The organism is Citrobacter sp. Cu096, assembly GCF_030332285.1.
GTDB classification, from domain to species: Bacteria; Pseudomonadota; Gammaproteobacteria; order Enterobacterales; family Enterobacteriaceae; genus Citrobacter; species Citrobacter meridianamericanus.
In genome coordinates this window covers 403,700-461,370 of sequence record NZ_JAOWID010000022.1, presented here as the reverse complement: position 1 = coordinate 461,370, position 57,671 = coordinate 403,700, and the positions used below count along the sequence as shown (strand labels likewise).

Below are 57,671 nucleotides of genomic sequence, written 5' to 3'. Positions count from 1 at the left end.
GGTAATGATTCTTCTGCTCTTCGGTGCCGTAATGCTGCAGCAGTTCGCCAGGGCCTAATGAGTTAGGTACGCCAACGGTGATCGCCAGGATCCCGGAAACGCCGGAGAGTTTTTGCAGAACGCGAGCCTGAGCGTAGGCGGAGAATTCCAGCCCGCCGTACTCTTTCTTAATGATCATTGCGAAGAAGCGGTGTTCTTTTAGATATGCCCACAGCTCCGGCGGTAGATCCGCGAGTTCGTGGGTGATCTGGAAGTCGTTCGCCATGCGGCAGGCCTCTTCCACCGGGCCATCAATAAACGCTTGTTCTTCAGCAGTCAGATGTGGCTGAGGATAGTTATGCAGTTTTTTCCAGTCTGGCTTGCCCTGGAAAAGGTCGCCTTCCCACCAGGTCGTACCGGCATCAATCGCTTCTTTCTCAGTGCGCGACATCGGTGGCATGACCTTACGGAAACCGCGGAACACCGGCGCAGAGATCATGGATTTGCGCATCGGCGTAAAGTTAAACGGTACGAGGATAATGGCCAGAGGAACCAGCAGCCAGACTGACCACAGGCCAGCTACGCCAAGCGCAGCCGTCCAGGCGAGCAAAATTAAGCTGCTGAGGAATAAGCTCACGCGGTGATAAAACAGAACGCTGAGCAGGACAACCGTAGCGATAATACTCAAAATCATCATAACGAAAAGCTCCCTTGCTTGTAGGAGGTCTGACCACTTGTGATGATATGGTTGTAGTGGATGTAAATTCTTTTAGCAATGTGTTTACAAAATAATTACAACAAAGCTCACATTGTTGCTGTTTTAACCGGCACAAAAAATCAAAAGCCGTAGCCATTCCTGTGGCTTGTACTTCTCGCTGGTAGCGCTATCCGGTACACTGCACCTTGTCATTTACATTCATGCTGAAGGATATCCTCATGTACCAGGATCTTATTCGTAACGAACTGAGCGAAGCGGCGGAAACGCTGGCTAATTTTCTTAAAGATGACGCCAATATTCACGCCATTCAGCGCGCGGCGGTCCTGTTGGCAGACAGCTTTAAAGCGGGCGGTAAGGTACTTTCTTGCGGTAACGGCGGCTCCCATTGTGACGCGATGCACTTCGCCGAAGAGCTGACCGGACGCTATCGCGAAAACCGCCCTGGCTACCCGGCGATCGCTATCTCTGACGTTAGCCATATCTCCTGCGTCAGCAACGATTTCGGTTACGATTATGTGTTCTCCCGTTATGTGGAAGCTGTGGGTCGCGAGGGCGATGTCCTGTTAGGCATCTCCACTTCGGGTAACTCCGGTAACGTGATTAAAGCGATTGCTGCGGCGCGTGAGAAGGGAATGAAAGTCATCACCCTGACCGGCAAAGATGGCGGTAAAATGGCAGGCAGCGCGGATATCGAAATTCGCGTGCCGCACTTTGGCTACGCTGACCGCATTCAGGAAATTCATATCAAAGTTATTCATATCCTGATCCAGTTGATCGAAAAAGAGATGGTTAAATAAGACTTCGCTGGGGGCTCGTCGCCCCCGCTGTTGTGGAGGTGATATATGTGCGAACTGCTCGGGATGAGCGCCAATGTGCCAACCGATATCTGCTTTAGCTTCACCGGGTTGGTTCAGCGCGGCGGAGGTACCGGTCCGCACAAAGACGGCTGGGGGATTACTTTTTATGAAGGTAAGGGCTGCCGTACGTTTAAAGATCCGCAACCCAGCTTTAATTCGCCTATCGCCAAACTGGTACAAGACTATCCCATCAAATCCTGTTCTGTGATTGCCCATATTCGTCAGGCGAACCGTGGCGAAGTGGCACTGGAAAATACCCATCCATTTACGCGAGAGCTGTGGGGACGTAACTGGACGTACGCTCATAACGGCCAGCTCAGCGGCTATAAATCGTTGGAAACCGGTAATTTCCGTCCGGTCGGGGAAACCGACAGCGAAAAAGCATTTTGCTGGCTACTGCATAAGCTGACTGAGCGCTATCCACGCACGCCTGGCAATATGACGGCAGTATTTAAGTATATCGCGGTGCTGGCAGGAGAACTGCGAGAGAAGGGGGTCTTCAACATGCTGCTGTCTGACGGGCGTTATGTGATGGCCTTCTGTTCGACCAACCTGTTTTGGATCACCCGGCGTGCGCCATTTGGTGTAGCGACGTTGCTGGATCAGGATGTGGAAATCGATTTTAGCTCAGAGACCACACCCAATGATGTGGTCACCGTGATTGCCACGCAGCCGTTAACCGGCAATGAAACCTGGCAAAAGATTATGCCAGGCGAGTGGGCATTATTTTGTCTCGGGGAGCGCGTAGTTTGATGCCAGCTGCGGCTGGACCACTTCGTGACTCAACGGCTTGCTGATAACGTAACGGCCATCTACGACGGAAACTGTTGGTGGCTTACGCGTTTGTTCGAAGTAATCGTATCCCGGTTTTAGCTGTGACCAGAACTCTTTGTAATACGAGAATTTATGGCGCTGCATGTTGGCGTCGGTCATACGGAACGGATAAATGCTGACCTGCACGCTGGACTGCCCAAACACCAGCGCACCGGTGACAAACTGGAAAATCTCATCAATGCCGTTATCGGTCATCGCGTAGCAGCCGACGGAAACGCAGGCACCGTGAATCATCAGGTATTTACCTTCATAACCGTGTGCGCGGTCGTAGGCGTTAGGGAAACCAATGTTAATCGCTTTGTAAAAGCGGCTATCCGGTTTCAGCTGTCCGCGCTGTACGCTGTAAAATCCTTCCGGACTTTTGAAATCACCCTGACGCTGTTTCGGCCCTAAGCCGCCGGAATAATTGCAGATCTTATAACTGTCGAGCAATTGATACTGTTCGCCCATCTTGACGTACAGATCCAACGTTCGCTCTTCTTTGAAGATCTGGATATAGACAGGGGAGCCCATTAATTGTTGCTTATATTCTTTGCTGACAGGCGTAGTCGGGCTGCTGCTGCTCAGCAAACCGGCAAACGAAACGCACGGCAATAAAAGCATCGCAAGAAAAAATGCGATTTTACGCATACTACTTATTCCTTGATAAAACGATTACACACGCCAGGACGGCAAAAAGAGTCCCCAAATCGGATAAATCTGGATCTGGAGCGCTCACATTATCACCCAGAGAGTTTTTCGCAAGTCTCTCGTGCTGCGTTTACACTTTAGATTTTCTTTATACGGAAAATTGTGCTTAAAGTCTGTCAGGCGTGGCGTATTTTGTGGGTTAGCGAACTTTATGGTACACCGAACCTCATGAGTTAAATGAGACGCTGCGCGAGCGTGTGTACGCGACGGACAATTTGTGCGTTATCTGTGTGATGCGCGCTTTGTGATGAATGGACACGCACTGACGTTGCAGAGGAACTGACTTCTCATGTCGCAAAAATACTGTATACTTAAACAGTGTTGTGAGAGGTGAGTCATGCGCAAAATCATACATGTCGATATGGACTGCTTTTTCGCGGCGGTGGAAATGCGTGATAATCCCGCCCTGCGTGACATTCCCATTGCCATTGGCGGCAGTCGTGAACGCCGCGGGGTTATCAGCACAGCCAATTATCCGGCGCGTAAATTTGGCGTGCGCAGCGCAATGCCAACCGGAATGGCGTTAAAGCTGTGCCCGCATCTTACCCTGTTACCCGGTCGTTATGAGGCATACAAAGAAGCGTCATGCCAGATTCAGGCGATCTTCTCCCGCTATACCTCGCTGATTGAACCGCTTTCGCTGGATGAAGCCTACCTGGATGTCACCGACAGCGTTTACTGCCACGGCTCCGCGACGCTGATCGCCCAGGAGATCCGCCAGACGATCTTCAATGAACTACAGCTAACCGCCTCTGCGGGGATTGCGCCGGTTAAATTCCTGGCAAAAATCGCCTCCGATCTTAATAAACCCAACGGGCAATATGTGATAACCCCTGCTGATGTCCCTGAATTTCTCAAAACGTTACCGCTGGGGAAAATTCCTGGCGTCGGTAAAGTCTCCGCCGCTAAGCTGGAGTCGATGGGATTGCGTACCTGCGAAGATATTCAAAAATACGATCTGGCTACGCTGCTCAAACGTTTTGGTAAGTTTGGCCGTGTGTTGTGGGAGCGCAGTCAGGGAATTGACGAGCGGGACGTCAACAGCGACAGGCTGCGCAAATCCGTCGGCGTCGAGCGGACACTGGCGGAAGATATTCATCAGTGGTCAGAGTGTGAAGCGATTATTGAGCGGCTCTATCCCGAACTGGAACGGCGTCTGGCAAAGGTTAAGCCGGATCTCCTGATCGCCCGCCAGGGAATAAAACTCAAGTTTAATGATTTTCAGCAGACCACTCAGGAGCATGTCTGGCCGCGCTTAAATAAAGACGACTTAATTGCGACGGCACACAAAACCTGGGAAGCACGTCGGGGAGGGCGAGGTGTGAGGCTGGTGGGGTTACACGTCACGCTGCTGGATCCACAAATAGAAAGGCAGCTGTTATTGGGGCTGTGACATAGATGCATTGCCGGATAAGCACAGCGCCATCCGGCATTTAACGCAGACTTACTTCGCCGGAATAGACTTCAGCAGTTCAGTCAGCAGCGTCCAGTAGTGGCCGACGCTTTCGATATGAACCTGCTCATCCGGGGAGTGCGGACCGGTGATGGTTGGCCCGATGGAAACCATGTCCATTTCCGGATACGGTTTTTTGAACAGGCCACATTCCAGACCAGCATGGATGATCTGAATGTTCGGCGTTTTATTGAACAAACGCTGATAGGTTTCACGAACCAGGTGCATAACCGGAGAGTTTGCATCCGGCTGCCAGCCTGGATACGCGCCTTTGGCTTCAGTTTTGGCGCCAGCCAGTTTACCCAGTGAATCCAGCATGCTCACCACGTAGTCTTTACCGCTGTCGATCAGCGAACGTACTAAGCAGTGGATCTGGACATTATCGTCAGTCATAGTTACCACACCGACGTTCAGGGAGGTTTCTACCACGCCTTTGGCGACGTCGGAGTTGCGGATCACACCGTTAGGGGTGGCGTTCAGCAGACGTACAAAGCTGTCGCGAGACTGTGCGGTTAGCGCGGCTTTGTCGTTAGTAACGGCATCCAGCAGCAGAGCCAGATTTTTCTCTTTAGCTTCCAGCTCGTTTTTCAGGATTTCCTGGTAGGTGCTGACCAGCGCTTTTAACGCATCAACTTTATCTGCAGCCACGGCGAGGGTAGCGAAGGCTTCACGCGGAATCGCATTGCGCAGCGTACCGCCGTTGAAATCAACCAGACGCAGATCCAACTCTTCAGCGTGACCCGCCAGGAAGCGTACCAGCAGCTTGTTCGCGTTGCCGAGACCCACGTGGATTTCACCGCCGGAGTGGCCACCTTTCAGACCTTTTAACGTCAGCTTAAAGCTCTGGAAGCCAGCCGGGATTGCTTCACGGGACAGCGGCAGGTTAGAGGTAAAGTCGATCCCACCTGCGCAACCCATATAGATCTCACCTTCTTCTTCTGAGTCGGTGTTGATCAGGATATCCGCCTGCAGCCAGTTAGCCTGCAGACCAAATGCGCCATCCATACCTGCTTCTTCGGTCATGGTCAGCAGGACTTCCAGCGGACCGTGTACCACATTGTCATCAGCCAGAACGGCCAGCGCGGACGCCATACCGATACCGTTATCCGCACCCAGCGTGGTGCCACGGGCTTTTACCCATTCGCCATCAATATAAGGCTGGATAGGATCTTTGGTGAAGTCGTGCACGGTGTCGTTGTTTTTCTGCGGGACCATATCCAGGTGCGCCTGCAGGACGACCGGCTTGCGGTTTTCCATTCCTGCGGTAGCGGGTTTGCGAATCAGGATATTACCGACTTGATCGCGCTCGACGTGGAAACCTTTCTCTTGGGCCCAGCTAAGAATGTGTTCAGCGAGCTGCTCTTCATGGTAGGACGGATGAGGAATAGAACAGATTTTGGCAAAAATATCCCACAGCGGTTGTGGGGATAACTGAGACAGTTCAGACACGTTGAGTCTCCTTGGCGATGTCCTGCAAAACTTGCTTGCAGGCCACAGGGTTAGCAGAATTAAAAACACCACAAGTCAGGCTTGCGCGATGCGATTGAGAATACCACTTTCTCCGCCGACGGCTAGCATAAAGCATGCAAAAAGAGGCGCGGATTCCGCGAAACACTGGTTTTTAGTGCGTCAGATCTCTATAATCTCGCGCAACCTATTTCCCCCTCGAACACTTTTTAAGCCGTAGATAAACAGGCTGGGACACTTCACATGAGCGAAAAATACGTCGTCACCTGGGACATGTTGCAGATCCATGCACGTAAACTGGCAAGCCGCCTGATGCCTTCTGAACAATGGAAAGGCATTATTGCCGTTAGCCGTGGTGGTCTGGTGCCGGGCGCATTGCTGGCGCGTGAATTGGGTATTCGTCATGTCGATACCGTATGCATCTCCAGCTACGATCACGACAACCAGCGCGAACTGAAAGTGCTGAAGCGTGCCGAAGGCGACGGTGAAGGTTTTATCGTAATTGATGACCTGGTTGATACCGGTGGTACCGCCGTTGCGATCCGCGAAATGTATCCTAAAGCGCATTTCGTCACGATCTTCGCTAAGCCGGCCGGTCGTCCGCTGGTGAATGATTATGTTGTTGATATCCCTCAGGATACCTGGATTGAGCAGCCGTGGGATATGGGCGTTGTGTTTGTCCCGCCGATCTCTGGTCGCTAATCAATAACGTTTTCGACGCCTGGCAATGCCGGGCGTTGTTCTTTTTTTGCGGTGTCAGGTTACACTATGCCTTAGTGAGTATTCATGGAGGCTGCAATCATGTCACAGGCTAACCTCAGCGAAGTCCTGTTTAAACCCCGCTTCAAACACCCTGAAACGTCAACGCTGGTTCGTCGTTTTAATCGCGGCGCGCAGCCGTCCGTACAATCGGCTCTTGATGGCAAAACAGTTCCGCACTGGTATCGCATGGTGAATCGCCTGATGTGGATCTGGCGTGGCGTCGATCCGCGTGAAATTCTCGAAGTGCAGGCCCGCATCGTCATGAGTGAAGCCGAACGTACGGATAAAGAACTCTACGACACGGTCATCGGGTATCGCGGCGGGAACTGGATCTACGAGTGGGCGAAGCAGGCGATGGACTGGCAACAGAAAGCGTCTATGGAAGCGGATCCGCAGGTGAGCGGACGCCACTGGCTACATGCCTCCACGTTGTACAACATTGCCGCTTATCCCCACTTAAAAGGCGATGAGCTGGCAGAGCAGGCGCAGGCTCTGGCCAACCGTGCCTATGAAGAGGCCGCACAGCGTCTGCCGGGTACGCTGCGTGAGATGGAATTTGCCGTTACCGGCGGCGCGCCAATCACTGGCTTCCTGCATATGCCAAAAGGCGACGGTCCGTTCCCGACGGTGCTGATGTGCGGTGGCCTCGACTCTATGCAAACGGATTACTACAGTCTGTATGAGCGCTACTTTGCCCCGCGCGGTATCGCCATGCTGACGCTGGATATGCCGTCGGTCGGGTTCTCGTCAAAATGGAAACTGACCCAGGATTCCAGCCTGCTGCACCAGCACGTATTAAAAGCGTTGCCAAACGTTCCCTGGGTGGATCACACCCGCGTGGCGGCCTTCGGTTTTCGCTTTGGCGCTAACGTGGCGGTACGCCTGGCGTATCTGGAATCATCGCGTCTGAAAGCGGTGGCCTGTTTGGGGCCAGTGGTTCACGCGCTGCTTAGCGACCCGCAGCGCCAGGCAAGCGTCCCGGAAATGTATCTTGACGTTCTGGCAAGTCGTCTGGGGATGCATGACGCCTCCGATGAAGCGCTGCGTGTAGAGCTTAATCGCTATTCATTAAAAGTGCAGGGGCTGCTGGGCAGACGTTGTCCGACGCCAATGTTGTCGGGGTTCTGGAAAAACGATCCATTTAGCCCGGAAGAGGAGTCGCGTTTAATCACATCTTCATCTTCTGACGGTAAGTTGCTGGAGATTCCATTCAACCCGGTGTATCGCAATTTTGACAAAGGGCTGCAGGAAATAACCGGTTGGATCAATCAGAGATTGTGTTAAAAGTTTGCTAAATTTTATCGATTTGGTAAAACAGGTGCTTCACCTAAGGAGATCGTAATGACGTTACTGAGTGGGCATCCGAAAAGTAGATTGATCAAGAAATTCACCGCGCTGGGTCCGTATATCCGCGAAGGACAGTGCGAAGATAATCGATTTTTCTTCGATTGTCTGGCTGTTTGCGTCAACGTGAAACCCGCCCCCGAGAAACGCGAGTTCTGGGGCTGGTGGATGGAACTGGAAGCGCAGGAAAAACGCTTTACCTACAGCTATCATTTTGGTTTGTTTGATAAAGATGGTAACTGGACTGCGGTGCCAGTGAAAGAGACCGAAGTGGTCGAGCGACTGGAATACACCTTGCGTGAGTTTCATGAAAAATTACATGGATTGTTAACGTCGCTGAATCTGGCGCTGGAGCCTGCTGATGATTTTAAGGATGAACCGGTTAAATTAACGGCATAACGAACAGCAAAATGCCGGATGGCGGCGCAACCCCATCCGGCATTTTTTATGCTAGACCCTAAATAATTCGCGTTGCAGGAAGGCCAACGCACATGCAGCTTGAAGTATGAAGGGTATAATCAAAACTGGTAGGTCATACCGACGGCAACGATATTATCGTCATTGATACCCAGCTTATTATCGCTATCAAGCTGGTTGATTTTATAATCAACAAACGCAGACATATTTTTGTTGAAATAGTACGTTGCACCCACGTCGATATAATTCACCAGGTCCTCATTCCCAACGCCTTCAATATCTTTACCTTTCGACAGCACATAACCCAGTGACGGACGCAGACCAAAGTCAAATTGGTACTGAACAACCGCCTCGAAGTTTTGTGTTTTATTGGCAAAGCCGCCGGAAATTGGCGTCATATTGCGTGTTTCGGAGTACATGGTCGCAATATAAATATCGTTAGCATCATATTTTAAACCGGTCGCCCAGGCTTCTGCCTTATCGCCCGTACCGCGCGATTGCAGATTCTGCTGGTTGGTACGATCGGAGTTGGTATACGCGCCGCTTACCGCGAAATCACTTCCGCCAAAGTCATAGGTCACGGAAGTACCAAAACCGTCTCCGTTCTGTTTTTTCACATCGCGGTCCTGGTTTTTACCCTGATACTGCAAGGTGAGATCCAGGCCATCCACAACACCGAAGAAGTCAGTGTTGCGGTAGGTCGCCAGGCCGCTGGCGCGTTTGGTCATAAAGTTATCGGTTTGCGCAGAGGAGTCGCCGCCGAATTCCGGGAACATATCGGTCCATGCTTCCACGTCGTACAACGCGCCCAGGTTACGACCATAATCAAATGAGCCAAGATTTTTTAATTTCAGACCAGCAAAAGCCAAACGCGTTTTTTGCTGGTTGGAGTCACTTTCGGCTTTATTACCGGCAAACTCCGCTTCCCAACGGCCATATCCCGTCAGTTCATCGTTAATTTGCGTTTCACCTTTAAAACCTAAACGGACATAGCTCTGGTCGCCGTCTTTGCTGTCATAATCCGTCATGTAATGCATGGCTTTTACTTTGCCATAGAGATCCAGTTTATTGCCGTTCTTGTTATACACTTCCGCTGCCTGTACGGATGCCGACGCAACAATTCCCATCACCACTAATGCCAGAGTGCTCTTTTTCATTTTCATTCCTGATTAAAAAGTACGCGCTAATATTTACTGGGTGTGATCCCCGCTAAAAGACAGGAAGGTTTTTAACGTCTGGCAATGAACGTTTTATGACAAAGTAAGAATAATTTTAAAAAAGGATGTTTTTTTGTTTCTGTAATAAAGGCGTCAAAATCAGCCGCTACGCTTGCTGATCCTGCGCAATAAAATTTCATGCTTTGTACGCTGGTTGTTGGCAACCGGGGCCAGTCCTGCTAAAACGTTCGTTTGATATCATTTCCCCAATTTTGAATGGCAGAGAATCATGAGTGACAGCCAGACGCTGGTGGTAAAACTAGGCACCAGTGTGTTAACGGGCGGATCGCGCCGCCTGAACCGCGCCCATATCGTAGAACTGGTTCGCCAGTGCGCGCAGCTCCATGCCGCAGGGCATCGTATTGTTATCGTTACTTCGGGCGCGATTGCTGCCGGACGTGAGCATCTTGGTTACCCTGAGCTCCCGGCAACGATAGCTTCGAAACAGCTGTTGGCGGCGGTAGGGCAGAGCCGATTGATTCAACTGTGGGAACAGCTGTTCTCGATATACGGTATTCATATCGGGCAGATGCTGCTAACGCGTGCGGATATGGAAGACAGAGAGCGCTTCCTCAATGCCCGCGATACGCTGCGCGCGCTGCTCGATAACAACATCGTTCCGGTCATTAATGAGAACGATGCGGTGGCTACCGCCGAAATTAAAGTGGGTGACAACGACAACCTTTCGGCGCTGGCAGCGATTCTGGCCGGGGCCGATAAGCTGCTGTTGCTGACCGATCAGCAGGGACTGTTCACCGCCGATCCGCGTACTAATCCGCAGGCGGAGCTGATCAAAGACGTGCACGGTATTGATGATGCGCTGCGCGCTATTGCCGGGGACAGCGTCTCTGGCCTGGGAACCGGCGGCATGGGGACTAAACTACAGGCCGCCGATGTCGCGTGCCGCGCCGGGATCGACACCATTATTGCCGCAGGCAGCAAGCCAGGCGTGATTGGCGACGTGATGGAAGGCGTTTCCGTTGGGACGCGTTTTCATGCTCAGGCTTCTCCGTTGGAAAATCGTAAACGCTGGATTTTCGGCGCGCCGCCTGCCGGTGAAATTACCGTCGATGAAGGCGCAACAGGAGCTATTCTGGAGCGCGGCAGCTCGTTGCTGCCAAAAGGTATTAAAAGCGTGACAGGTAACTTCTCTCGTGGTGAAGTGATCCGCATCTGCAATCTGGAAGGGCGCGATATTGCCCACGGCGTAACCCGCTATAACAGCGACGCGCTGCGCCGTATTGCCGGACACCACTCACAACAGATTGATACCATCCTGGGCTATGAATACGGCCCGGTTGCTGTCCATCGTGATGACATGATTACCCGTTAAGGAACAGGCATATGCTGGAAAAAATGGGCATTGCTGCCAAAGCCGCGTCATACAAGTTGGCGCTGCTCTCCAGTCGCGAAAAAAATCGCGTACTGGAAACAATCGCTGATGAGCTGGAAGCACAAACCGAAAGCATCCTCAGCGCAAATGTACAAGATGTTGAGCAGGCGCGAGCCAACGGCCTGAGCGATGCGATGCTCGACCGCCTGACCCTGACGCCGGCGCGTCTGAAAGCGATTGCTGACGATGTGCGCCAGGTGTGTCATCTCGCCGATCCGGTCGGGCAGGTGATTGACGGCGGTCTGCTGGACAGCGGCCTGCGTCTGGAGCGTCGTCGTGTCCCGCTGGGTGTGATTGGCGTGATTTATGAAGCGCGTCCAAACGTCACCGTCGACGTGGCTTCCCTGTGCCTGAAAACCGGCAATGCGGCGATCCTGCGCGGAGGAAAAGAGACGTACCGGACGAATGCCGCAACCGTGGCGGTGATCCAAAAGGCGCTGGAAGCCTGCGGTTTACCCGCCGCAGCCGTGCAGTCGATAGACAACCCGGACCGCGCACTGGTCGCTGAAATGCTGCGTATGGATAAGTACATCGACATGCTGATCCCTCGCGGTGGCGCGGGTCTGCACAAGTTATGTCGTGAGCAGTCGACCATTCCGGTGATCACCGGTGGTATTGGCGTATGTCATATCTATGTAGATGACACTGCAGAGATCGCCCCTGCGCTGAAGATTATCGTCAACGCCAAAACCCAGCGTCCGAGCACCTGTAACACTGTAGAAACTCTGTTAGTGCATCAGGACATCGCGCCACGTTTTCTGCCTGCACTGAGCGAGCAGATGGCGCAAAGTGGCGTCACGCTGCATGCCGATGAGATGTCGCTGGCTACATTGCAGTCAGGGCCCGCTAACGTGGTCGCGGTGAAAGCCGAAGAGTATGACGACGAGTTTCTGTCGCTGGATTTGAATGTGAAAGTCGTTACTGACCTGGACGATGCCATCGCCCACATTCGCGAGCATGGGACCCAACATTCCGATGCGATCCTGACGCGCACGCTGCGTAACGCCGATCGTTTCGTGAATGAAGTAGACTCTTCTGCCGTGTACGTTAACGCTTCTACGCGTTTCACCGATGGCGGCCAGTTCGGATTGGGTGCGGAAGTAGCGGTAAGTACGCAAAAACTGCACGCGCGTGGTCCAATGGGGCTGGAAGCACTGACCACATATAAGTGGGTTGGCTTCGGCGACGACACGATCCGAGCGTAATTGAAACCGGGTGATGCACAAGCAGGCGTTGATGCGCAAGGTTAATGCATCTCCCGGTTAGTTTTATCTGTTGCTTCTGGTACGTGGTTGTTTTCCGTTCTGCAATTTATTAATCATCTTTGCTCTCCTTCGTCGCGTCAGAAGTCTGCATATCGCAGAATTTTCCGTGCCCACATGAATTTTCCTGGACCGCAATTCACGTCTTGTTCCTGATGGTAGTACACCGGTCACAGATTACTCCGCGTCTGCCAGACGGCTACTGGACTGGGGATGTAAAAATACAGTTCAATGCAATCTGGACGACTCCGTCTGCCTAAGAAATAAAAATTCAGGAGATTTTTTTCTCCAGAATTTATCAGGAATGATGTCATGAATAAATATTTACCGGCAGCGATGTTGGTAGGATTAGTAACATCTTTTTCCGGCTGGGCAATTAATGTTGGTGATATCACGTCGATAATGACTTTGGCTGAGAGTTCATTATCGAAAAAAATTACCAAGACAACAGATTCGGCACGTTATTTCAGCGTTTCGGTTAAACAATTGTCATCATCTTTGGCGCAGTGAGTATCGTAATCAGTGCATTGCTGGCTGGTGTCAGTCTGGTTGGGGGACTGGTTGTATCATTGATTATGCTGGCGGTTGCCAGATTGCATATTGATTTTGAAGAGGAGCAACTGCGGATACATTTGGGGCTGGAATGGGAACGCTAAGAGTAGCGTGTTTGACGCTGGTTATAGAATTACCCGACCGTGTACAAGCTTTCCTGTGACGACATGATTCGTGCCTAATTGATACCGGATGATGCAAAAATAGGCGTTTGATTAGCAAGGCCATTGACGCGTCGCCCGGTTAGTTTTAACCTTCTACCCGTGCTCACATTCGTGGACATGTCCTTTTCAGGGCCGATATAGCTCAGTTGGTAGAGCAGCGCATTCGTAATGCGAAGGTCGTAGGTTCGACTCCTATTATCGGCACCATCTCAATTTCCTCAAACGTCCGTATTAGTCCATAAAATCTTTGACTTATAACGTTTTTTATTTTTTTAAGTCCATAGTAGTCCGTAACCATCCAATAGAATCCGGTACTGAATGTGTATAGGATTGTGTATATGTTCCTGTTCGGTCTGGATTCCTATACACATGCCTTTCAAGGATATGCAGATTCGCCGCGCTAAGCCTGAAGCTAAAGCCTAATTACCTGGAGATGGTCAGCAGCTAGTCAACGACATTAAACCCCTTGTTCTGCCGAATGTGCTACGTCGCATGGAAAGTCGTGGCGCGACCGAAAAGGTCAGGAAGGTTCGCCAGCGCTGCAGCGGATTTTTCGTTACGCCATCGTTTCCGGCCGTGCGGAATACAACCCTGCTGCGGACCTTACCAGTGCGATGTCAGGGCATGAGTCGAAGCATTATCCCTTCCTTACCGTTGAAGCGTTACCAAACTTCTTTAAGGCCCTATCCAGCTATACAGGAAGCCCGCTAGTTGTTCTTGCCTCATGTGCTGATCCTTACGGGAGTTCGTACTGGCGAGCTTCGAGGTGCTTTCTGTAGTGAGTTAGATCTTGAGAAAGCGGTGTGGGAAATTCCTGCCGAGCGAATGAAGATGAAACAGCCTCACCTTATCCCCCTTTCTACCCAAGCGCTGGAGATCATACAGCAGCTCAAAGTGATGTCTGGGTAATTTCCTCTGGTGTTTTCTGGGTGTAATGATCCTCGCAAACCGAGGAACGAAGCGAGTATTAATCAGGTGTTCAAGCGGATTGGGTATACGGGAAAGGCTACTGGACATGGTTTTAGGCACACTATGAGTACAATTTTGCATGAGGAAGGGTTCAATACGGCTCGGATTGAGACTCAGTTGGCTCCCGTCTATAAAACTCAATTCGCGGGACGGATAACCATCCTCAATATCTGGAAGGGAGGAGGCAAATGATGCAGTGGTATGCAAAGTTTATAGAAAATGAATTTAGAGTGTGTCCCATAGCAATTCCTTGTCTAGCACAGCACCATTACAAGGATTAAAGAACATTCATAAAAAGAGACTTTTTAGTTGCAAATGGCTTTTTACAATCTATCTTTATTTTCTATCTACGTATTTGAATAGATTAATGAACTCTTACAAAAGTTCAGGGCCGTATTCGGTCTTATTAAAGAGAAGTGTTTTATGTTTGTAAAGAAATATATTTAGTTAGTATTAAGTTATGAAACTAACTCGTTATTTACATCCCATGATGTAGTATCTATTTGTAATTGGTTATATATAGACTCATCTATAGCAAAAAATAATAGATGATAAGGTCTTGAAAATCCCGCACACATCATCTTCACGTGACGTTCAATTAACACTATTCTCGCTTGAAAAGTTTTTTATTTTCTTGGTTTTATAGTTGAAATTTCTATATTATTAATATCCTTTTTAAGGTTTTTAATTATATCAATAAAACTATCTCCATTTAAACAATTTCATAACAAATTGTTCGTGTTTTTTTGAAATGACTTATTAAGTATAATATTGCGGAATGTGCCTGTCCCTCAACAGAGTGAACTGTATTTGGATAGTGTTCTGAAATTTTTTAGTATGTGCGTCTTTAATATCTGGAGTCGCGGTTATTTTTTGTATAAACTGCACTTCTTTATTAAAAATTTCGAGGATGAAAATCTTTAATTTCGGATTCATGAATGGAATGCGGAATTATTAAATGAATCATTCATTCTACTTAAGTATTTCTCTACTCTATTACTCAACTGCACGGATGAGTAACGTTTTGATGTTATTATGCCACGTGCTTCTAATTTATTTAATTTCATAAGCTATGGCTTTAATACCTGACAAGTTACCTTCTGAAAGAAGATGTTGAGCATTTTATACTTTTCTGATTGAATGCGCCTTGCATAATCTCTACTCAGGTTGTTCTGCTCCATTCCTTAGGAGTTGTAAATTCTTTACCCCTGTATGCTTCTAATGCTTTTATCAGTTATATCATCCCTTTACTAAAATTAAAATCTTGTTTAGAAAAAATGCGGCCATAAGCCGCATAAGTAAAAATATAAACAAGAGAAAAATAAACGCAACAACGTATAGATGAAACTCAGTACTCTGAGTTCTCGTTCAAGGTAGATGATAAAAATGAAACCATCAACATAAAATAAACTTAAATGCCAATTTATGACAAGGAAAGATCTAAAAGTTACACCGCATTACAATAGTTCCGGGCGCAGATCTTGTCAGAACGTTAATTATATCTTAATTTAATAGAACTATTGTAACTATGACTAAATTATGATGGATTCTAAAGTATAACAGTAATATTAGCCAATGCCATGAAACACTAGCCATATGAGTCTCTCTAGTTTCAAACAAAGGTAGTCCATAGATATGAATGTGGCTTCAAAAATGCCTATCTTTCTTCAGGCTTCTCTGGAGTGAGTACCAACTTCTGCCTATTTCATGGTAAGCGCGATCTATTCTTCAGTATAACGGGTCTTTTTCATGGCGATATGCCTCTCTTTGATATATGAGAAAGACCGGAGGTTTCAGTTTATCAAGGCACCGTTTTCAGGGAGGAAATGACAACTGCTACCTACCCGGGTTAACCCGTAATGATAATCAATGTGAATGAACACCAGAATAGCTAGAGGCCCAATAATGATTAGTTATAGTGTACATTTTTATATTGGTTACAGGATACAGAAATATTTGCGCAAATGTTTTATTTTAATGCCTGTTTGTTCTATTTCTGATATTGCTATTTTATCAGTATATATTTAATCTCACAGAGCTATCAAAGTGAATATAGGTTATCTATAAGTTATACTTCAAACACCTAATTTTAGTATTTAGCGATAGAAAGTTGAGAGTGCGTTTAAGTAATTACTTTTTTATATAAGGTAGAGGTAAGACATGGAATTTAAAAAATCCACAGAAAATTTGATGTTAGGTGAAGATTATTGTGTATGGTTTGCTGATATGCGTCTCACTCTTGATAAAGGTATCATGCGTAAGGGAGGGGTACTGCCACCAAGCATCAGTTTAGTAAATACTGCACTTGAGAAAGTATCATTTAAGATGGGGAAAAAAAAGACGATCCTAACAGTTCCGTCTCTAGATACACCTGTTTGTGAGCATCAAATAAAATCATTAAGTAATGATCTCAGAATAAATGGTGATGATGAAAATCATGAATGGTTTGTTGTAAGTGTTGATACTCCATTTGCACAAACTAGATTTATTAATGAAAATAATATTGATAAAAGTATTGTTTTTCTATCTGATTATTCTGACCATCGATTCATGTCTGATTCGGGATTGAGGATCATAGAACTAAACATTTATGCTCGCGCAGTAATTACATGTGACGAAAATAATGTAATCTTAGACGCTTTTATTCCAAAGGACATTACAACACTCCCATAATATTTTATAGCCCTTTCTTTTATAAAAAAGGGCTTTTAAAAACTATATAAATTAACTTGTTAATTCACTTTTCTTGTTCTGTTCGCCGCCGATATCCTCTGCAGAGCTTGTTTGGCGCAGGGTTGCGTCAACTCTGCATATCCGTGCCCCACATAAAACACGAAAAGATGGCAGCAATCCATAAAGCCCCGGAAAAAGGTAGCTCAGAATATCCAGTTTTTTATGAATATGAAGTGGATATACATCTTAATCCCAGAGTAGATGCGGACTAGCAACTTCACGTACAACAAAAACGTGTGGTAATGTAAGTATCCCGCATAATGTCACGGCCAAGATTGTTGGCCGTTTTCGCCATTTTTAATATCCGCTATTGGTCATTAATGTTGTCCGCTCTCCGCCATTTCATCATCACTCATAGGCGTGGAGTTTTTTCCAGCACTCCAGCTTTGCGTTTTTCCCTTAACCGGTAGCATTCTCATTTGATGTTCAGTGTGGTTGAGTAGTGTAGCACCGATCCAGGATTGCCGTTGCCAGCATGATATCGCCGAACATCTCTCCCCAGTCGGTAAACCCAGTATTTGACGTCAGCACGATGCTCGCTTTCTCATATCTACGGTGCAGCAACCAGAAGGACAGACTGGCTTCCTCGCGGGTCATCTGCAGATAGCCTGTCTCATCCAGCATTTGGGCAGAACGATTTACTATTGCCGTACGGATAACACGTGTGATGACCCCGTAATTGTTGCCTTGCAGGAAGTGGCAGAGCGATATCCACGACACACTTTTCCAAAACTTTTCCAAGTTTTGTAGCATCAGGGATACCCGTGGAATCGCAAAAGGATCCATCGTATTTATTGTCTGCTGAAACTGAATTTTCGCCGTAAGGGCAAACAGCGTTTGCCGGTGCGTAATCCCTCGCCACTGGCCACACCGGAAGCGCTGAACCAGAGCTGGTCAGTCGATTTCATGCATGATGCCTTGGTCTGTGGGCGTCGTTTTCGCACGTTCAATGTCGTTGATGACTTTAACCGTGAGGCGTTGTCGATTGAAATCGATCTGAATCTGCCAGCTCTACGCATGGTCCGGAATTTATCTCACTTGCACTGGCTGAATGGGCAGAGCAACATGCAGTAAAACTGGAGTTTATCCAGCCGGGTAAGCCGACGCAGAACGCTTTTATTGAGCGCTTTAACCGAACATACCGTAAAGAAATACTCGATTTTTATCTATTCAGAACGCTGAATGAAGTGCGGGAAATCACGGAAAGATGGGGGTCAGAATATAACTGTGAACGCCCTCATGAATCACTGAACAATATGACGCCGGAGGAGTCTCGACAGCACCATTATTTGGCCGGGATCTCAAAAAATTCATGGAACTAAAACGGGGCCTTTTACAGTAACGACGGGACAGATGAAAAATACTATCTGGTGGGTGAATTGAGCAGCGGAACGGGACCCTTCAGTTATATGGCGGGTAACAGCAAAAGCTCAGTCATTTTTATCAGCCTATTAAATCACTTTAATTTGACGTACCGATTAGCAAAAACGATAACACTCATTGTGGACAATTACATTATCCACAAAAGCAAAGAAACACAGCGCAGGTTAAATATTTAGGATGATTTTTCAGATGATTTACTCTCTATGTGTAAATGATGTTGAGAGACTATGGCAGGAGCTTCATGACACGATAACGCGCAATCATCAGTGACGTTCTATGTACCAACTGTTGAGAACGGTTCATCATTTTATGGAAACAGCCAGCCCACTCTCCTCAAAGATAAACATGGTCTGGCAAAAGCATAGCGGTATTCGGCATAGCTATTTAGATGACAGCTATAACGTCAGTGATTATGTTTAATAACAGTAATAACTCATCGCAGATGGCCATTCCTAATTACCACTCAATGATACTTAGTAATACAAAGTATCATTATGATTAATTTATGGAGTAATGTTTATTATAGCATTCCACTTTTGACGTGAGTATTTTATCGCATATAGCACTTTCAATGTTTTATCTGTTTTTTTATTGATGGTATATAATGCATTTTCGATAGGATAAAGCAAGTCTGTTTTTCGATTTGCGCTGTTGTTGAAACTTTAACTATCATTCTTAAAGATGTAGAATAAATAATCAGGGCGTATCTATCTCGGTAACTTAGTCTAACTGATGTTTCAACATACCATAACATACTATTCTCTCTATATATAAAATCAAAGAACAGATGCTAATACATGAAGATAATTGATAAAGTCCGCATCATTTTTTACACCTATTTTTTTATAAGCGTTTTTTTTATGTGCCCATATGGTTTTATAACTTCTATGCTTAATTCTTGATATTGTATTTACACTGACCCCCTTAGATATAAAGGTTAAAACTTCCTTTTCTCGACCGGATAAATTAAATTCATTTGCGCACTTAACTAATAAAGATTGTGGGAATTTAAAATTAGAATTATGTTTCTCTGTACAAGGCATAGAGTTATCAATTTGGTTATATAAACTAAACTTTTTATTTAAATAAATCGCAAGGTCGCTCGAGTTTATTGGATGGCTAAAGTAATAGCCTTGCTGAAAATTAATTCCTTTGTTTACAAGATAGTGAGATTGCTTAGCTGATTCGACTCCCTCAGCTACAAGCTGAATACTGGCATGCAGAGATAAGTTAATAATGCTATCAATGATAGCACTGTCTATTTTACTATTAGGTAACTGATCTATAAAATCTTTAGGTATTTTTATTATATCCACAGGTAACATTTTAACCAGTATAATATTTGAATATCCAGTTCCAAAATCATCAAGAGCAATTTGAATGTTTTTATTATTCAATCTAGACAAGCCAGATTTAATTGAGTCGTTATTGATTGAAAGAGAAGTATGCTCAGTTATTTCAAGTATTAATTTTAAATTATTATTACAGGCTCGAAGAAAATCATCGCAAACTATTGATAACCAATCTTCAGAAAGAAGATTTGCTGGAATGTTAAAGCTTAATTTAAAATCATGAGGGAAAGGAATGTCTTTAAGAAGTAAAATAACTTTATCAAACATAATCCTGGTTATTTCTTTTTGCTCGACATAAGTCGCCAATAACGTTGGGAAAATACTTGCAAAAGAATGTTCAGTACTTACCAGTCTAGCCAAAACCTCTACACCTATGCATCTATCATTATTAATATCAATTATCGGTTGGAAATAGGGTTCAAATGATTCTGAGTTAAGAACATGACATTCATCATACTGTTTATTTTTCATGTGCATCCTACTTTATATATCCTAGAAATGGTGTTTTAATATATTTTTACATAGTATCATGTCGTAAATATTTAGGATAAAAACATTTGGCATTTAAGTGTTATATTTAGATGGATTTTAACCTATATATCCTTACATGTTTCATCTCCTACGGTTGCGATAGCCTTCTGCATTTATGCTCCTGTGGTGAACGATATCCCATCGCGCTGCGCGGATGAGGTTCGTTGTAATAATTGAAAGCTAACACTACCCGGATGTCCGATTTGGCGTAAGGCTTAGCTTCTACTGTCTTTTTGCCCAGAAGACGCTGGGGCTCGCGGATTTACTTATTGGTCGCAGCAAGTTCATAGGTGGGTACAACCTCTTCGCTCGATGCAACGGCGGTCAGAGATCCGCCCTAATACTGCCTGCGTCATTTGAAGATTTAGCTAGCATTGATACCATACAGATGGGTTACTTGAGACACCGTCATATCGGGCGCCATAATCTACTGAATAATGGCTGTTTTTTTATTCAGTGTATAGAGTCGACGCCGCTCAGGTCATGATAACACTTCAACCGTCTAATCATTTTGACTGATGTTTAATATAAAGCTAAGTCCCTCTCTTATTTTTAGAGAGGCGAAGTGTCTGGTGATTTACGTGACCAGTCTAAAATGCATTTACCTTATTATATTAAGACATGATTTATACCACTTTTAGTTATTTAAATTTAAGAATTAGGTAGTTTATTCTATTGCTATTAATTGCAGTATATTTATCTGATATTTACATTTTTCAAAAAAAATCATGGTATGATAACTACATGTTGAAACACATTGTTTTTATTGTTTTATTATTATCAACAAGAGTTGATTGAAATGTAATTTAATTTACGAACTATGCTTGTTGATGTTTTATTCATTAATTACATTGTTGTTAAGACATTCAACTTCAGTTTTAATAATTTAAAAGCAAATAACAAGTTGGATTAGAAAATGATTTTTTATACAAAAAAAACGTGTGCGATAGTATTAACTGAGGAATCAACTAAAGTAAGAGTCAATGATTTACAGCCTATAACGATACCTGAGGGGCATCTGGTATTTCTGTCAGGAAGGGAGCATGTAGAATTTTCATCATTAAATACAAAACTTGTTACTCACATTGGTCATGATGTGATTGTAGATTATCTAAACTCAATCAAGTGCGATTCTATTGGCTTTAAACATAGAGTGAATAAGCCTCCTTTGCCACCAGTGTTCGTTTGTTATAATCGAACACCAGAAATATTCAAGACTGCGTCGCAATACAGTTCAGCAGAAATAGTTGACTTTTGTGAATCACAGCGCATGCGCTTTCTCCTTTTTACATTATTATCTAATTTTCTTACTAATTCTGAATTCCTATTATATTTGATAGATATAAATCGAATACGTGTAAGTGATAGAGTTCGCCAACTACTGAATAGTGATTTGAAGTTTGAATGGAATTTAAATATAGTTGCAAAGTCACTATATTTAAGCAGTAGTATTTTAAAGAAGAAGTTAAAATCTGAGAAAGTCAGTTATGGTAAAATATTAACTAATTGTAGAATGCATCATGCAGCGAAGCTCTTGCGGACTAGTGAACTGAATATAAATCAAATATCAGAACTATGTGGTTACCATAATCCATCATATTTCATATCTGTCTTTAAGTGTTTTTATGGAGTTACTCCTTGTAGATTTCTTAAAAACATAAGTAATAAAATATAAATGCCGTGACTTAACTTTCTGCATCACATCAAAAAATAAATATGGCATATTATATGAATGACATATCATATCCCGGAAAGACATATTGATGATTTCGATGTTCACCATCTTCTGGATAATGATGAGAATTTGCAGGCTATGTTTACTTGGCTGGTCCAGCATAAATTCTAAAAAGCTGACACCATATAATCTTTATCCTTTTGAAGACAAAGAAAATCATCATTTTCTGAGAAAAGATCTTCATATCTGGCAGTATCTGGATTGTCCGGTCACTTATAGTTAAAGTCGGTCTATGGGGCCCCGCAAGTAACGAGCACCAAAAATTCAGCAGCCACGCTATCGCCGTGCCTGCTGCGATGAACTGATCCAGATTGTAGTAACCACTATTGGTTGAGAACCGCGCTCCCGCTTATACTGATCTGGTCTACGTTGACGATACAACTCGAATTTGTGAAATCGGAATCAACCTTCACTTACTTTGAAACCACCCGGTCCGATCTGGAAAAGCACTATAAAGCACTGGCGTTGTATAGCAACAAAGCCAGTGCCTTCAGAATCAATAATATAATAATAGGGATTGCCTGCCAATCCAAATTTTTCCGTGAAGCAGTCATTAAGGATATATTCCCTATATCACACTGCACTATTGGAGCCTGTTCTGCTGTATTATCAGCACTTATGACAATCGCAATGTCATCATCTTAACAGATACAGTTACCCTCTTAATGTCTTTAAGTTATATATCAACTAATCCAAGTTAAACAAGGGATTAATAATGAAAATTAATTTCTTCAAATATACCTCTAAATCGCGATTTATCATTGGTTTTTTATAATAAGTTACTGATGTATTTGATGCGAGTGAGAAAACAATAAATTAAATGCGTCTTCATAAAAATATTGAAAGAAACAACAAATCAATTGTTTTTCTACTCCATAATTACTTACCACAATTAGATAGTTGAATTAATCAGCATTAAATAAATCTTCATGATGGTTTTATGTTGTTGAAAATAAGTCTCTATTTAATCTAAATTATTATCTTGTTTTTTTACGTCCGAAGGAAATATATTTAAATGTTTCTTAAAAACACTTGTGAAATAAGATGCTGATGTATAACCTAGGGACATCGCTATAATGTTTATTGGTAAGTTCGTTCGTCTTAATTGCCTAAGAGCCTCTATCATTTTTACCTTTGTGATAAAGTGATTAACAGCACCAACATCCTGATACATTTTCTTTTTGAGTGTGGATACACTCATGTTTAATGTTTTTGCTATTTCCTTACTTGTCCAGTTTTTACTATAATCACTCATGACAAGATTAGAAACTTTTTCAGATATTGTAAGCGATGAACATGACAATATTATCCCCTCTAGTTTAGGTGATGTTTTTTGTATTAACGATAGAATGAGCATATATTTTGCCTTGTCAACATCGTCGTAAATAACATCTCCTGTGGAGGTAACATGAAAGCTGTTTATTAGTGAGTCAATTATTTTAAAGTCCTCTGATATTTTATCATTTAAATTTATCAAAACATAATCATCCATTGATGCTTTTTTTGCTTCAAGTAGATCTTCTTGTAAATAGTCACGAATATACTCACTAATTGCTTGCTGAGGTATTTTTAAAGAAACAATATCAGTCCTGGCTAAACCATTTTCTAACCTCCCCCAATTAAGCAACACTGAGAATGGTATTGACTTGTTTATAAAAACAGCTGAATCTTTAGTAATTAAATGAATTACACCGTCAAATGATATATAAAAAGGTTTATCTTTTGTATATAGCAAAAGACAAAAAGGCAAAGATATTTCTAAGTTTCTGATTTTTTCATCATAAATTCCAGTTGAGACTTGCTTTATGAATAAATTTTCATGATTAACCATTTTACACCTTGTAAAATTATCGTGATTACTAAATTAAGTGTCTTATGAGAAGTATACGTATTATTAACTGAACTAAACAATAATAACAAATAAAGTTAATTGATATATTATTCTTATATTTTAAAAGTAAAATCCTACAGTAAAAAGACAATAATAGACGCAATCATATAAAATAAAGACCTGGTTAAGTCATGGCGTTTGGCTTCTTGATATAACACTTTTGTTAGTACTGTTGTTCTGCCTTTCTTTGTTGCATAAGACTGTCAAGTCTTTTGTTTTTTTATTAAAAACTCCTAACTCTATATGGTGATAGCTTTTATTGATTTTTTCTTCTGTATTTTCACTTACTTCATATCATCCAAAAACAGACTACCTACTCTGAATTTACAAACAATAGGTTAACTTAATTTGTGTTAGTCAGCTGTCTGGAATGAATGATATTATGGAGCCCACTGGTTTTCTCGAGAACAGATCAAGAACAATATCCTTATAAACACTCCTCCATTAGAGTTTATTAAAAAAGTCACTATGTTAGGTGGATTAACTACCCGAATTACTACTGAAAATAATTTTTATCGTAACGAAGATATCCGTCCGAGCCAGAGTCCTGGTTTTGTATATCCTCTTCCTGATGCGTTCATTTTTCAGTGAGCTGAAGAACGATTCAGCAACCGCATTATCTTGGCAGTTGCCACGGAGGTTCATGCTAGGTGCTAGGTTATTGGACCGACAGAAGCGCTGCTAGTCGCCGCTGCTATACTGGCTACCCTGAACGTCCTTCTAAGAGTCAAGCCATTATCGGGATGCTGTTGACCTGCCTGTTTTGATTTCGTAGTAGTGTATAAACCTTAAGTGAGATATATCGCTTAAGACAGCGTATTGCATCCATTTTTGTATGTCCTTCGGCTACTCGCCGGGTGACGTATTCTTTAGTTTTTGCGTCTGTTCTTAAACACCCGATGGCGATGATATGAAGTGCACTATTCGCAGCACGATCTCCGCCCCGGTTAAGTCGGTAGCGATTCGTTTTTCCAGAAGATACAGGAACAGGGCTAACACCACACAGTGTTGCAAATCATGATTCAGAGCTTAGTCGTTGGGGATTATTTCCGGCAGTGATCACAACTGTGAAGCGCTTTCATACCCAACAGCATTACGTTTGATCTGTTCAGGTGCCAGCTCGTCGACAATCGCTGCAATCAGGGCATCCAGATCAGCGATTTGATCATGTAATTCGAGATAGCGCCATGCCTGGGACTTTAATGCAATGCGATAAATGTTTGTAACGTTGTGGTATTCACTGGCATCAGGCCGACTGGATCTCAGAGTCCTGATGAGTTGCATACGCGTCATATTTCTGAGCTGTTCACGTGATTCATCCTGTGTAGAGATAATATTGGAATGGATAATCTGGGGAGCGACTCCGCGGGCTGATATCGCTGTTTTTCGCCAAGTTTTTAACACCCTGAGAGATTCAATCATGGCATCACGTGTTTTTGGGGTGACAATCCTGATACCCGAAAATGCTACATGAGCAGCACACCCAGCATCAATCGTGTCACTTTTACCCCGCTTGCGTCGCTCCATCCGATCTGGCGCAGTCACCTCAAGAACTTCCAACCCGGCGTTCTGAAAATAGCGAAGCAGCCCGGAACCATAGGTACCGGTATATTCAACGCCAATTCGCTTTAACACCTCAAATGAGGTCATCCATGCCAGCATCTGCCGGTCACCTTGCCGTGTTGTGGATAAATACTGGGTCCCCAGAACTTTATTGTTCTGATCAACGACAGCAACAACATGCAGATCTTTATGTGTATCCATGCCAACCATAATGGCAGCTTCGGTAACTTTATCAGCCATGACAGAGCTCTTGTGAGGAAACAGAATTGAATCTCCTGACAGATAACTTAAAGAAACAAGCCGTCAGGTCCTTCTTGGGTCACGCGCACCGGTGAGGAGATGCCTCGCATGAAGATGCTTCCGGCAACCGACGAGTCCAGGGCAGGACACAAAATGTCGATCGCTGCGTGAGTCAGGATGCGGGAAGGTCTTCACTGCATCAGTAATCACACCAATCCGGTTAAACGGCAAACTGAGTGATGATAAAAACTGACATTGCATTGTTACTATCGATATGTACGATGACCTCGCCGTCTTGTAGTGTGCACATATACTTACCCTATGCTCAAACTATAGGGCAGGATCGTCTAGCGTGGCGGGGTCAGTCCATAAATGACTCTGAGGTGTCTGTTAAACCTATGACGATTCAGTTCATGAAGGTTTACGTGTAACTGTTCTATAGCTTGTTTTTCTGCCTGGCAGCTTAAGGTATCTGAGATACCGTCTGGCGGCTCGATCAGTGCAACCAATCTTAACATTCCCAATGAATCCCGCTGGCGAATTTGCATTTTAATGTAAAAATCCTTTCCTCTTGGAAGATTAAGCGGATTGGAATCACAGTTGAGAAACAAACTCATTATTGAGTGATAATTTCAAAATCATTAAATACACAATAGCTTAGGTGCATCTGACGGTTCATTTTACCTAGAATAAAAGTAACAAACAAGATAATTGAATTGGTTTTCAAAATCATTGATGCCAATATAAGGTCCAAAAACATAATAATCGGATTTTTTCAAATTTGTAATATTGTAAAAATATCAAAAACAGCCTGAAAAATAAAATCATCATCTTTGTAAACTATCTTGAAGTGAAAGTATTAGATATAAATACGCAAATAAAATCTCGAATATAAACATTAGACTTATTACTGGCGCTTTTATTCAACTTGAAAAGTCAGCATCCATAATGATTTAATGAAGTCAGTTGTTACATGTGCTTGTATCAACATTAATAGTTCAAATAATATTTCATTTTATAGGTATTTAAATGAAGACATCCTTAAAGAAAACAATTTTTGCTGTGGTTATTGGTTCTGTTTTTACTACCTCATGCCTTGCTGCTACGACGCCAATTGTTGGGAACACAGGAACTCTCACAATTAGTGGTCAGCTTAAAGTTGCAACATGCTCGGTTGATTTAGATAAAACCACCTTCAACTTTGGTAATGTAGAAGCTAACGTAGTTAAAACTACAAACCCAAACTCATTTATTAAAGGTGCTGCTCAGAAAGTTAATTTTACATTTGGTGACTGCCCAGCAGGAACGATTAAATTCGGATTAACTGCAAATAAATTAGTTGCTGGTTCTGCTAATAAAGGTGCGTTGACAATCGCAGGGAAGGATACGACAACAATTTATTATCGCACATACACTCAAGATAACAGTAAACTTCTTGATTTGAATGGTAATGTAACAAGCGCTGCAAACTTAGTTGCTGTAACAGGTGCTAATACCGCAGATAAGGTCGTTCCATTGAATATTGAATTGGTTCGTGGTAGCGGATCACTGTCAGGACTGACTGGTCCTCTAGCAGGAACCATTAATTATACATTAGCATACCAATAAATTTTATAGCACAATAAGGCAATTCGGCAAAGGAGGTAAAACCTTTGCCGATAGAGAGATATATGAAATACTTATTCCTTCTTTTATTAATACCAACAATATTTTCATTTGCTAATGATGGTGGTGTTTACCTTGGAAGCACTCGAGTTATTTTTCCTTCATCAGCAACATCTGAATCTTTATCAGTGACAAACTCTAGTAAAAATGGAACTTGGCTTGTTCGTTCTTGGGTATCTTTAGGTGATTCTGATGATGAAAAAAACAATGATTTTATCATTACACCACCTTTATATAGGTTAGATCCACAAAATACCATAAACTTAAAAATAAACAGGTTGTCAGATGCCCTGCCAAAAAATAAAGAATCTCTTTTTTATATAAATGCAATGATTATTCCACCGGTTGATAAAAAATCTACAGATAGTACAAAAATTCAATTTTCAATAAACAATAAAATAAAAATGTTTTATAGGCCTGAATCAATAAACTCTCAGAGCAACGCTAATGAAGCCTTCAATAAAATCTCAGTAAAAAAAGAACCTAAAGGATTTACATTAAAAAATCCAACTCCGTATTATATAACATTAACACAAATAGAAATAGGCAATAATAAAAATGAAGGTTATGAAGGGTTAATGTTATCTCCATTTGGAAGTGAATATTTGAAATGTGTGAAAAATTGCAATAGCGTAAAATTTAAAGCCATAAATGATTTTGGTGGATTGACATCAGAAAAAAAATTAAATTTTTAAGTTGTGGTTATATCAATGCATAAGAAAAAAATTGCAATTGCAATTATTTTAATATTCAAATATCACTCATCTCTGGCATACTCAGATATGGAGTTTGATAATGATTTGTTATTTTACTCTGATGGTAAAAGTTCGAAGGATATTAATTTAAAATACTTCTCGCAAGATGGTTCTGGTGTGTTGCCTGGTACATACAAAGTCGACATTGTCATCAACAATGAAAATATCACTTCTGAGAATATAAAATTTATAGAAAGTAAAGAAAAATCCGGAGAGGTATACCCTTACATTACTAAGGAAATGCTTTCCTCATGGGGGATTGATATTTATTTTTTAGGGAAACAACAATGTTTAGATGAATGCGAGAAAATTGAATCAATTATTCCTGATGCAAGAGTGAAATTTGATCATAAGAAAATGAGATTAGACATCTCAATTCCTCAAATATATTTAAAACAACCAGGAATCTATAATACAGTGCCAGACAAATGGAATGAAGGCATTAATTCCATTTTGTTGAATTATGACTATAATACAAACAATCAAAAGAATAACAATAAATATTACACATCGAGTTTTATTGGAATAAATTCAGGTGTTAATATCAACGCATGGAGGTTTCGTCGGGATTTTAGTTGGAGTAAGCAGAGCCGAGGAAAACAACAATTTAAAATATTAAATACATATTTACAAAAAGATTATTCGGTATTACAAGGTGGTGAATTAACTTTAGGCCAGGCCAATAGTGATGGTGTCATTTTTGATAGCTTCCCATTATCTGGACTACAGCTAGCTTCAAATGATTCAATGTTGGCACCATACATGACATCATATTCACCAATAATTAGAGGCATAGCATCGTCACCATCTGTTGTAACAGTTAAACAAAATAACAATGTAATTTTCCGAAAGAATGTTGAAACTGGCCCATTTGAATTTAATGATATTCCTCAAGCGATAAGCGGTAGTGATCTAAAAGTTGAAATCAGAGGTTCAGATGGCAAGGTTCAGACTTACAATCAGGTGGCGGCTTCGGTCCCAATGCTATTGCGCAAAGGTAGGGCACGGTATTCATTAGCAATAGGGAAATATCGTGCAGATGATAAATCAATGTTTAGAGAATCCCCAATAATTCAAACAACTCTTGGGTGGGGGTTTGGAACAGAAACGCTATATGGCGGATTTCAACTATCAAAAGATTATAATGCACAATTGTTAGGTATAGCTAAATATTTAGAAACTTTAGGGGCAATATCTTTTGACATAACGCAGGCAAATGCAAGAATTTTAGATAAATATGGTAATTTTGATAATAAAAAAGGACAATCTTTACGTATTAATTACTCTAGAAACTTTGAGCAAACTGATACTAATATAAATGTTACTGGGGTGAAATATAACTCACATGATTTTTATAATTTTAGTGAGACACAAAACCTGTCAAAGATAAATCCGATAAACGATACCCATATAAAATCAAGAATTTCAATATCAATTTCACAAAATCTCAATTCATATGGTTCATTAACATTATCAGGAAGTCAGGATAGTTATTGGGGGAGTTCACTTCCAAGCCAAAATTTTCAAGTTGGGTATAATTTATTAATTGGGACTGTATTTATGAATTTAGCCGCCGGAACTTCAAAAAGTATATACTCTAATAAAAAAGAAAACAACATTTCTTTAATGCTATCCGTTCCTTTAAAAAATGGTAATGCTTCAGCAAATTATATGATGGCAAACAGTTCTGGGAAAACACAAAACCAAATAGGCATAAGTGGATCGATGTTTCAGCATAATAATTTAAGTTATTCACTTTATGGAAGTAAAGGAAATCATTCAAATAATGCTTTTGGCTTTAATACCAATTACCATAGTTCAATGGGAGATATTGGAGGAAGCTATAGTTCGAGCAAAAACAGTAGACAGATTAGTGCCAATGGACGTGGCGGTTTACTAATTTCAAGGTATGGGGTTGCTATGTCTACACCGCTTTCCTTTTCAGGAGGGAATGCTCTAATAAGAACACCTAATGCAGAAGGTATTCAGTTTAACGGTAATAGTTATGCGAAGACCAATAGATTCGGATTAGGCGTTATTACTAATTTAATGCCTTATTCAAAAAACACCATATCATTGGATGTGAATAGCATTCCTGATAATGTTGAGATAATCAGTGCAGATAAATCCGTTATACCAACAAAAGGAGCCGTGGTTCTCTCACAGTATAAAACATCGATAGGAAACAGAGCGTTAATATCTATTTCATTAAATAACAAAGCGGTTCCATTTGGTTCCATTGTAACGTTAAAAGATGATGATAATATTCAAACCGGAATTGCTTCTGAGAATGGACAAGTTTACTTAGCTGGCTTGCCTATGAAGGGGGTTTTGAATGTGAGTTGGGGAAGAACTGCTGACAAAAGATGTTTAGCCAAGTATAGTTTGCCAGAAAGTACATCTCCAATTACTGTGGTAAATGCCATCTGCTATCAATAGGACCATAAACATGCTTAAATGTTTTTTTAAAGTAATTATCATATTGATTTATTCTGGCTACATTTATGCAGAGGAGATTATCATTGACTTTAATGATGTGTCAGTGGCACCAGATAAAATAATCAGTGATACTGAACCTTTTCACTCTCAAATGATAACTTTACCAAAAGTATGCAACTCTTATACAGAGTGTAAGCGTACGACTATTTACTATTCATTAAGCGCACCAACTATAAATAATGTCTCAGGTGCACCAGGGGTATCTATAACAGGTCCGAACCTAATTAGAATTAGTAGCACACCTTTTTCTGCTTCATATACTTTTGAAAATTCAGGCGGATTAAGTAAACCAAATGTAAATACAAAAATTAATATGATTATATCTTTACTAAATACCTCCAATGTTAATTTAGGAATGACAAACATTTCTCAGTCTTTATTTTCAATGAATGTTCGTCGCGTAGACTCATCAGGATCAGTAATATACACAAATAGTTATAATTTTATTTTAAAAGGAAGAGTAGAAGCTCCAGCTTGTGTACTAAATACTAAAGATTTAAACTTTTCACTACCTGTAATATCAAGTAGTGACTTTCTTGATACTCCGTTGGGTGTTATATTAAATACTGCATCTAGTAGTAATACTCTTAATGCCGTATGCTCATCTGTTCAAAAGGTTAAGTTTGAATTTTTTTCAAGTGCTATATCTTCCGACAGTACTTCTCTTATAGCAAAAAATGAAAATGGTGAAGATAGTGGTTTAGGATTTATTTTTATCTATAAGGATCAGTTTGGAAATAAACAACCTGTTTATTGGAAGGGGAAGAATCAAGCAGGGATTGAAATATATAATCCGTCGCAAATATCAATTCCTATCACTGCATTTTATATAAAACGAAGGAATGACTACAAACCAGGAAATCTTAGAGCCTCGGGTACATTTGTAATTTCATATGAATAGTTTTACTGACTTACCTTTAAAAAATATAAATATGATGCCCTCTCATTATGAGGGGGCGAAAAACATATCTGCAATAACGGAATTTACGCTGGGCATTTTCTCTCGTACTATTTTATCTTACATTGTTCCCTTTTTTAAAGCATAATGAACATATGTGAACAGACAAATATTAGTTCCATGAAGTTTTGAGCATCCCTCCCTGTTATGTGCTGGTCATATTCTGCCGTTGTCATTTTCTGTAGTGTTTTAGAACTATTCATTGTTACCGATTAATCAGTCGGTTACTGCTCTTCATTTAAAGTTATGAACCAATAAAGATCGAGTGATTTTGTACTGCGTAATCAATTGTAACATATTAAAAATATTCTGAGTTTGCTTTTCATGTCTGATAAATTACTGCTTTACCTCATGGGTATCAGGCCATTCGACCATAAGCAGTAAAATTAAGTTATGCCCTATTATTCATATGTAGTGACTTAGTTACCTTACACCGCGGTATTCAGAAAATTTCAGTTATTGCCCGATGTTTATCCAGATAATTTTCTAGGCTGTATCCCTTAATTGCATAACGGTTGGTAAAAAAGCCGGAGGCATGCTCCGGCTTTATCAGTATTACTGGGAGTACACTCCTTCAGCACAATAAACGGTTCAATATCGCCCCTTTTTGATCGTCAGCGATTCGTCACCGCGCAGACAGTTGCCGCCACTCACTAAATGATGAGGGCCAGTGAACCGACAGGTTGGCTCACTGGCGAGAACCCGATTATAAAACTAAGCTGGCGAGCAGAATAAAAATCAGCCCACTGATGGATAAGAGTGTGGACATCAGCGTCCAGGATAACAGCGTTTCTTTGGTGGTAAGGCCAAAAAAGTCTTTAATCATCCAGAAACTGGCATCGTTAACGTGAGAACAAATACAGGATCCGGCACCGGTAGCCAGCGTAATCAAGGCCAGGTTGGTATTGGGATGTACTGCCAACAGTGGGATGACCAGACCGGCGGTAGAGATCGCCGCGACGGTGGCTGAACCCAGACAAATACGCAGGAATGCGGCCACGCCCCAGGCCATCAGGATCGGGTTAATATCCATACCCGAAACCAGGGTGGAAATATACTGACCGACGCCAGAATCGATGAGAACTTGCTTGAATGCACCACCACCACCGATAATCAGCAGCAGACCAGCAATACCCGCGATAGCTTTTCCGCAAGAATCCATCAGGTCAGGGATTGTTTTCCCGCGCCCCAGGCCCATGGTATAGATCGCGAACAGCAGTGAAATCAGCATGGCGATCGTCGAGTTACCTAAGAACAGTATCACGTTGTAGAATAAGCCTGAATCCGCAGCACTTTTGGCATGAGTCATCTGGATGATGGTAACAACCGCCATCAGGATCACCGGCAGCATTGCCGTGAGAAAACTTATCCCAAAGCCAGGCATTTCGCTTTCGCTGAATCGGCGGGTCGAGCCGAGAGAGGCAATATTCCCCTCTTTTTTAAAGGCGTCTGGAATAATGCGCTGGCAAAATTTATTCAATATCGGGCCGCAAAGAATAAAGGTTGGAATGCCGACAATGATACCGTATATCAGTACCAATCCTACATCAGCGCCATATTCTCTGGCGATAACTGTCGGGCCGGGGTGCGGTGGCAAAAAACCGTGCGCGACCAGCAAACCGGAAAGCATCGGCACACACATAAACATCGGTGATATTTTTGCTTCACGGGCAATAGCGAATAAAATAGGTACCAGAAGAATTAAACCGACTTCGAAAAAAAGTGCAATACCGACAATAAACGCCGAACAGACCACTGCCCAGTCAAGTTTATTTTTCCCGAAATAATTCAGCATGGTCAGCGCTATTCGCTGTGCACCACCCGCATCGGCCAGCAAGCGACCGAGCATAACACCGAAACCAAATATCAAGCCAATATGTCCCAACGTACCGCCAAGTCCGGATTCGACTGAGGTGACGACTTTACTCAAATCCATACCACTGGCGATGGCGACAGCAATCGATACAATAATTAACGAAACAAACGTATTAAGCTTAATTTTTATGGTTAAAAGCAGGAGTAAAGCAATCCCTGCCACAACGATAATTAGTGGCATAACGTCCTCTCATAACAGGGTAGCGACCCGTCATTATCCGACTGAGTAAATAACGAATGATGTGTAGCCGGATAATTCAGGTGTCTGGATGTTTTTATTTATGCTTTCAGTTTTTATTCATAAAATCGCGCAAAGCCGCGCCAATTTTGTTTACATCATAAATACAACCCGTCCATGTCCCGCCACTCACGGCCTGAAGCATTGCCCATAGCCGGGTATCATCTGGCAATTCAGGATCGGGAAGTAAATCCTGATGGCTGGGTCTGGCATTTAATATTGCAGTTGCCTCCTCCTGTGAAGGTAATTGTTCATCGCGACGGGTGCCGAGGAAATTGACTTCGCCGTGAAGCTCGCGACAATCAATTTTAATTTCAATGATATCCCCGGTGCGTAATTTACCGATGGGCCCTCCGGCCAGTGCTTCTGGCCCCACATGGCCGATGCATGCGCCAGTAGAAACGCCCGAGAAACGTGCATCGGTGATTAACGAAACATGCTTACCGTATGACAGATGCTTCAGGGCACTGGTAACCTGGTAGGTTTCTTCCATCCCGGTACCGGAAGGTCCAACGCCGATAATGACCAGAATATCGCCCGCCTTGATCTTGTCATGCTTGATATCGTAAATCGCACTTTTCTCGGACAGATAAACCTTCGCCACACCTTTATGGTAATAGATACCTCGCTCATCAATCACCGAGGGATCAATGGCGGTGGATTTGATCACCGATCCTTCTGGCGCAATATTGCCCACCGGGAACGTGATAGTTGAGGTCAACCCGCGCGCTTGTGCTTGCTGTGGCGACATGATCACGTCGTCAGCGTTGATTTGTTCCTGCTCGAGAAGGAGTTGCTTGAAGTGCTGACGCCGTTCGGAGTGCTCCCACCAGTCGAGGTTTTCCTTCAGCGTGCTGCCGGTAACCGTCATAACATCTTCATGCAGCAACCCGAGGCTTCGCAGATGCAACATGACTTCCGGCACACCGCCTGCCATGAAGGCATTGACCGTTGGATGATAAACCGGGCCATTAGGCAGTACGCTCACCAGTCGGGGCACGCGCTTGTTGATGCGGATCCAGTCGTCAACGGTCGGGATATGGCAACCTGCCTGGTGAGCGATTGCCGGGATGTGTAACAACAGGTTTGTTGAACCACCGAACGCGGCATGGACCGTCATCGCATTCTCTATCGCTTTATCGGTGAGAATTTCCCGGGTGGTGATGCCTTTTTGACACAGGTTCAGTGCCGCTCGTGCAGAAGCTCTGGCGATCTCCTGCCACACAGGCTCGCCGGAAGGAGCCAGTGCTGAGTGTGGGATTGCCAGCCCTAATCCTTCGGCCACCACCTGAGATGTTCCGGCGGTGCCTAAAAATTGACAACCGCCACCTGAAGAGGCACAGGCTTTACAGCCCGCACGGCGTGCGTCCTGTAGAGATAATTCGCCATTGGCGAAGCGTGCGCCAATAGTCTGCACCTTGCCGTTGTCTTCTCCGTCCTTTGCGGGTAGCGTCGCGCCACCGGGCACCAGCACCGTCGCTATGTTGTGCTGTGCGGCGAGCGCCATCATAGTGGCTGGCAGCCCCTTGTCACAACTCGCCACGCCAATGACAGCTTTCGCGCCGGGCAGAGAGCGAATAAGACGGCGCATCACCATTGAGGCGTCATTACGGTATGGTAGCGAATCAAACATCCCCGTTGTGCCCTGAGTGCGTCCGTCACAAGGGTCGGAGACGTACACGGCATAGGGCAGGGCATGGTTGGCTTTAATGACTTCGGCCGCCGCTTTCATCTGGATATCCAGCTCGTAGTGCCCCTGGTGTAGCGCCAGCGCCACGGGCTTACCCTCTGCGTCGCGTAATCCACCGAGTGTACTGAGCAGTAAAATACCGTCCCGATCCAGCTCGTCCGGAGACCAGCCCATTCCGGCATTCATGGTCATACCGAACAGATCCCCGCTCGGGCGATTGATAAGCATCTCTGCGGTTAATGGCAGTTCGCCGTCCGGGCCATCGGCGTGCGTTCTGACGGTGTAGATATCGTGACTCTCGTCAGCAAAAATATTGCGAACAGACATGAGTTTCTCCTCAGACTGGTAAAATGCCCTGCGCGGTAAGTAGCGCGCGGACTTTATCTTTTGCTTCTTCTGATGCTTCAAGAATCGGTGGCAAGCAATACGTCTCTACAGGCAACCCGACACACTGCATGCTGTATTTGATCAGTGAGACAAACGGTGTTTCCAGGGCGTAAATAGCGGGCAGTTGTAGTAGTTTTTTATTCAGCGTCGCGGCGGTAGCCAGATCGCCTTCACGCCAGGCGCGGTAGATGCCGACGGAGAGTTCCGGAGCAAAGTTAGCGCTGGCGGTTATCGCACCGTCGCCGCCCAGCAGCATCGTATTCAGCAAATGGTCGTCATAACCGCAGAATACAGAAAACGACGGGCGTATCGACTTAACTGTGTTGATCATCGTACGCAAGTGACCAACGCTGTCGATGGTGTCTTTGATGCCAACGATATTCTCGTTTTGCAGAGCCAGCCGTGTCACGGTCTCCGGGGTTAAGTCCTGACCCGTCAGATCCGGAAAGTTGTACAGGATCACCGGCAGAGTGACACTACGGGCGATCTGCTGGTAATAGTCGTCAAGATTGCGTGGTGCGACTTTCCAGTAGTAGGGGTTGATAGCGACGATACCATCAGCGCCGCAGGCTTGTGCATGTTGCGCAAGTTTCACCGCTTCGTCAGTGGAGGGCGAACCGACGCCAATCAATACCGGCACTCGCCCACCCACAACGGCCACGGCTTCTTCGGCGAGCGCCATGCGCTGGGTTGTATTCATCTGGCTAAATTCACCACCGGTACCCAGGTAAAACAGTCCGTCGACCCCTTTATTAATCAGGAAGTCGGCAACTTCGCGCATTGCCGTTTTATCAAGGGTTCCGTCACGATGAAACGTGCTGGATACCGGGGGAATAATGCCGCGGAATTTTTTCATTACCTCAGTTTCCTTTTCGTAAATGCTCATTTTCGTTTCTGTATCCCAGCCCATATGATATTTGCCCGGCGCATTTCCGGAGCAATTCCAGATAGCTGTCTATTTTATTTCCTGAATAAACCACTGGATCGCCAGAAAGAGAGATTGCATAGTTAACCCTGTTATACATATTGAATACCGGCATACTTAAACATACCGCTCCATAGGTTGATTCTTCGTTGTCTATGGCCCATCCCCGAAGTCGTGTTTTTTGTAATTCTTCCAGAAACAACTTTTTATCGGTAAATGTGTTGTGCGTATGCGGGGTTAACGTGAGTGCCTCTAAAAAATAATCCAGTTCTTCTCGTGTCTTCCAGGCTAATAACGCCTTACCTAACGCAGTAATATGCAATTCAAGTTTTTTACCAATCCAGCTTTTGCTCGTCGGTACCGAGTCCGGACTTTCGACCTTGTCGAGATAGATAGCTGAAATGCTCTCCATCGCCCCAAGATGACAAACCAGTCCACTTTTCAGCGACAACTCCTGCATTGGCCGCTTAGTCACCTCAAATATATTTTGGCGGTGTAACGCCTGACAACCCAACTCGTAGTTTTTTATTCCCAGTGAATAGTAGCCGTTTTTGTTTTTAATTAAGAAACCGCATTCCACCATTACATTTAATAAATTAAGCAGGCTGCTTTTTGGATACTGGAATTTATTTAATAACTCCATATAACTGGCCATGCCAACCCATGCAATGTGGGTTAATATTTTTTCGGCACGGACTAATGAATTACATCCTTTGCGAACCATAATGGCTCCTCCTTGCTCATGGAATAAATGGTATCGACATTACATAATGGAAAATATGCTTTGTTCAGCATGCTGAACCGTAATGGAGTGATTAAATGTGATCTTGTACGCAGTTTGAATAATGAATCCAGAACAGTCACATTTAGTAAATGAGAATAAAAAGTAGATGGAGTGTTGTTGCAACATAGTTGAGTGTGGATCGCGTATAGGACTTCTTTATTCTTTCGAGTGCATCGTCAATATTTTTCAACGGGTGCCATTGAGCATTTTTGCTTGAAATCCCTCTCGAACGAACCTGTTTATCATTTTATTGAATGAGGCAAAAACAACTGACATCCGGCTCGCTGATAACGCCGTGCAATAGTCTCAGGTAACCCGCTGTCACTGATGATCGTTTTAATACATGAGAGTGTTGCTACAGCATGCGGCTCAACGGCATCAAATTTAGAGTGATCGGCCAGGAGAATAACTTCACGCGAGCGTTGAATAATCCGTGTTTTCACCCCGACTTCAAACATGGTGGCATTGGTGATACCCGTCTCCAGCGACAGCGCATCGCAGGAGATATACGCACGTTCTACGGAAAAGGCATTGATCATCTCCAGCGCCAGACTCTCTCCTACCGAAAAATAACCCGGGCGAATCAGTCCACCGATAATGTAGCTTTCCACATGGGGAAAACAGCCCAGCTCATTGGCGATTTTAATGTCGTTGCAGATGACCTTTACCCGCGCATCGGCCAGGCATTTCGCCAGTTCGAGGCAGGTTGAGCCGGAGTCGAGAAAAAAGCAGTCGCCATCTTTGATCATTGTTCGGGCAAGGGCGGCTATTTCTCTCTTCGCCACAGATTGCAATGTGCGTTTCACATCGAAGACGTACTCTTTGTCGTCGGTACTGTCGTCGAAGTCGAGACAACCGTGACCGCGGATCATGCCCGGGTACTGGTTGGCAATATACTGAAAATCACGGCGAACAGTCGCTTCCGCATAGCCAAAAAGTTCCATGGCCTGCTGTGTGGAGAGGTGACGATGTTGCCACAGGTAATGCAGCATCTGTTTGATACGGTCAGGTCTCTGTTGGCTCATCAGAAACAATCTCCTCTTACAGGGGGGCGAATTGGGCTAAGGTCGCGCGATAGTCAGATGAAGAGAACAGGGCGCGCCCAATCACCATATGTTGCGCCCCAACTGCTGCCAGTTGCTGTGCCGCCGCCAGCGTAATTCCACCGTCGGCCCAGCACTCGGTTTCAGGAAAAGCCGTGCGTACTTTTTGGATTTTCTCGCACATGGAGGGAATAAACCGCTGTCCCTGCCCATCGGGCTCACTGGTCATCACCATCACCCCGTCCAGTTCAGACGCCAGATATCGCCAGGCGTCGATCGGGGTTGCCGGATTAAATGCCAGCCCGGCTCGTGCGCCGGTATGGCGGATCTCTGCTAATGTTTCCGAGGGATAGTCCAGCGTTTCCGCATGAACGAAGATCCACGCGGGTCTGATTTCAGCCAGCGCGTTAAACCAGAACTGTGGCCGGGCAACCATAAAATGAAAGGAAAGTGGATGAGGCGTCTGTCTGGCAACGGCCTGCACCGTTTTCATCCCAAACGTAATGTTGTTAATGAAGCTGCTGTCCTCAATATCCAGATGCAGGGACCCAAAATCCAGGTTGTCTAATGCCGTTAACTCGCGACCATAGTGCAGAGGATTTGCGCTGGCGAGAGAAGGGTGCAGGATCATAAGCGCCTCCGTTAACCTGATACCAGCGCAAAAAGTGCATCGTCGGTGCTGGCATTTCGCACTGCCGCTAACCATTGTGGCGAATCAATAAACTGGCTGATGCGCTGAATGGTCAAAATATGTGCGTTGGCATCCGTGGCACTGACGCAGAGAAGCAACCAGACGGGGTCGCACTCTTCGTTACCAAAGGCGACCGGAGTGCGTAGCGTGGTGATGCTGACCTGATTATAGTTTGCGCCTTGCTCTGGTCGAGCGTGAGGCAACGCAACGCCCGGGGCTATCAAATAATAAGGCCCCCAGTTAAGGGTATTTTCGATGATCCCATCAACGTAGCATGGCTGCGCGGCACCATAGGCTACCAGCGGGCGGGCGGCGATTTCTACGGCCTGACGCCAGTCTGTGGCTTCAAGTTGTGACTGTACCCATTTAATATCGTTAATCATCCGTCGTTGACTCCATGCCGATTCGGGTTACTCTGGTAGCGATCCCCGTCGATACTTTTGACGAAGGCGGCAGGGATCGCAGAAGGGTTATTGCTCTCTGCCGGGGATAAGCGCTCTGCTTATCCCCATCTTATCGGCGTATATGATGCACTTTCTCCATAAACTGACTGACTCGCGCCTGGTCAACGAAATTGGCAAAAACGCCGTCCTTTTTAAAGGTGGTTGCGGTCACACAGCCATCGGCGATACTGAGTTGTTCCTCCACGTTTTCCAGGCAGACGCCCGTGTTGGCCAACACGACGGTGTCAGGCACCGTTTCTTTGACCCGTTTTAACAGCGCGCTGTCGGTACGTGCCCCGGCGGTCAGGCCTGAAACGCAGAGCGCATCGGGATGGTTGTTAAATACCGTCGATTTAGCAATGGAACAGATATCGCGATTGCCCAGATAGACGGCAGCTTCAGGGACGATATTGAATAACGTTTTCACTCCGCCTGCGCCAATGCGGTGCTGATGGCGAATGGTTTCACCGACGTTAGTGTCCCAAACGCCAAAGTCGCTGGCATAGGCTCCGGTAAAGATCTCGCGGATAAACTTAGCGCCGGTAGCCATCGCCAGGTCGAATGAGGCGACCGGATCCCACAGTACATTCACGCCAAATGGGATGCGGATATCGTTCATCAATTGCCCGATGATTCGTGCCATTGCCGCAGTCGTTTCCGGACGCACCTTCGTGAGATAGGGAAGACTAAATTCGTTGGAGAACATGACTGCATCTACCCCACCATTTTGCAGCGCCATCAGATCGTCCCAGGCTCTGTCGATAACCCAATTCATCCCCAGTTGCGCATCAAAACTCGGGTCGCCGGGCAATGCACGTAGATGGCACATGGCGATGACCGCTTTTTCCGTCCCAATAACCTCTTTCAGCCAACTCATTGAAAGTACTCCTTATTCCGATAATTCACGTTTACGTAAGAACAGAACGACGCTGGCGACAATACCGACCGCCACGACAACGCCAATAATGCCAAGCGACATCAGTTCAGAAATCGACCAACCGAACATATTGCCCACGGACAACGCTGAGATTTGCGCACTTTCACCGGCAAAACTGAAACCGCCTTTGAGCGCCATTTCGGTGAAGTAAGGCGCGAACTGGGTGGCGATCAGCAGGACGGTAATCATCACGATGATCCCGCTTATTAACGTCCTGATCAGGTCTCCGCGGTGGATAACCGTAGCCATACAGATAAAGAACGGCGCTACCGGCAGGTCTGCGAGGGGTAATACTTTGTTGCCCGGTAAAATGCTGGCCAGAATTAACATAATGGGAATCAGTAGTAGGCCAACGGCAATGGTGGTTGGATGGCCCAGCGTCACCGCGGTATCCAGACCGATATACACTTCACGTCCTTTGAAATACTTCTGGAAGAATTTTCTTGCGCCGTCGGAGATGGGCATTAAGCCCTCAACAATCAGGCGGATCATGCGTGGGAACAGCACCATGATTGCCGCAACGGTAATCATCAGACTGGCGCAACCTTTAAAGCCTTCGCCAGCTGCCAGGCCAAAAATCAGACCGAGCACTACGCCGATGATCACCGGATCGCCGACCATGCCGTAGCGTTTCTGGATCTCCTGAGCATCGATATTGCGTCCCTTCATGAAAGGGATTTTTTCATAGATAGCATCAAGTAGAACGAAAAGCGGTACTGAACTGGAACCGTAGCCTTGCGGTATCGAAATACCTTCCAGCCCGACGATGTTCTGTACCCGTTTTGCCGTCCAGTCGGCCATTTTTAACGATAGCGCCGCATGGCAGATTGCCCCCAACACACCATAAATCAGGCTACCGGTCATAAGCTGGACCACCGTACCCGTAATGGCGTAGTGCCAGTAATTGTAAATATCGACGTTCATCGTTTTGGTCAGACGGGTGACCAGCATGGCGACATTGAGAAGAAAAATAACCGGGATAATCATGGCGCCAATGGCAGTCGCATAACCAACGCCGGAGGCGGGTCCTGCGCCAACGTCAAAGACATGCAGGGTCAGGCCGAAGCGTTCAATCATCACTTTAATAGGGGGACTGAGGCTGTCGATCGCCATGACGATCACCAGTCCCATACCGACAAAACCGATCCCGACCGTTACCCCTGCCTTAATCGCCTGCAGCCAGGGGATGCGGAAGATAAGGCCAATCACGATCATGATGATAGGGACGAAAACGGTACCGCCGAGAGACAGGATGTAATCAAACATAATGCCTCCTTTTATTGGGTTAACAGAGCCTTGATTTGTTGTTTTAACGCGTCGTCGTTGATCCCTGTGAGCAGGGCGGCGCCATTAAGCGTAGGGATGCCGTAATCACTGTTGGTTCGCATGGAGGTAACAATAAGGTCCATACCGTTACAGTTAAGAGGGATCTCATTCAGACAGCATTGGGCGGTAGTGGCTGCAATGCCCTGTTCAGTCAGGAACTCTTGCAGCTTGTGTGCAATCATGGTTGAAGTCGACATGCCGGTACCGCATGCCACAAGGATCTTTTTCATAATGGATGTGCCTCTTGTGTAGCGCCTGAATCAGGCTCAATGGGGAAATGTGCTGCTGGCATACCTGCCAGAGCAGTCAATAAGCGGATGCAGTCAGTCAAATCACGCAGGCTGGCAACCTCCGCCGGAGAATGGGTATAGCGACAAGGAATAGAGAGACTGGCGCAGGGAATACCATCCTGCTCAACCTGGATATAACCGGTTTCTGTTATCACGCCGGGAGCCACTTCTCGCTGCACCGGAATGTTGTGTTCAAGAGCCGTCTGTTCCAACATCCGTATCAGGCGAGGAGGCGTGATTAATCCTGCCAGCGTTCCCCGACCATGGTAGTTCAGGCAGGTGATCCCAACGCCCTGATTAATCCTGACTTCGGAATAATCGTGTAAATCAGGGGTGTCACACGATGGCGTGATATCAATACCAATCGCCAGATCTGGTTTTACACGGCGTAATACGGGAACAATGCCACGGATATTAAATTCTTCCTGTACCGAAGCCACCAGATAAACAGCGATATCAAGCTCCGTAGTACTGATAGCATCCGCTACACCGAGCAGCGCAGTACAGCCCAGACGATCGTCAAGCGCTTTACTGCACACCAGATCGTTTGCCAGGAGTTGGGGCGGGTTATACAGAGTGACAGGCGTACCGACCTGAATGCCCATCCGTAAGGCGTCATCTTTGTCTTTGGCGCCAATATCAATCCACAGTTTGTCTACGGAAGGTGACTGCGTGCGCTCGTCGCCTTTGGCAAAGTGGTATGACTTAATCCCGATACATCCCATCACCGGCCCATTGTCCCCGGCGAGGGTGACGACGGAACCAGCCATAGTTACTTGCGCAGGACCGCCTACGCGTTCAAAACGTAAAAATCCAGACGGCTCTATTTTGCGCACCATAAAACCGACTTCATCCATATGCGCAAAAATCATCAGTCTCAGTGCATCAGGTTTATCACTACCGTAGCGTGCGACGACATTCCCAAGCCTGTCTCCCCAGACCTCTTTTGCATGACGCCTGAATTCGCGCAGCATGACATCAGCGACTGCGTTTTCGTGTCCTGAGATCGCATTATGCTGCAAAAGCGAGAACAGGGTTTCCTGAACAGAAAATGACATAGCTATCTCCGTAGAACGTAAAACAATCACTCGTTGAGCGTTTTATAGGCGCTCACTGGTCGAATAATTGTGAGAACGCTCACGTGAAAACGCGCAAAGCTGCACAAATAAAAAATAATGTGAACCGGGTGGAATAAAAACGCTCAACGTTTGTGAAAGTTACGGGCTGGAGAGACCAGTATTTATGCTTGAAATAATGAGGATGAATAAAACGCGGTAACTGTTATCGCCCACTTTGTTGCAGGACGCTCCCTCTTTATGCCTGTGTATATCCAGGTTTTCTACCAAGGGAGCGTAGAACTTAATGGCATGTGGTAAATCGTTAGTATCCTGGTGATAAAAGAAAATATAGCAGTACTTATTGCGCTGAATGAATTGTAGCGAGCCAGTGAGAGATATTGTCCGTCAGAGCATCGTTCCTGAAGAGTGCGCTGCCGGATACTACACGATCCACTCCGCTGGCGATGATCTCTGGAAGTTCTTCCAGGTTTAGCGAACCATCAACTGCCAGCAGAATGGCGTCTCGCTTGCCGGCTGCATTGAGTAATGCGACAACCTGCGCGATGCGTCTCAGTAACGCTGACTTGCTGAGTTTGCTACCGTAGCCGGGATTTACCGCCAGAATTTGTATTATTTCAACGTCTTCAATGACCGGTAGAATATATTCCAGTGGTGTTGCAGGGCACAGGCTAATCCCTCGCAAAAGCGGCATAGTGCCACCGGAAACTTCAGCATTTTGCTCACCAAGCCAATGAAGCATATGGTGTAGATGCGGCGTGTTTTCCACCTGCAACGTGACGCAGTGTGCTCCTGCCTTTACGCTTGCCTGCACAACGGGCCAGGGATTATCCACCATAAGGTGGACATCCTTAATCATCTGCTGTGGCAACTGTGCGATAGCCCAGGGGCCAACGGTGAACTGAGGGCAAAAATGTCCGTCCATCAGATCCAGGTGAATAACGGGTTGTTCAAGCGCGCGAAGATTTTGCTGATACTCCCCGAGTTTGAGCCACTGACCGGCAAGAATGCCGATGCTTAACGGGTAGTGCTTCATTAACGATACGCACTCTGTGCGATTCAAACCGGAAAAGGAACGGTTCATTTTTAGATCCTTATGGCATCAATCCATTGAAGACGCGTTTTTTTCGTGGGCAGCTCATCAGTGATTCCAGTTTTTCCACACAGGCAAGGTAGTGGGGCGTAGTTTTATGGAACGCAACGGCGGCTTCATCCTTATAGGCTTCATAAATATAAAAGCGGCTCTCAACTTCCGGATCCTGCAACACATCGAAGCGGAGATTCCCCTCTTCACGCACCGACCCCAAATGATTGAGGCGAAATACCTCGATAAACTCGTCGACTTTATCTTCGTGGACGTTAATTTCCACCAGAGTGACATGCATACTTTTCTCCTTAAAACGCATGGGCCCACCAGGGCAGGCCCATACCCTTTTTAGTTTTTTTCGCTCAGATAGAGTTCGTACGCGCGTTCAGCGGTTTCATTACGATGCACTACCGCGTGGACGGCCTTCATCATGGCGACTGGGTGCTCGGACTGGAAGATGTTACGCCCCATATCGACGCCGGATGCGCCCTGATCGATGGCCTGCCAGCACATCTCAAGCGCTTCACGTTCAGGTAATTTTTTACCACCCGCGATAACAATCGGAACCGGACAACCCGCGGCGATGCGCTCAAAACCTTTATCGACATAGTAGGTCTTGATGATCTGCGCCCCCATCTCTGCGGCGATACGGGTGGCGAGTGAGAAGTAGCGCTGATCGCGAACCATGTCTTTCCCCACGCCGGTCACCGCCATTGTTGGCATGCCGACTTTAATGCCGGCATCGATCAACTGAATGATATTTTTGATCGACTGATGTTCATACTCACTGCCGATATACACCTGTGCCGCTACGGCGCAACTGTTGAGACGAACGGCATCATCCATGGAGAGCGCGACCGCCTCATTGCTTAACTCGGTGAGAATTGAGTTAGCGCCTGAGGCGCGCAGGACTACCGGTTTGTTGGTGGCGGGGGGGACCACACTGCGCAGGATGCCGCGTGTGCACATCAGTACATCAGCGAGAGAGAACAGGGGAGCGATATTGATATCAATACGCTCCAGTCCTGTTGTTGGTCCCTGAAAATAGCCATGGTCAAACGCGAGCATAACCGTTCTTCCGGTCTCAGGATTAAAAATGCGCGACAGTCGGGACTGCATCCCCCAGTCAAGTGCGCCGCATCCCTTAAGTGTGAACGGGGTATTGCGTTGCGGCGTATCGGTATGGAAATCCTTACCATCTTTGATGTCATCTAAATCAGCCATTTTTTACTCCACGGTTACGGAATGAAAATCAGAAATCGTATTTGTCGATGTTATCTTTAGTGAACACCACGCGTTCAGGCAGAAGCACAATGCCATTTCCCTTCGCCTCGTAGCTGTAGCCCTGCACGCTGTTCGGCGAGACTTCAACTTGCCCAACACCCGGAATCTCCAGCTTGTCCCCAATGTTCATGTCGCCTTTTTTCAGCAAGGCATCAGCCACGTATATGGAAATCTTGCCCTGCTGGACCACGTCCCAGAGGCCAAATTCTTTTACCGTGCCGCGTTCAACATAAGGACGCATTACGTTTGGTGTGCTGAAACCGACAATCGCCACGCTGGTATTCTTCAGGTTCTCAGCGGCCTGAGCTGCAGCAGGAAGGGCGTTGGCATCCGGCGCAATGATGGCGTCGAGATCGGCATAAGCTTTAATAATGCCTTCTGCGGTTTGCAGCGATTTGGTGGCGTCGTTATAGCCAAACTGAGTGGTGACAACTTCCCAGCCCGGATGATCTTTGGAGATCTTATCTTTGGCCTCTTTCACCCACTGATTCTGATCGGTTACGGTCGGGCTGGAGTAGAAGAAGGCCACTTTGGCTTTCTCTTTTTTGACCTGGTTTGCGGCCATATCAACCAGCATGCCGCCTAACTGCGCTGGTGTACCCTGGTTGATGTAGTACGAGCGACATTCCGGTTTGGTGTCAGAATCCCATGTCAGGACTTTCACACCGCGTTGCATGGCGCGCTTTAACGCCGGGCATAACCCATCAGGTGAAACAGCGGAAACCACAATGGCGTTATACCCCTGGTTAACAAAGTTATTGATGAGTTGAACCTGACCAGAGACGCTGGGCTCTGTCGGACCGTCATAGGTAACATCGACACCAAGCTCTTTACCGGCCTCCAGGGCACCGTTACCACCACTGGTAAAGAACCCCACCCCAACCAGTTTCGGGATAAATGCGATTCGCTCTGCGGCATAAGCGTTGAGGGTGAACGCCGCCAGGCTAAGGGTACTGATTACGGCAATTTTTTTAATGCTCTGAATAGTCATGTACTTTTCCTTTAGGGCAATGGGTTTCAGGCCTGCCGAACAGCGCGACGACGTGCCATCCAGTCTTTAATTTGCTGACGATGCAGGCTGACGGAACGACCTACGACAACGACAATAAGTAATGCACCAGAGAGGGCGCTGGATATCTGGTTAGGCACGCCAGCCATCTGCAACCCCTGCTGCAGATAGCCCACTAACAGCGCGGCGATGGCTGTGCCGAGAATTGACCCGGAACCGCCATAGATGTTGGCACCGCCCAGGACGACCGCCGTAATGGCCGGCATCAGGAAGGAGGCCCCCAGATCGGAGCGAGCAGAGCCAAAGTAAGAAACCAGCAGCACCGCTGCGACTGCCGATGCAAAGCCGGTCATCGCGTACAATGCGTATAGCGTCTGATTCACCGGGATAGCGCTATACAGCGCCACGCGGGGGCTTTGCCCAATCAGGAAGACATTTCGTCCGGCGTGGGTTCGGTGCATCAACAGCCAGAAAAAGAACACGCTGACGAGAAAGAAGATCAGTGGCACGGGCAGGCCCAGCACATCAAGGTTGGCAAAATCGGTGAAGCCCTGTGGGAAGCCGCCAATACCTTCATAACCGGTCGCCCCTGCCATCCCCGACAGCAACAATGCGCTGCCGCCAAACAGGTACAACGTTCCCAGCGTGATAACCAGAGGATTCACGCCCGTGTAGATAATCAGCCCGGCGTTGATCAATCCGCACAGCGCGCCCAGCGCGAGCGTCAGGATAATGGCCAGCGGCAACGGTACGCCCCCCTGGAACATCACGCCCAGCGCGATAGCGCACAGCCCCATCGTGGAGCCAAAAGAGATATCGATCCCGCCGCTGACGATCACCATGGTTAAGGGGAGGGCAACAATACCAATGCAGATAAAGTCGCTGGTGCTGAACAGCAGTACGTTCAGATCCAGCAGTCGAGGGTTCAGAGCGCCAAATCCCAGAATTTCAATCACCAGTAGCGCGGCGAGCGCCAGTTCCCAGCCGTAACGATGTAAACGAGTCATCAGGCAACCTCACGTTTTTTAGCGGTGCGCACAGTATCCGTGGCGCTTTTTGTCGACGGACACGGCTGAGGCTGCGGAGTGAAGCGGGCATATTTTTGTCGGCGGATATTACGTTCCAGCGCGCAGCGCAGTCGGCCGTCAAATACCAGCACCGCCAGCAGGACCAGACCGGCAATAAAGTCATTCCACCAGGCCGGAATGCGCAGCAGGACCAGTACGCTATCGATTTGAGTCAGGAAATAGGCACCAAGCACGGCGCCAATGATTGTCCCGGAACCGCCCAGCAGACTGATTCCACCCAGTACGCAGGCAGCAATGGCTTTCATTTCCAGCCCGGTTCCGGTCTGATTAGGGATGAAGCCAATCTGAGAAGCAAAGACGATCCCAGCCAGCGCCGCCATGCAACCGTTGAGCGAGAAGGCCAGAATACGGATGGCTTCGGTACGTACTCCCAGTTGCCGTGCGCCCTGCAAATTATCTCCAGTGGCATAAAAACAGCGACCAAAGGCGGTTTTTGCCAGTAGCCAGGCCATCAGCAGCATCAGGAGTAGGGTCAGCCAGCCGATGGCGGAGATCCCGAGGAAAACCGGGGCGGAGAGTTGCTTAAGCTGTGCAGGCAGTCCTTCAATCCATTTACCGCCCGTCCAGAGCAGCATGACGCCGCGATACAGACCCAGCGTTCCTAACGTGGCAACAATTGCCGGGATTTTCAGCCAGGCGACCAGCACGCCATTAATAACCCCCGCCAGCAATCCCAGTAGCAGCGTCGCTACGCAGGCCACGGGCAAGGGATATCCCGCGTTCAGCAGCAGCCCCAGCAGCACGGCGCACATCCCGGTTATCGAGCCGACCGATACGTCGATGTTGCGGGTCAGCATCACCAGCGTCGCCCCCATCGCCAGCAGCATGAGAATTTGGGCGCTGCTGAAGATCATCGTCAGCGTCTGAACACTGAGGTACTGGCTGTCAAGCATCCCCGGCAGAACGAACAGCAACAGCACTGCCAACAGTGCGGTTGCCTCGCGATTATTCTGAATAAATTTCAGCATGGCGCCTCCCCGGTATGTGGCGTAGTCCCTGACGGGCGGTCGCCGAACGCAACGTGCATGATGGTGTCGACATTAATCTCGTCGCCCTGCAGGGCATCGTTGCCTGTTTCCCCCTGGTGCATGACGTAAACGCGATCGGCCATCTGTTCGATCTCCTCCAGATCGGACGAGATGAACAGCACCGCGACATTCTGAGCCGCAATACTGCGGAGCAACTGGTAGATGTCGTTACGGGCAGAGACGTCCACTCCGCGCGTCGGCTCATCCACAATCAGCACTTGCGGCGAAGCTTCGAGGCATTTGGCGATCAAAATTTTTTGCTGATTACCACCGGAGAGCGTGCGGGCAGGTTGTTCGGGATCGTTCAGCTTGATATTGAGCGCGCGGCGATAACGTTCGAGCGTGGCGCTGTCTTTTGCCGGATTTGCCCAGAAACCGCTGTGGTTATGGGTTAATGCGCAAACATTCCACGCCAGCGAGGCATCCAGATTCAGTCCTGATGATTGCCGATCCTCCGGTAGATATACCAGACCATGCTGCAGACGCTCGCGTGTGGAAAGCGTGGAGATATCCTTGCCGCCGAGTACGACGCGTCCGGCCCGCAGAGGTCGTAGCCCGTAAAGCGTTTCTGCAAGTTCGGTGCGCCCGGCGCCGACCAGGCCAGCCAGACCTAAAATTTCCCCGGCACGAACCTCGAAACTGACGTTCATGAATCCTTCACCGGTGACATTTTCGAGGCTCAATACTGGTGTGCCTGCATCGTGCTGCGGACGGTTGCCAGGCAATTCCAGCCACAGTTTCTGGGTCGCGCTCAGCGTGTTAGTACGTGACGCTGGCGTAATGGCTTGGATAATTTCGTCTGTGCTCAGGTCCGCCGTTTTACCGGAGAGCGCAATGGTTCCGTCCCGCATCACGCTAATGTAATCCGCAATCTGGCGTATCTCAGGCAGCTTGTGGGAGATGAAAACGATCCCTACGCCGGCACTCAGCAACTCACGCAGACGACTGAACAACCGATCTGTTTCTGCTGGTGTGAGTGAGGCTGTGGGTTCATCAAGGATCAAAATTCGCGAATCGCGCATCAGCCCGCGCAGGATTTCGACCATTTGCCGGTCGGCGACATCCAGTGAACCGGCCTGGCTGTTGATATCAAACTGGCAGCCCAGCGCGGCGAGCATCGCGCTCATTTTTTGCGCCGAGCTTTGGTGTTTGGGCAGACCAAACAGGACATTCTCTTTTACCGTCAGGCTGGGGAAGAGCAGTGGCTCCTGTGGTACAAGGTAGATCCCCAACTGATGCGCCAGGATCGGCGTCAGTTTTGTACAGCGGGATCCTTCAATCTCAATGCTTCCGCTGTCCGCCGGAGTAATACCGGCGATAATTTTCATCAGCGTGGATTTCCCGGCACCATTCCCTCCCAGCAGCGCATGGACTTCGCCTTTACGCAAGGTAAAGTTAATACCTTTCAGTACCTTAACGCCGGAGTACTGCTTACAGACAGACTGTGCGCTGAGTAGCGGAGCGATTTTTTCGTGACTCATTTACGTGCCACCTCCGTTCGGCCTAGGTAGAATCAGGTTGAACAAATGTATTGAGCGATTCGAATTGTTCATAACCTTATGACCTAACTGCTCATAAAACCGACGAATAGATCACGTTTTATGCTAAAATGATCGGAGTAATTAAATTTGTTCAATAAAAAGCCACCGAAATGTGGGTTTAATCACAGTTATTAACTACCAATGAATGAACAATTGCGTTCAGAAATTTGATATGTTCAAAGTGAAGACAGAATGATGACTATTAACGACCCGATGATTTCCGGGCAAGGGATGTGTGAAGAAGAGCTGGTGGCACGCATTGCGTGGTTCTATTACCACGACGGTATGACGCAGAGCGACATCAGCAACAGGCTGGGGCTGACGCGGCTTAAAGTGTCGCGCCTGCTGGAGAAGGGGCATCAGTCCGGGATTATTCGTGTACAGATTAATTCTCGCTTTGAAGGCTGTCTGGAATATGAAACTGAATTACGTCGTCGCTTTGAGCTGAACAATGTACGGGTCATCCCGGGACTTCCCGGAGCAGATGCCTGCGTTCGCCTGGGGATTGGCGCCGCGCATATGCTGATGGAGTCACTCCAGCCACAGCAGATTCTGGCGGCCGGTTTCGGCGAAGCGACCATGAACACGTTAAAGCGACTGAGCGGATTTATCTCTGCTCAACAAATTCGCCTGGTGACGCTCTCGGGTGGCGTGGGGCCTTACATGACTGGGATTGGACAACTCAACGCGGCCTGTCCGGTCAGTATTATTCCGGCTCCGCTTCGCGCCTCCTCAGCAGAGATTGCCCGGACGTTAAAAAATGAAAACAGCGTCCAGGATGTCCTGCTGGCTGCCCAGGCTGCCGACGCGGCCATTGTCGGTATCGGCGCAATCAACCAGAAAGATGAGGCCACCATTATTCGCTCAGGCTATATCACTCAGGGTGAACAGCTGATGATTGGCCGCAAAGGCGCTGTGGGCGACATTCTGGGCTACTTCTTTGATGGCGAAGGGCAGGTGATTCCGGATATGAAGATCCACGATGAACTTATCGGGTTAACCCTCAATACCCTGAAGACGATCCCAACGGTGATCGGTGTTGCCGGGGGCGTGAATAAAGCGGAAGCGATCGCTGCGGCGATGAAAGGGGGTTATATCAACGCATTGGTCACTGACCAGGAAACTGCCGCCGCCATTGTCAGCGGGCAGTAATGCGTATCTGCCGTGCAGTCGCGCGGCAGGGAAGTAACAGAATTTCCGTTTGTACTGTGGAGAAAGCATTGACGACCTGACAAATATAATAAGCCGAGGACAAAAACGATGGCCCGACTCTGTACCCTCTCTGAATCAGCACATTACCTGATGGCACTGGACGCCGGAACCGGAAGCGTTCGCGCCGTGATTTTCGACCTGGAAGGTAAACAAATCGCGGTGGGGCAAGCGGAATGGCGGCATCTCGCCGTACCGGATGTGCCCGGCTCGATGGAGTTTGATCTGGGGAAAAACTGGCAACTGGCCTGTGAGTGTATTCGTCAGGCGCTGCATAACGCCGGGATTGCGCCAGAAGCGATTGCTGCCGTTTCAGCCTGTTCGATGCGTGAAGGCATTGTGGTCTATGATGCAGAGGGGACGCCTGTCTGGGCCTGCGCAAACGTGGATGCCAGAGCGGCACGGGAAGTCAGCGAACTTAAGGAGATCCACGATTACACCTTCGAAAGTGAGGTCTATCGCAGCACGGGACAGACGCTGGCGCTGAGCGCCATCCCACGCCTGCTCTGGTTGGCGCATCATCGTTCGGATATCTATCGTCGCGCCTCAACGGTCACGATGATCAGCGACTGGATGGCCTACATGCTCAGCGGTGAGCTGGCGGTGGATCCTTCCAATGCCGGAACAACGGGCCTGTTGGACCTCAAAACGCGAGACTGGAAACCGTCATTGTTGCAGATGGCAGGATTGCGGTCGGATATTCTCTCACCGGTTAAAGAGACAGGAACGCTCCTGGGAAGGGTGACGGCCCAGGCCGCTGCACAGTGCGGGTTGAAAGCAGGTACGCCAGTGGTAGTAGGCGGCGGAGATGTTCAGTTGGGCTGCCTTGGCCTTGGGGTCGTACGTCCGGCGCAAACTGCCGTGCTGGGCGGCACATTCTGGCAGCAGGTGGTGAATTTACCCGCTCCGATTGTTGATCCGGAGATGAATGTGCGCATTAATCCGCACGTCATTCCGGGAATGGTGCAAACCGAATCCATCAGCTTTTTTACTGGCCTGACTATGCGCTGGTTTCGTGACGCTTTCTGTGCAGAAGAAAAGCTGATCGCTGAGCGTCTGGGGGTAGATACCTACACCCTTCTGGAGGAGATGGCTTCCCGGGTACCGGCAGGTGCATGGGGAGTGATGCCAATTTTCTCTGACCGGATGCGTTTCAAGAGCTGGTATCACGCCGCTCCTTCGTTTATCAACCTGTCCATCGATCCGGAAAAATGCAATAAAGCTACGCTGTTTCGTGCGCTGGAAGAGAATGCGGCCATTGTATCGACCTGTAATTTGCAGCAAATCGCGGATTTTACCGGCATCCATCCTACTTCACTGGTATTTGCTGGGGGGGGCTCGAAGGGCAAACTCTGGAGCCAGATTCTGGCGGATGTATCAGGGCTGACGGTTAATGTGCCGGTCGTCAAAGAGGCAACGGCGCTCGGCTGCGCCATTGCTGCCGGTGTCGGGGCAGGGATCTGGTCATCTATGGCCGAGACCGGTGAACGACTGGTACGCTGGGAGCGGGAACATGTGCCGGATAAAGAGAAGCACGAGCTTTATCGGGAATCACGTGAGAAATGGCAGGCGGTATATCAGGAGCAGTTAGGTCTGGTCGATCACGGGTTGACGACCTCTTTGTGGAAAGCGCCGGGTTTATAACAGGAGATCGCCATGATTAAATCGAACGAAGCGCAGCATGAGTACCGTTTTGGTGATAGCGGCCCGAAATATCTCATTCGCGGTCCGGTATGTGACATGGGCGTCGTCATGCTCCAGCCCGGTCAGTCTTTTCCCAACCATCGTCACATCGAAGCCTGCGAGATTTTTTATACCCTGGCAGGTGAAGTGACGTTATATCTGAACGGTGAGCCCTACACGTTAGGCTCGGGGGATGTTTTGCACTGCGATCCCGGTGAAGCACATTTTCTGGTGAACAGAGGTGAGGTTCCGTGGAAAGGCGTCTTTGTTAAATCTCCGCATATTCCGGGAGACAGTCATCCGGTTGAGCCGACGACGTATTAGCCTCTGGTATTTTAAGTAAATCGACTCCATTAGATGAAGGCTGGGGCGGGTGATGTTACTCGCCTTGCTCCATTTATCGAATGTAGACATGGTCGAATCCTACCAACTTGCCGGGCCTCTGGCATATTGCTACCGCGCTATTGTCTATACCTAATCGCGACCGCGGGGCTTTTCTTGCCGCCGTAATAATACAAAGTAAATTTAAAGAAAGTCTGAATTATGAAAATCAGCCTCTTCTCCAGCTTGATTATCACCAATACAGCCTCTGAGTATATTTACTCAGAGGCTAATCTTTGATTTTAAGTACTGAATAATTAAAGTTTGCTCAGAGTATCATTTCCCTCACATACGATATTCGATCATCCCGCTCTTTTTAGCAATCCAGTCATACAAGCGTTGTCCACGCAGATTGGTTTCATGTGTATGCCAATATAATCTTGACGCGTGGTGTTTTTGAGCCTCTTGTTGAACATACTCGATAAGCTGTTTACCGATGTGTTGTCCGCGTACATCTTCGCTAACAAATAAATCTTCAAGATAGCAATAATTTGAATCTGTCCAGGTTGAACGGTGAAAGAGATAATGCACCAGACCTACTATTTGTCCATCATATTTAGCGACAGCACAATAAACAGGCTCGCACGGCGTAAGGAAACGCTCCCATGTTAATTTTGTTACTTCCTCGGAAATTTTAGTGCGATAAAATGTTTGGTAGTTTAGCCATAAAGGAAGCCAGTTGGTGTAGTCTTGTTGTTCTGCGGTTACTATAGTAATAGTCTTTTTGTCGTTCATATATTTATCCTGATATTATAAGAATAATGTGCCCGGATGATTATCCTGGATTTTTTATAACTTCTTGTAAAGTGACACTTTTCATCAATTGATAGGATCCACTTTTAGCATAAAGGTTAATAAAATGAAGAAAAACAATGCACCTTTATTTCAAGGATTTGTTTTAGGCAACGGCATCGTGAAGGAACAGATCTATCACACACTCCGTGATCACATTCTTACAGGCCGATTACCCGCAGGAACAAAAATGCCTTCAACCCGGGCGTTGTCCGAGATGATATCAATTTCACGCAACTCGGTGATTGCCGGTTATGACCGGTTATTAGATGAAGGGTATATCCTGACCCGAAAAGGGTCTGGTACGTATGTAGCGCACAATATTCCGGATCTAAGTATCAGCAATAGTTATCCGAAGATAGAGTTAGGGGAAGTCGTCGCGCCAGATGAACAAGTAAACAACCGAAATGACCCGGTTCTGGATTTATGGTCGAATGAGTATGAAGGGCGCGGCATGAACCGTCTGTTTGCGGTTGGCGTTGGGTGCACGGATCTCTTCCCACATGCGTTATGGGGAAAACTACTGCAGCGGGTCTGGAGACAATCCAGGCATCAACTGGGCGCTCACACTCATCCTTGCGGCTATCTTCCTCTGAGAAAAGCGGTTTGCCGTTATATCAAAACAACGCGTGGAGTGAACTGTAACGAAGATCAGATCATTATCGTAAATGGCATCCAACAGGCATTGAACATTACTGCGCGAGCGCTACTTTCAACGGGAAGTGATGTTTGGCTGGACAACCCTGGTTACAAAGGTGCGCGAGGGGTTTTTATGTCAGTTGGCGCTATGGTGAGGCCAGTCCAGGTAGATAGCGAAGGAATGAACGTCCACTATGGCATTGAGAATTTTCCAAACGCTAATCTCGCCTATGTTGTTCCGTCGGATCAATATCCATTAAGCGGAACGTTGAGTTTAACCCGGCGTTTTGAATTGCTGGAATGGGCGAAGTCAAACCAGGCATGGATATTTGAAGATGATTATAATAGCGAATTCCGGTATGCCGATCGTTCTTTACAAGCATTACAGGGATTAGATCAGAATCAACGGGTAATCTATGCTGGAACATTTTCTAAAATGATGTATCCAGAATTCCGTTTAGGTTTTTTAGTTGTCCCTCCTGGTTTAAAAGAACAGATTATGGTGACGAAATATTTTACCGATCTCGGCACCAGCTATCTTGAGCAGGCAGTGATGACGAGTTTTATTGAGGATGGGCATTATGCCAGTCATGTGCGTCGAATCCGCAAGGCGTGCTATGAAAGAAGAACGACGCTGGTCAATGCCATTCAGGATTATCTCGCTGATAAAATGATCGTTCAGCCTTCTGACTCCGGCGTTCATATTGTGTGTTGGCTACAAAATGGCTTAACCGGAAATGAAGTTGAAGAGAAAGCCAGATTACTTGGCATGGGAATACTCTCCCTAAGCCGTTATTACCACGGGGATGTCTTACGACAGGGAATTTTGATTGGCTTTGCCAATCATCCGTCAGAGGAAATTGTTGATGGGATACGTCGCCTTGCTCAGGTTATTTAAATTGTAACTTATTCAATTTTTATCATTAATACAGTGGATCCGTAAAAAATACGCATTGTGGTTCTTTTGGCCTGGTCAGTTTGATCATACTCTGTGCGGGTTTAATCCTGTTTTGTAAGAGGTACGGATATGTCAGACATCTTTAATCAATTCCATCAACCCATTGGTATGTCTTTGTCTGACTGGCGTGGAGCCCCTTTTCCCGAGGCTCAACAAATTACAGGTCGCTATTGCCAGCTTGAACGTATTAACGCCGCTCGCCATGCAAAGGGTCTTTACGAAGCGTACTGCGAAGCGAGTGATTTTCGCGACTGGACTTACTTGCCGGTAGGACCCTTTGAGACCTTTGATGCCTTCTTCGTTTATTTAAAAAAGATTGAAGAACAAACAGATCCCATGCATTTTGCCGTGATCGATTTAGCCAGTATGAAACCTGTGGGTACGTTTGCGCTTATGCGTATTGATCCCTCCAATGGTGTGATTGAGGTTGGGCACATTTCTTACTCCCCTCTGATGAAACGCACGCGAGCGTCAACGGAAGTTATGTCATTGGTTTTAAAGTACGTTTTTGAGGACCTGGGCTATCGTCGTTTTGAATGGAAATGTGATGCTTTAAATGCGCCTTCCCGTGAAGCGGCAGAGCGCTTTGGCTTCAGTTTTGAAGGCATATTTCGTCAGGCTATCGTTACCCGTGGACGTAATCGTGATACTGCATGGTACTCAATCATTGACGGGGAGTACCCGACGCTCAGATCCGCCTACGATATGTGGCTCGATGAGGGTAATTTCGATAACCAGGGACGGCAGATTAAGCGTCTTGCAGAGCTGATGAAAAGGGCATAATTAAATTACATTTCCAGCTACCATCCTAGTGAGAAATTAAAACCGACCTGCGTGCTGCCTTTATTGCTGCTATTTTTCTGATACCCCGCCTGTAACGTGTAGGCGGCATTCGCGGTCACGTTACCCGTCAGGCCTATCGCCATGAATGGTCTTAATCTATGATTTTCATGAGGTTTGTTGCTGAATCCCCCGGCATATTCAATATCCCCTTGAAAGCCATTAGAACGGCTGGAGAGATTGGTGCTGACGCCGAATTGCGAATTGAGCCTGAGCGTTTTGGCGAGCTGATACTGAGTTTTGAGCCCGGTCTGTAATTCTGTTGTGGCTATTTCAAGTCGCTCAAAATGTGCAGGGAAGGCTATATCTCTGTTCTCCTGATAGCCATCGCGGGTTAAGGATGAATACCGAAGCCCGGTAAATGGGCTGAAAAAAAACGGTTCCGAGACGACAAAGGTATAACTTGCCTCGGCCGATGCAGTATAACCCTTAATGGTCGAGTGACCTTTTCCTGCCTCGGTGTTAGCTCGTGTATTACGTTGGATAGTAACGTTATCCCGGATCCCTGCCATTGAGAGAGCGACAGTCAATCCTGCGGGTTGTGTTCCCCGGTGGTATTGCAGATATCCGGCGATACCAGGGTGTAGGTTGTTACGAAAACGATAATTATCGTTGATCCTGCCTCCGAGCGGAAAACTCAATGCGATCCCCGATACCAGTGAACCATCCGCGAGAAGTGACATACTGGCATTGAAGCCCGCACTATCCCGGCGATTGCCTTGCATCGCGTCGGCCTGGAAAAAAGACTTCAGGCAGTAACGGTTGCCAGGGGTACTATAGCAACGTTGGTCCGACAGTGATGTTAATGCCTGCTGGTATAAATCCAATACCTGGTAGCTTCTCTTTGCTGTGTCGGCCATTGCCTGGCGGCTATTGATAACATCAATGATAGTGATCTCCGGTTTTTCCTGAGGGATGTCCTGTGGCGGCGTCACGGGCGGATTAACCGCTGGCGGTGTCACGGGCGGATTAACCGCTGGCGGTGTCACGGGCGGATTAACCGCTGGCGGTGTCACGGGCGGATTAACCGCTGGCGGCGTCACG

The 57,671-nt window shown here is 46.4% G+C and carries 46 protein-coding genes, 1 tRNA gene and 10 pseudogenes (2 of these 57 running past the window's edge); 28 read left to right on the top strand and 29 right to left on the bottom strand.

Annotated elements, in window-relative coordinates:
- Positions 1–676, bottom strand: the 5' portion of a protein-coding gene (gene fadE / locus OGX99_RS08865; RefSeq protein WP_003031392.1) for an acyl-CoA dehydrogenase FadE. The gene continues 1,769 nt to the left of window position 1, outside the view; only the first 676 of its 2,445 coding nucleotides appear in the window; the start codon lies at positions 674–676; the stop codon falls past the left edge of the window.
- Positions 677–915: 239 nt separating this feature from the next.
- Here fadE and lpcA point away from each other — a divergent pair, with 239 nt between their 5' ends.
- Together lpcA and OGX99_RS08855 are read left to right on the top strand one after the other, a co-directional pair.
- Positions 916–1,494: a D-sedoheptulose 7-phosphate isomerase gene (gene lpcA / locus OGX99_RS08860; RefSeq protein ID WP_016151815.1), complete on the top strand. Its 579-nt coding sequence runs from the start codon at positions 916–918 to the stop codon at positions 1,492–1,494.
- Positions 1,495–1,539: 45 nt separating this feature from the next.
- Entirely contained in the window at positions 1,540–2,307 is a 768-nt protein-coding gene (locus OGX99_RS08855; RefSeq protein ID WP_038637544.1) for a class II glutamine amidotransferase, read from the top strand.
- On the opposite strand, the gene dpaA is transcribed toward OGX99_RS08855, so the two are convergent.
- A complete protein-coding gene (dpaA, locus tag OGX99_RS08850; RefSeq protein WP_003843847.1) occupies positions 2,278–3,018 on the bottom strand; it encodes a peptidoglycan meso-diaminopimelic acid protein amidase in 741 nt (246 codons plus the stop codon). The two genes, OGX99_RS08855 and dpaA, sit on opposite strands and share 30 nt — an antisense overlap.
- Before the next feature lie 397 nt (positions 3,019–3,415).
- On the opposite strand from dpaA, the gene dinB reads away from it, so the two are divergent.
- On the top strand, positions 3,416–4,471 hold the full coding sequence (gene dinB / locus OGX99_RS08845) for a DNA polymerase IV (protein WP_151218490.1): 1,056 nt from the start codon (positions 3,416–3,418) through the stop codon (positions 4,469–4,471).
- Between the two features lie 51 nt (positions 4,472–4,522).
- On the opposite strand, the gene pepD is transcribed toward dinB, so the two are convergent.
- The gene (gene pepD / locus OGX99_RS08840) at positions 4,523–5,980 is read right to left on the bottom strand and encodes a cytosol nonspecific dipeptidase (protein WP_151218491.1); all 1,458 of its coding nucleotides are present in this window, start codon (positions 5,978–5,980) and stop codon (positions 4,523–4,525) included.
- Between the two features lie 261 nt (positions 5,981–6,241).
- Between pepD and gpt the strand changes: the two genes are divergently transcribed.
- The 3 genes from gpt (at position 6,242) to crl (ending at position 8,503) form a co-directional block, all read left to right on the top strand.
- Entirely contained in the window at positions 6,242–6,700 is a 459-nt protein-coding gene (gpt, locus tag OGX99_RS08835) for a xanthine phosphoribosyltransferase (protein ID WP_003031380.1), read from the top strand.
- 99 nt (positions 6,701–6,799) lie between these two features.
- Positions 6,800–8,044, top strand: a complete 1,245-nt coding sequence (gene frsA, locus OGX99_RS08830; protein ID WP_151218492.1) for an esterase FrsA — start codon at positions 6,800–6,802, stop codon at positions 8,042–8,044.
- Positions 8,045–8,101: 57 nt separating this feature from the next.
- On the top strand, positions 8,102–8,503 hold the full coding sequence (gene crl, locus OGX99_RS08825; RefSeq protein WP_286543227.1) for a sigma factor-binding protein Crl: 402 nt from the start codon (positions 8,102–8,104) through the stop codon (positions 8,501–8,503).
- 119 nt (positions 8,504–8,622) lie between these two features.
- Here the strand turns inward: crl and phoE are convergent, their stop codons facing one another.
- A complete protein-coding gene (phoE, locus tag OGX99_RS08820) occupies positions 8,623–9,678 on the bottom strand; it encodes a phosphoporin PhoE (RefSeq protein WP_151218494.1) in 1,056 nt (351 codons plus the stop codon).
- A gap of 289 nt (positions 9,679–9,967) precedes the next feature.
- On the opposite strand from phoE, the gene proB reads away from it, so the two are divergent.
- The 9 genes and pseudogenes from proB to OGX99_RS08780 all read left to right on the top strand — a co-directional run.
- A complete protein-coding gene (proB, locus tag OGX99_RS08815) occupies positions 9,968–11,071 on the top strand; it encodes a glutamate 5-kinase (protein WP_005133587.1) in 1,104 nt (367 codons plus the stop codon).
- A gap of 11 nt (positions 11,072–11,082) precedes the next feature.
- Positions 11,083–12,336 (top strand): glutamate-5-semialdehyde dehydrogenase, encoded by a 1,254-nt coding sequence (gene proA / locus OGX99_RS08810; RefSeq protein WP_286543224.1) that lies wholly within the window; start codon positions 11,083–11,085, stop codon positions 12,334–12,336.
- Positions 12,337–12,547: 211 nt separating this feature from the next.
- Positions 12,548–12,653, top strand: a pseudogene (locus tag OGX99_RS23785) (common pilus major fimbrillin subunit EcpA); the annotation flags it as partial.
- 52 nt (positions 12,654–12,705) lie between these two features.
- A pseudogene (locus OGX99_RS08805) lies at positions 12,706–12,897 on the top strand (hypothetical protein); the annotation flags it as partial.
- A gap of 2 nt (positions 12,898–12,899) precedes the next feature.
- On the top strand, positions 12,900–13,049 hold the full coding sequence (locus OGX99_RS08800) for a hypothetical protein (protein WP_286543222.1): 150 nt from the start codon (positions 12,900–12,902) through the stop codon (positions 13,047–13,049).
- A gap of 191 nt (positions 13,050–13,240) precedes the next feature.
- Positions 13,241–13,316 (top strand) — tRNA-Thr (locus OGX99_RS08795).
- A gap of 219 nt (positions 13,317–13,535) precedes the next feature.
- Positions 13,536–14,359: pseudogene (locus OGX99_RS08790) on the top strand (tyrosine-type recombinase/integrase); the annotation flags it as partial.
- A gap of 1,879 nt (positions 14,360–16,238) precedes the next feature.
- Positions 16,239–16,751, top strand: a complete 513-nt coding sequence (locus OGX99_RS08785) for a redoxin family protein (protein ID WP_187252990.1) — start codon at positions 16,239–16,241, stop codon at positions 16,749–16,751.
- Positions 16,752–16,842: 91 nt separating this feature from the next.
- Positions 16,843–17,020, top strand: a pseudogene (locus tag OGX99_RS08780) (IS630 family transposase); the annotation flags it as partial.
- Between the two features lie 108 nt (positions 17,021–17,128).
- On the opposite strand, the pseudogene OGX99_RS08775 reads toward OGX99_RS08780, so the two are convergent.
- Positions 17,129–17,435 (bottom strand): annotated as a pseudogene (locus OGX99_RS08775) (ATP-binding protein); the annotation flags it as partial.
- On the opposite strand from OGX99_RS08775, the pseudogene OGX99_RS08770 reads away from it, so the two are divergent.
- A pseudogene (locus OGX99_RS08770) lies at positions 17,418–18,133 on the top strand (integrase core domain-containing protein); the annotation flags it as partial. The pseudogenes OGX99_RS08775 and OGX99_RS08770 overlap by 18 nt on opposite strands.
- Positions 18,134–18,157: 24 nt before the next feature.
- Positions 18,158–18,559, top strand: a pseudogene (locus tag OGX99_RS08765) (transposase); the annotation flags it as partial.
- Between the two features lie 411 nt (positions 18,560–18,970).
- Here OGX99_RS08765 and OGX99_RS08760 read toward each other — a convergent pair.
- Entirely contained in the window at positions 18,971–20,017 is a 1,047-nt protein-coding gene (locus tag OGX99_RS08760; protein WP_286543218.1) for an EAL domain-containing protein, read from the bottom strand.
- 976 nt (positions 20,018–20,993) lie between these two features.
- Here OGX99_RS08760 and OGX99_RS23775 point away from each other — a divergent pair.
- Positions 20,994–21,752, top strand: a complete 759-nt coding sequence (locus OGX99_RS23775) for a helix-turn-helix domain-containing protein (protein ID WP_353655334.1) — start codon at positions 20,994–20,996, stop codon at positions 21,750–21,752.
- A gap of 263 nt (positions 21,753–22,015) precedes the next feature.
- Positions 22,016–22,316: pseudogene (locus OGX99_RS08755) on the top strand (ISNCY family transposase); the annotation flags it as partial.
- A gap of 460 nt (positions 22,317–22,776) precedes the next feature.
- Here the strand turns inward: OGX99_RS08755 and OGX99_RS08750 are convergent.
- The 3 genes and pseudogenes from OGX99_RS08750 to OGX99_RS08740 form a co-directional block, all read right to left on the bottom strand.
- The gene (locus tag OGX99_RS08750) at positions 22,777–23,643 is read right to left on the bottom strand and encodes a helix-turn-helix transcriptional regulator (RefSeq protein WP_286543215.1); all 867 of its coding nucleotides are present in this window, start codon (positions 23,641–23,643) and stop codon (positions 22,777–22,779) included.
- Between the two features lie 558 nt (positions 23,644–24,201).
- Positions 24,202–24,414 (bottom strand): annotated as a pseudogene (locus tag OGX99_RS08745) (IS3 family transposase); the annotation flags it as partial.
- Positions 24,415–24,430: 16 nt separating this feature from the next.
- Positions 24,431–25,506 (bottom strand): annotated as a pseudogene (locus tag OGX99_RS08740) (IS110 family RNA-guided transposase).
- A 1,029-nt stretch (positions 25,507–26,535) separates the two neighbouring features.
- Between OGX99_RS08740 and OGX99_RS08735 the strand changes: the two are divergent.
- The 4 genes from OGX99_RS08735 to OGX99_RS08720 all read left to right on the top strand — a co-directional run bounded on the left by OGX99_RS08735 (position 26,536) and on the right by OGX99_RS08720 (position 31,326).
- Complete coding sequence (locus OGX99_RS08735; protein ID WP_151224186.1) at positions 26,536–27,114, top strand: fimbrial protein; 579 nt, start codon at positions 26,536–26,538, stop codon at positions 27,112–27,114.
- 62 nt (positions 27,115–27,176) lie between these two features.
- Entirely contained in the window at positions 27,177–27,866 is a 690-nt protein-coding gene (locus OGX99_RS08730; protein WP_286543212.1) for a fimbrial biogenesis chaperone, read from the top strand.
- A gap of 15 nt (positions 27,867–27,881) precedes the next feature.
- Positions 27,882–30,365 (top strand): fimbria/pilus outer membrane usher protein, encoded by a 2,484-nt coding sequence (locus OGX99_RS08725; RefSeq protein ID WP_286543210.1) that lies wholly within the window; start codon positions 27,882–27,884, stop codon positions 30,363–30,365.
- Between the two features lie 10 nt (positions 30,366–30,375).
- Positions 30,376–31,326 (top strand): fimbrial protein, encoded by a 951-nt coding sequence (locus OGX99_RS08720; RefSeq protein WP_286543208.1) that lies wholly within the window; start codon positions 30,376–30,378, stop codon positions 31,324–31,326.
- A 763-nt stretch (positions 31,327–32,089) separates the two neighbouring features.
- Here the strand turns inward: OGX99_RS08720 and OGX99_RS08715 are convergent.
- The 18 genes from OGX99_RS08715 to lsrA all read right to left on the bottom strand — a co-directional run bounded on the left by OGX99_RS08715 (position 32,090) and on the right by lsrA (position 50,065).
- Entirely contained in the window at positions 32,090–33,439 is a 1,350-nt protein-coding gene (locus tag OGX99_RS08715; protein ID WP_187252982.1) for a GntP family permease, read from the bottom strand.
- 106 nt (positions 33,440–33,545) lie between these two features.
- Positions 33,546–35,513 (bottom strand): xylonate dehydratase YjhG, encoded by a 1,968-nt coding sequence (gene yjhG, locus OGX99_RS08710; RefSeq protein WP_151218508.1) that lies wholly within the window; start codon positions 35,511–35,513, stop codon positions 33,546–33,548.
- Positions 35,514–35,523: 10 nt separating this feature from the next.
- Positions 35,524–36,429 carry a dihydrodipicolinate synthase family protein gene (locus OGX99_RS08705; RefSeq protein ID WP_151224192.1) on the bottom strand — a complete coding sequence of 302 codons (906 nt, stop codon included), beginning with the start codon at positions 36,427–36,429 and terminating at the stop codon, positions 35,524–35,526.
- 4 nt (positions 36,430–36,433) lie between these two features.
- Positions 36,434–37,222, bottom strand: a complete 789-nt coding sequence (locus tag OGX99_RS08700) for an IclR family transcriptional regulator (protein ID WP_151218510.1) — start codon at positions 37,220–37,222, stop codon at positions 36,434–36,436.
- 302 nt (positions 37,223–37,524) lie between these two features.
- Positions 37,525–38,307 (bottom strand): DeoR/GlpR family DNA-binding transcription regulator, encoded by a 783-nt coding sequence (locus tag OGX99_RS08695; RefSeq protein ID WP_151218511.1) that lies wholly within the window; start codon positions 38,305–38,307, stop codon positions 37,525–37,527.
- Between the two features lie 16 nt (positions 38,308–38,323).
- Positions 38,324–38,956 (bottom strand): ribulose-phosphate 3 epimerase family protein, encoded by a 633-nt coding sequence (locus OGX99_RS08690; protein WP_151218512.1) that lies wholly within the window; start codon positions 38,954–38,956, stop codon positions 38,324–38,326.
- 11 nt (positions 38,957–38,967) lie between these two features.
- The gene (gene sgcA / locus OGX99_RS08685) at positions 38,968–39,399 is read right to left on the bottom strand and encodes an SgcA family PTS sugar transporter subunit IIA (RefSeq protein WP_151224194.1); all 432 of its coding nucleotides are present in this window, start codon (positions 39,397–39,399) and stop codon (positions 38,968–38,970) included.
- 130 nt (positions 39,400–39,529) lie between these two features.
- On the bottom strand, positions 39,530–40,336 hold the full coding sequence (sgcQ, locus tag OGX99_RS08680) for a BtpA family protein SgcQ (RefSeq protein ID WP_151218514.1): 807 nt from the start codon (positions 40,334–40,336) through the stop codon (positions 39,530–39,532).
- A 12-nt stretch (positions 40,337–40,348) separates the two neighbouring features.
- A complete protein-coding gene (gene sgcC, locus OGX99_RS08675) occupies positions 40,349–41,662 on the bottom strand; it encodes a PTS sugar transporter subunit IIC SgcC (protein WP_151218515.1) in 1,314 nt (437 codons plus the stop codon).
- 11 nt (positions 41,663–41,673) lie between these two features.
- The gene (gene sgcB, locus OGX99_RS08670) at positions 41,674–41,952 is read right to left on the bottom strand and encodes a PTS sugar transporter subunit IIB SgcB (protein ID WP_103768556.1); all 279 of its coding nucleotides are present in this window, start codon (positions 41,950–41,952) and stop codon (positions 41,674–41,676) included.
- Positions 41,949–43,070: a M42 family metallopeptidase gene (locus OGX99_RS08665; protein ID WP_286540343.1), complete on the bottom strand. Its 1,122-nt coding sequence runs from the start codon at positions 43,068–43,070 to the stop codon at positions 41,949–41,951. The genes sgcB and OGX99_RS08665 overlap by 4 nt, the downstream gene beginning before the upstream one ends.
- Positions 43,071–43,428: 358 nt before the next feature.
- Entirely contained in the window at positions 43,429–44,172 is a 744-nt protein-coding gene (locus tag OGX99_RS08660; RefSeq protein ID WP_187259321.1) for a beta/alpha barrel domain-containing protein, read from the bottom strand.
- Between the two features lie 10 nt (positions 44,173–44,182).
- The gene (gene lsrG / locus OGX99_RS08655) at positions 44,183–44,473 is read right to left on the bottom strand and encodes a (4S)-4-hydroxy-5-phosphonooxypentane-2,3-dione isomerase (protein ID WP_103768553.1); all 291 of its coding nucleotides are present in this window, start codon (positions 44,471–44,473) and stop codon (positions 44,183–44,185) included.
- Positions 44,474–44,523: 50 nt separating this feature from the next.
- Positions 44,524–45,399, bottom strand: coding sequence for a 3-hydroxy-5-phosphonooxypentane-2,4-dione thiolase (gene lsrF / locus OGX99_RS08650; RefSeq protein ID WP_151218519.1), 876 nt, complete (start codon positions 45,397–45,399; stop codon positions 44,524–44,526).
- A 28-nt stretch (positions 45,400–45,427) separates the two neighbouring features.
- Complete coding sequence (gene lsrB, locus OGX99_RS08645; protein WP_187252977.1) at positions 45,428–46,450, bottom strand: autoinducer 2 ABC transporter substrate-binding protein LsrB; 1,023 nt, start codon at positions 46,448–46,450, stop codon at positions 45,428–45,430.
- 26 nt (positions 46,451–46,476) lie between these two features.
- Positions 46,477–47,475: an autoinducer 2 ABC transporter permease LsrD gene (gene lsrD / locus OGX99_RS08640; protein ID WP_286543200.1), complete on the bottom strand. Its 999-nt coding sequence runs from the start codon at positions 47,473–47,475 to the stop codon at positions 46,477–46,479.
- Positions 47,475–48,524 carry an autoinducer 2 ABC transporter permease LsrC gene (gene lsrC / locus OGX99_RS08635; protein ID WP_278238079.1) on the bottom strand — a complete coding sequence of 350 codons (1,050 nt, stop codon included), beginning with the start codon at positions 48,522–48,524 and terminating at the stop codon, positions 47,475–47,477. Before lsrC ends, lsrD begins: the two co-directional genes overlap by 1 nt.
- On the bottom strand, positions 48,518–50,065 hold the full coding sequence (lsrA, locus tag OGX99_RS08630; RefSeq protein WP_151224200.1) for an autoinducer 2 ABC transporter ATP-binding protein LsrA: 1,548 nt from the start codon (positions 50,063–50,065) through the stop codon (positions 48,518–48,520). The genes lsrC and lsrA overlap by 7 nt, the downstream gene beginning before the upstream one ends.
- Positions 50,066–50,320: 255 nt before the next feature.
- On the opposite strand from lsrA, the gene lsrR reads away from it, so the two are divergent.
- The 3 genes from lsrR to OGX99_RS08615 all read left to right on the top strand — a co-directional run bounded on the left by lsrR (position 50,321) and on the right by OGX99_RS08615 (position 53,341).
- A complete protein-coding gene (lsrR, locus tag OGX99_RS08625) occupies positions 50,321–51,277 on the top strand; it encodes a transcriptional regulator LsrR (protein ID WP_151218769.1) in 957 nt (318 codons plus the stop codon).
- A gap of 108 nt (positions 51,278–51,385) precedes the next feature.
- Positions 51,386–52,978 (top strand): autoinducer-2 kinase, encoded by a 1,593-nt coding sequence (gene lsrK, locus OGX99_RS08620; RefSeq protein WP_151218524.1) that lies wholly within the window; start codon positions 51,386–51,388, stop codon positions 52,976–52,978.
- 12 nt (positions 52,979–52,990) lie between these two features.
- The gene (locus tag OGX99_RS08615; protein ID WP_151218525.1) at positions 52,991–53,341 is read left to right on the top strand and encodes a cupin domain-containing protein; all 351 of its coding nucleotides are present in this window, start codon (positions 52,991–52,993) and stop codon (positions 53,339–53,341) included.
- Positions 53,342–53,683: 342 nt separating this feature from the next.
- On the opposite strand, the gene OGX99_RS08610 is transcribed toward OGX99_RS08615, so the two are convergent.
- A complete protein-coding gene (locus tag OGX99_RS08610; RefSeq protein WP_286543198.1) occupies positions 53,684–54,133 on the bottom strand; it encodes a GNAT family N-acetyltransferase in 450 nt (149 codons plus the stop codon).
- 124 nt (positions 54,134–54,257) lie between these two features.
- Between OGX99_RS08610 and pdxR the strand changes: the two genes are divergently transcribed.
- Together pdxR and OGX99_RS08600 are read left to right on the top strand one after the other, a co-directional pair.
- The gene (pdxR, locus tag OGX99_RS08605; protein ID WP_286543196.1) at positions 54,258–55,727 is read left to right on the top strand and encodes a MocR-like pyridoxine biosynthesis transcription factor PdxR; all 1,470 of its coding nucleotides are present in this window, start codon (positions 54,258–54,260) and stop codon (positions 55,725–55,727) included.
- Between the two features lie 129 nt (positions 55,728–55,856).
- Positions 55,857–56,570: a GNAT family N-acetyltransferase gene (locus tag OGX99_RS08600; RefSeq protein ID WP_286543194.1), complete on the top strand. Its 714-nt coding sequence runs from the start codon at positions 55,857–55,859 to the stop codon at positions 56,568–56,570.
- 17 nt (positions 56,571–56,587) lie between these two features.
- Here the strand turns inward: OGX99_RS08600 and OGX99_RS08595 are convergent, their stop codons facing one another.
- Positions 56,588–57,671: the 3' end of an autotransporter domain-containing protein gene (locus OGX99_RS08595; RefSeq protein ID WP_286543192.1), read on the bottom strand. It continues 1,286 nt past the right edge of the window; only the last 1,084 of its 2,370 coding nucleotides appear in the window; its start codon lies beyond the right edge, outside the window; its stop codon occupies positions 56,588–56,590.

Bases quoted from the DNA above. Each gene is read 5' to 3' on its own strand.
- lpcA (WP_016151815.1), top strand. From the start codon at position 916: ATGTACCAGGATCTTATTCGTAACGAACTGAGCGAAGCGGCGGAAACG.
- OGX99_RS08855 (WP_038637544.1), top strand. From the start codon at position 1,540: ATGTGCGAACTGCTCGGGATGAGCGCCAATGTGCCAACCGATATCTGC.
- dpaA (WP_003843847.1), bottom strand. From the start codon at position 3,018: ATGCGTAAAATCGCATTTTTTCTTGCGATGCTTTTATTGCCGTGCGTT.
- dinB (WP_151218490.1), top strand. From the start codon at position 3,416: ATGCGCAAAATCATACATGTCGATATGGACTGCTTTTTCGCGGCGGTG.
- gpt (WP_003031380.1), top strand. From the start codon at position 6,242: ATGAGCGAAAAATACGTCGTCACCTGGGACATGTTGCAGATCCATGCA.
- frsA (WP_151218492.1), top strand. From the start codon at position 6,800: ATGTCACAGGCTAACCTCAGCGAAGTCCTGTTTAAACCCCGCTTCAAA.
- crl (WP_286543227.1), top strand. From the start codon at position 8,102: ATGACGTTACTGAGTGGGCATCCGAAAAGTAGATTGATCAAGAAATTC.
- phoE (WP_151218494.1), bottom strand. From the start codon at position 9,678: ATGAAAAAGAGCACTCTGGCATTAGTGGTGATGGGAATTGTTGCGTCG.
- proB (WP_005133587.1), top strand. From the start codon at position 9,968: ATGAGTGACAGCCAGACGCTGGTGGTAAAACTAGGCACCAGTGTGTTA.
- proA (WP_286543224.1), top strand. From the start codon at position 11,083: ATGCTGGAAAAAATGGGCATTGCTGCCAAAGCCGCGTCATACAAGTTG.
- OGX99_RS08785 (WP_187252990.1), top strand. From the start codon at position 16,239: ATGGAATTTAAAAAATCCACAGAAAATTTGATGTTAGGTGAAGATTAT.
- OGX99_RS08760 (WP_286543218.1), bottom strand. From the start codon at position 20,017: ATGAAAAATAAACAGTATGATGAATGTCATGTTCTTAACTCAGAATCA.
- OGX99_RS23775 (WP_353655334.1), top strand. From the start codon at position 20,994: ATGATTTTTTATACAAAAAAAACGTGTGCGATAGTATTAACTGAGGAA.
- OGX99_RS08750 (WP_286543215.1), bottom strand. From the start codon at position 23,643: ATGGTTAATCATGAAAATTTATTCATAAAGCAAGTCTCAACTGGAATT.
- OGX99_RS08735 (WP_151224186.1), top strand. From the start codon at position 26,536: ATGAAGACATCCTTAAAGAAAACAATTTTTGCTGTGGTTATTGGTTCT.
- OGX99_RS08730 (WP_286543212.1), top strand. From the start codon at position 27,177: ATGAAATACTTATTCCTTCTTTTATTAATACCAACAATATTTTCATTT.
- OGX99_RS08725 (WP_286543210.1), top strand. From the start codon at position 27,882: ATGCATAAGAAAAAAATTGCAATTGCAATTATTTTAATATTCAAATAT.
- OGX99_RS08720 (WP_286543208.1), top strand. From the start codon at position 30,376: ATGCTTAAATGTTTTTTTAAAGTAATTATCATATTGATTTATTCTGGC.
- OGX99_RS08715 (WP_187252982.1), bottom strand. From the start codon at position 33,439: ATGCCACTAATTATCGTTGTGGCAGGGATTGCTTTACTCCTGCTTTTA.
- yjhG (WP_151218508.1), bottom strand. From the start codon at position 35,513: ATGTCTGTTCGCAATATTTTTGCTGACGAGAGTCACGATATCTACACC.
- OGX99_RS08705 (WP_151224192.1), bottom strand. From the start codon at position 36,429: ATGAAAAAATTCCGCGGCATTATTCCCCCGGTATCCAGCACGTTTCAT.
- OGX99_RS08700 (WP_151218510.1), bottom strand. From the start codon at position 37,222: ATGGTTCGCAAAGGATGTAATTCATTAGTCCGTGCCGAAAAAATATTA.
- OGX99_RS08695 (WP_151218511.1), bottom strand. From the start codon at position 38,307: ATGAGCCAACAGAGACCTGACCGTATCAAACAGATGCTGCATTACCTG.
- OGX99_RS08690 (WP_151218512.1), bottom strand. From the start codon at position 38,956: ATGATCCTGCACCCTTCTCTCGCCAGCGCAAATCCTCTGCACTATGGT.
- sgcA (WP_151224194.1), bottom strand. From the start codon at position 39,399: ATGATTAACGATATTAAATGGGTACAGTCACAACTTGAAGCCACAGAC.
- sgcQ (WP_151218514.1), bottom strand. From the start codon at position 40,336: ATGAGTTGGCTGAAAGAGGTTATTGGGACGGAAAAAGCGGTCATCGCC.
- sgcC (WP_151218515.1), bottom strand. From the start codon at position 41,662: ATGTTTGATTACATCCTGTCTCTCGGCGGTACCGTTTTCGTCCCTATC.
- sgcB (WP_103768556.1), bottom strand. From the start codon at position 41,952: ATGAAAAAGATCCTTGTGGCATGCGGTACCGGCATGTCGACTTCAACC.
- OGX99_RS08665 (WP_286540343.1), bottom strand. From the start codon at position 43,070: ATGTCATTTTCTGTTCAGGAAACCCTGTTCTCGCTTTTGCAGCATAAT.
- OGX99_RS08660 (WP_187259321.1), bottom strand. From the start codon at position 44,172: ATGAACCGTTCCTTTTCCGGTTTGAATCGCACAGAGTGCGTATCGTTA.
- lsrG (WP_103768553.1), bottom strand. From the start codon at position 44,473: ATGCATGTCACTCTGGTGGAAATTAACGTCCACGAAGATAAAGTCGAC.
- lsrF (WP_151218519.1), bottom strand. From the start codon at position 45,399: ATGGCTGATTTAGATGACATCAAAGATGGTAAGGATTTCCATACCGAT.
- lsrB (WP_187252977.1), bottom strand. From the start codon at position 46,450: ATGACTATTCAGAGCATTAAAAAAATTGCCGTAATCAGTACCCTTAGC.
- lsrD (WP_286543200.1), bottom strand. From the start codon at position 47,475: ATGACTCGTTTACATCGTTACGGCTGGGAACTGGCGCTCGCCGCGCTA.
- lsrC (WP_278238079.1), bottom strand. From the start codon at position 48,524: ATGCTGAAATTTATTCAGAATAATCGCGAGGCAACCGCACTGTTGGCA.
- lsrA (WP_151224200.1), bottom strand. From the start codon at position 50,065: ATGAGTCACGAAAAAATCGCTCCGCTACTCAGCGCACAGTCTGTCTGT.
- lsrR (WP_151218769.1), top strand. From the start codon at position 50,321: ATGACTATTAACGACCCGATGATTTCCGGGCAAGGGATGTGTGAAGAA.
- lsrK (WP_151218524.1), top strand. From the start codon at position 51,386: ATGGCCCGACTCTGTACCCTCTCTGAATCAGCACATTACCTGATGGCA.
- OGX99_RS08615 (WP_151218525.1), top strand. From the start codon at position 52,991: ATGATTAAATCGAACGAAGCGCAGCATGAGTACCGTTTTGGTGATAGC.
- OGX99_RS08610 (WP_286543198.1), bottom strand. From the start codon at position 54,133: ATGAACGACAAAAAGACTATTACTATAGTAACCGCAGAACAACAAGAC.
- pdxR (WP_286543196.1), top strand. From the start codon at position 54,258: ATGAAGAAAAACAATGCACCTTTATTTCAAGGATTTGTTTTAGGCAAC.
- OGX99_RS08600 (WP_286543194.1), top strand. From the start codon at position 55,857: ATGTCAGACATCTTTAATCAATTCCATCAACCCATTGGTATGTCTTTG.